61 protein-coding genes, 2 tRNA genes, 1 other RNA gene and 1 pseudogene (2 of these 65 only partly in view) are annotated in these 57,671 nt (G+C 42.4%); 64 read left to right on the plus strand and 1 reads right to left on the minus strand.

Features of this window, described 5'->3' with window-relative positions; genetic code table 11:
- The 8 genes from PHG87_01405 to PHG87_01440 all read left to right on the plus strand — a co-directional run.
- Positions 1–47: the 3' end of a phosphoenolpyruvate carboxykinase (GTP) gene (locus PHG87_01405; protein MDD5476859.1), read on the plus strand. The gene continues 1,750 nt to the left of window position 1, outside the view; 47 of the gene's 1,797 nt are visible here — the last part of the coding sequence; its start codon lies off the left edge, out of view; its stop codon occupies positions 45–47.
- Positions 37–927 (plus strand): phosphoribosylaminoimidazolesuccinocarboxamide synthase, encoded by an 891-nt coding sequence (locus PHG87_01410; GenBank protein MDD5476860.1) that lies wholly within the window; start codon positions 37–39, stop codon positions 925–927. The genes PHG87_01405 and PHG87_01410 overlap by 11 nt, the downstream gene beginning before the upstream one ends.
- A gap of 7 nt (positions 928–934) precedes the next feature.
- The gene (locus tag PHG87_01415; GenBank protein ID MDD5476861.1) at positions 935–1,909 is read left to right on the plus strand and encodes a lysylphosphatidylglycerol synthase transmembrane domain-containing protein; all 975 of its coding nucleotides are present in this window, start codon (positions 935–937) and stop codon (positions 1,907–1,909) included.
- Positions 1,866–2,354 carry an NYN domain-containing protein gene (locus PHG87_01420; protein MDD5476862.1) on the plus strand — a complete coding sequence of 163 codons (489 nt, stop codon included), beginning with the start codon at positions 1,866–1,868 and terminating at the stop codon, positions 2,352–2,354. The genes PHG87_01415 and PHG87_01420 overlap by 44 nt, the downstream gene beginning before the upstream one ends.
- Positions 2,355–2,421: 67 nt before the next feature.
- Positions 2,422–3,099, plus strand: a complete 678-nt coding sequence (locus PHG87_01425; GenBank protein ID MDD5476863.1) for a hypothetical protein — start codon at positions 2,422–2,424, stop codon at positions 3,097–3,099.
- A gap of 71 nt (positions 3,100–3,170) precedes the next feature.
- The gene (locus tag PHG87_01430; protein MDD5476864.1) at positions 3,171–3,512 is read left to right on the plus strand and encodes a DUF488 domain-containing protein; all 342 of its coding nucleotides are present in this window, start codon (positions 3,171–3,173) and stop codon (positions 3,510–3,512) included.
- Positions 3,513–3,579: 67 nt separating this feature from the next.
- On the plus strand, positions 3,580–4,920 hold the full coding sequence (locus PHG87_01435) for an MFS transporter (protein MDD5476865.1): 1,341 nt from the start codon (positions 3,580–3,582) through the stop codon (positions 4,918–4,920).
- Between the two features lie 209 nt (positions 4,921–5,129).
- The gene (locus tag PHG87_01440) at positions 5,130–6,473 is read left to right on the plus strand and encodes a chloride channel protein (GenBank protein ID MDD5476866.1); all 1,344 of its coding nucleotides are present in this window, start codon (positions 5,130–5,132) and stop codon (positions 6,471–6,473) included.
- A gap of 262 nt (positions 6,474–6,735) precedes the next feature.
- Here PHG87_01440 and PHG87_01445 read toward each other — a convergent pair whose 3' ends face one another.
- Complete coding sequence (locus tag PHG87_01445; protein MDD5476867.1) at positions 6,736–7,221, minus strand: NYN domain-containing protein; 486 nt, start codon at positions 7,219–7,221, stop codon at positions 6,736–6,738.
- A gap of 480 nt (positions 7,222–7,701) precedes the next feature.
- On the opposite strand from PHG87_01445, the gene PHG87_01450 reads away from it, so the two are divergent.
- The 56 genes and pseudogenes from PHG87_01450 to PHG87_01725 all read left to right on the plus strand — a co-directional run.
- Complete coding sequence (locus PHG87_01450; GenBank protein ID MDD5476868.1) at positions 7,702–7,923, plus strand: hypothetical protein; 222 nt, start codon at positions 7,702–7,704, stop codon at positions 7,921–7,923.
- Positions 7,924–8,156: 233 nt separating this feature from the next.
- Complete coding sequence (locus tag PHG87_01455) at positions 8,157–8,333, plus strand: helix-turn-helix domain-containing protein (protein MDD5476869.1); 177 nt, start codon at positions 8,157–8,159, stop codon at positions 8,331–8,333.
- 243 nt (positions 8,334–8,576) lie between these two features.
- A complete protein-coding gene (locus PHG87_01460; protein ID MDD5476870.1) occupies positions 8,577–8,780 on the plus strand; it encodes a hypothetical protein in 204 nt (67 codons plus the stop codon).
- 22 nt (positions 8,781–8,802) lie between these two features.
- Positions 8,803–9,009, plus strand: coding sequence for a hypothetical protein (locus tag PHG87_01465; protein MDD5476871.1), 207 nt, complete (start codon positions 8,803–8,805; stop codon positions 9,007–9,009).
- A 42-nt stretch (positions 9,010–9,051) separates the two neighbouring features.
- Positions 9,052–9,576, plus strand: a complete 525-nt coding sequence (locus PHG87_01470) for a recombinase family protein (GenBank protein MDD5476872.1) — start codon at positions 9,052–9,054, stop codon at positions 9,574–9,576.
- Positions 9,577–9,910: 334 nt separating this feature from the next.
- The gene (locus PHG87_01475) at positions 9,911–10,951 is read left to right on the plus strand and encodes a hypothetical protein (GenBank protein MDD5476873.1); all 1,041 of its coding nucleotides are present in this window, start codon (positions 9,911–9,913) and stop codon (positions 10,949–10,951) included.
- Between the two features lie 124 nt (positions 10,952–11,075).
- Positions 11,076–11,285 (plus strand): hypothetical protein, encoded by a 210-nt coding sequence (locus PHG87_01480; protein MDD5476874.1) that lies wholly within the window; start codon positions 11,076–11,078, stop codon positions 11,283–11,285.
- A gap of 1 nt (position 11,286) precedes the next feature.
- Positions 11,287–11,790, plus strand: a complete 504-nt coding sequence (locus PHG87_01485; protein MDD5476875.1) for a DUF2833 domain-containing protein — start codon at positions 11,287–11,289, stop codon at positions 11,788–11,790.
- Complete coding sequence (locus PHG87_01490) at positions 11,790–12,455, plus strand: hypothetical protein (GenBank protein ID MDD5476876.1); 666 nt, start codon at positions 11,790–11,792, stop codon at positions 12,453–12,455. The genes PHG87_01485 and PHG87_01490 overlap by 1 nt, the downstream gene beginning before the upstream one ends.
- Positions 12,456–12,465: 10 nt before the next feature.
- Positions 12,466–13,941, plus strand: coding sequence for a hypothetical protein (locus tag PHG87_01495; protein MDD5476877.1), 1,476 nt, complete (start codon positions 12,466–12,468; stop codon positions 13,939–13,941).
- 161 nt (positions 13,942–14,102) lie between these two features.
- Positions 14,103–17,051, plus strand: a complete 2,949-nt coding sequence (locus tag PHG87_01500; GenBank protein MDD5476878.1) for a hypothetical protein — start codon at positions 14,103–14,105, stop codon at positions 17,049–17,051.
- A gap of 162 nt (positions 17,052–17,213) precedes the next feature.
- Positions 17,214–17,480: a hypothetical protein gene (locus PHG87_01505; GenBank protein ID MDD5476879.1), complete on the plus strand. Its 267-nt coding sequence runs from the start codon at positions 17,214–17,216 to the stop codon at positions 17,478–17,480.
- The gene (locus tag PHG87_01510) at positions 17,462–17,899 is read left to right on the plus strand and encodes a terminase small subunit (GenBank protein ID MDD5476880.1); all 438 of its coding nucleotides are present in this window, start codon (positions 17,462–17,464) and stop codon (positions 17,897–17,899) included. The genes PHG87_01505 and PHG87_01510 overlap by 19 nt, the downstream gene beginning before the upstream one ends.
- A 48-nt stretch (positions 17,900–17,947) precedes the next feature.
- Entirely contained in the window at positions 17,948–18,250 is a 303-nt protein-coding gene (locus tag PHG87_01515; protein MDD5476881.1) for a hypothetical protein, read from the plus strand.
- Positions 18,243–18,851, plus strand: coding sequence for a replication protein (locus PHG87_01520; GenBank protein ID MDD5476882.1), 609 nt, complete (start codon positions 18,243–18,245; stop codon positions 18,849–18,851). Before PHG87_01515 ends, PHG87_01520 begins: the two co-directional genes overlap by 8 nt.
- A gap of 84 nt (positions 18,852–18,935) precedes the next feature.
- A complete protein-coding gene (locus PHG87_01525; protein ID MDD5476883.1) occupies positions 18,936–19,226 on the plus strand; it encodes a hypothetical protein in 291 nt (96 codons plus the stop codon).
- Positions 19,223–19,402 (plus strand): hypothetical protein, encoded by a 180-nt coding sequence (locus tag PHG87_01530; protein ID MDD5476884.1) that lies wholly within the window; start codon positions 19,223–19,225, stop codon positions 19,400–19,402. The genes PHG87_01525 and PHG87_01530 overlap by 4 nt, the downstream gene beginning before the upstream one ends.
- Positions 19,403–19,453: 51 nt before the next feature.
- Positions 19,454–21,124: a recombinase family protein gene (locus PHG87_01535; GenBank protein ID MDD5476885.1), complete on the plus strand. Its 1,671-nt coding sequence runs from the start codon at positions 19,454–19,456 to the stop codon at positions 21,122–21,124.
- Positions 21,034–22,242, plus strand: a complete 1,209-nt coding sequence (locus tag PHG87_01540) for a MiaB/RimO family radical SAM methylthiotransferase (GenBank protein MDD5476886.1) — start codon at positions 21,034–21,036, stop codon at positions 22,240–22,242. The genes PHG87_01535 and PHG87_01540 overlap by 91 nt, the downstream gene beginning before the upstream one ends.
- The gene (locus PHG87_01545; GenBank protein ID MDD5476887.1) at positions 22,229–22,999 is read left to right on the plus strand and encodes an SPOR domain-containing protein; all 771 of its coding nucleotides are present in this window, start codon (positions 22,229–22,231) and stop codon (positions 22,997–22,999) included. The genes PHG87_01540 and PHG87_01545 overlap by 14 nt, the downstream gene beginning before the upstream one ends.
- 31 nt (positions 23,000–23,030) lie before the next feature.
- Positions 23,031–23,930 (plus strand): tRNA (adenosine(37)-N6)-dimethylallyltransferase MiaA, encoded by a 900-nt coding sequence (gene miaA / locus PHG87_01550; GenBank protein ID MDD5476888.1) that lies wholly within the window; start codon positions 23,031–23,033, stop codon positions 23,928–23,930.
- 2 nt (positions 23,931–23,932) lie between these two features.
- The gene (gene hflX, locus PHG87_01555; protein MDD5476889.1) at positions 23,933–25,192 is read left to right on the plus strand and encodes a GTPase HflX; all 1,260 of its coding nucleotides are present in this window, start codon (positions 23,933–23,935) and stop codon (positions 25,190–25,192) included.
- 95 nt (positions 25,193–25,287) lie between these two features.
- On the plus strand, positions 25,288–26,022 hold the full coding sequence (locus tag PHG87_01560; GenBank protein MDD5476890.1) for a hypothetical protein: 735 nt from the start codon (positions 25,288–25,290) through the stop codon (positions 26,020–26,022).
- Between the two features lie 3 nt (positions 26,023–26,025).
- Positions 26,026–26,550 carry a nucleotide exchange factor GrpE gene (gene grpE, locus PHG87_01565; protein MDD5476891.1) on the plus strand — a complete coding sequence of 175 codons (525 nt, stop codon included), beginning with the start codon at positions 26,026–26,028 and terminating at the stop codon, positions 26,548–26,550.
- Position 26,551: 1 nt separating this feature from the next.
- The gene (gene dnaK / locus PHG87_01570) at positions 26,552–28,453 is read left to right on the plus strand and encodes a molecular chaperone DnaK (protein ID MDD5476892.1); all 1,902 of its coding nucleotides are present in this window, start codon (positions 26,552–26,554) and stop codon (positions 28,451–28,453) included.
- Positions 28,454–28,455: 2 nt separating this feature from the next.
- Entirely contained in the window at positions 28,456–29,589 is a 1,134-nt protein-coding gene (gene dnaJ / locus PHG87_01575; protein ID MDD5476893.1) for a molecular chaperone DnaJ, read from the plus strand.
- Between the two features lies 1 nt (position 29,590).
- Positions 29,591–29,830: a zinc ribbon domain-containing protein gene (locus tag PHG87_01580; protein ID MDD5476894.1), complete on the plus strand. Its 240-nt coding sequence runs from the start codon at positions 29,591–29,593 to the stop codon at positions 29,828–29,830.
- Between the two features lie 49 nt (positions 29,831–29,879).
- Complete coding sequence (locus PHG87_01585; GenBank protein ID MDD5476895.1) at positions 29,880–31,169, plus strand: DUF1015 domain-containing protein; 1,290 nt, start codon at positions 29,880–29,882, stop codon at positions 31,167–31,169.
- Positions 31,170–31,172: 3 nt separating this feature from the next.
- Positions 31,173–32,012 (plus strand): acetyl-CoA carboxylase, carboxyltransferase subunit beta, encoded by an 840-nt coding sequence (gene accD, locus PHG87_01590; GenBank protein MDD5476896.1) that lies wholly within the window; start codon positions 31,173–31,175, stop codon positions 32,010–32,012.
- Between the two features lie 44 nt (positions 32,013–32,056).
- Positions 32,057–33,160, plus strand: a complete 1,104-nt coding sequence (gene ugpC, locus PHG87_01595; protein ID MDD5476897.1) for a sn-glycerol-3-phosphate ABC transporter ATP-binding protein UgpC — start codon at positions 32,057–32,059, stop codon at positions 33,158–33,160.
- A gap of 37 nt (positions 33,161–33,197) precedes the next feature.
- Positions 33,198–34,481 carry a sensor domain-containing diguanylate cyclase gene (locus PHG87_01600; GenBank protein ID MDD5476898.1) on the plus strand — a complete coding sequence of 428 codons (1,284 nt, stop codon included), beginning with the start codon at positions 33,198–33,200 and terminating at the stop codon, positions 34,479–34,481.
- Positions 34,469–35,464, plus strand: coding sequence for a GGDEF domain-containing protein (locus PHG87_01605; GenBank protein MDD5476899.1), 996 nt, complete (start codon positions 34,469–34,471; stop codon positions 35,462–35,464). The genes PHG87_01600 and PHG87_01605 overlap by 13 nt, the downstream gene beginning before the upstream one ends.
- Before the next feature lie 43 nt (positions 35,465–35,507).
- Positions 35,508–36,434 (plus strand): ROK family protein, encoded by a 927-nt coding sequence (locus PHG87_01610; protein MDD5476900.1) that lies wholly within the window; start codon positions 35,508–35,510, stop codon positions 36,432–36,434.
- Between the two features lie 42 nt (positions 36,435–36,476).
- Entirely contained in the window at positions 36,477–38,687 is a 2,211-nt protein-coding gene (locus PHG87_01615) for an LptA/OstA family protein (protein MDD5476901.1), read from the plus strand.
- Position 38,688: 1 nt separating this feature from the next.
- Entirely contained in the window at positions 38,689–39,987 is a 1,299-nt protein-coding gene (locus tag PHG87_01620; protein MDD5476902.1) for a UDP-glucose/GDP-mannose dehydrogenase family protein, read from the plus strand.
- Entirely contained in the window at positions 39,980–41,290 is a 1,311-nt protein-coding gene (locus tag PHG87_01625; GenBank protein MDD5476903.1) for a nucleotide sugar dehydrogenase, read from the plus strand. The genes PHG87_01620 and PHG87_01625 overlap by 8 nt, the downstream gene beginning before the upstream one ends.
- Positions 41,287–42,222 (plus strand): SDR family oxidoreductase, encoded by a 936-nt coding sequence (locus PHG87_01630; protein ID MDD5476904.1) that lies wholly within the window; start codon positions 41,287–41,289, stop codon positions 42,220–42,222. Before PHG87_01625 ends, PHG87_01630 begins: the two co-directional genes overlap by 4 nt.
- Positions 42,215–43,147 (plus strand): SDR family oxidoreductase, encoded by a 933-nt coding sequence (locus PHG87_01635; GenBank protein ID MDD5476905.1) that lies wholly within the window; start codon positions 42,215–42,217, stop codon positions 43,145–43,147. Before PHG87_01630 ends, PHG87_01635 begins: the two co-directional genes overlap by 8 nt.
- Before the next feature lie 83 nt (positions 43,148–43,230).
- Positions 43,231–43,809, plus strand: a complete 579-nt coding sequence (locus PHG87_01640; GenBank protein MDD5476906.1) for a CvpA family protein — start codon at positions 43,231–43,233, stop codon at positions 43,807–43,809.
- Positions 43,806–44,690 (plus strand): NGG1p interacting factor NIF3, encoded by an 885-nt coding sequence (locus tag PHG87_01645; protein MDD5476907.1) that lies wholly within the window; start codon positions 43,806–43,808, stop codon positions 44,688–44,690. The genes PHG87_01640 and PHG87_01645 overlap by 4 nt, the downstream gene beginning before the upstream one ends.
- A 3-nt stretch (positions 44,691–44,693) precedes the next feature.
- Positions 44,694–46,460, plus strand: a complete 1,767-nt coding sequence (gene dnaG, locus PHG87_01650; GenBank protein ID MDD5476908.1) for a DNA primase — start codon at positions 44,694–44,696, stop codon at positions 46,458–46,460.
- 3 nt (positions 46,461–46,463) lie between these two features.
- Positions 46,464–48,017 carry an RNA polymerase sigma factor RpoD gene (gene rpoD / locus PHG87_01655; protein MDD5476909.1) on the plus strand — a complete coding sequence of 518 codons (1,554 nt, stop codon included), beginning with the start codon at positions 46,464–46,466 and terminating at the stop codon, positions 48,015–48,017.
- 29 nt (positions 48,018–48,046) lie between these two features.
- Positions 48,047–49,870, plus strand: coding sequence for a diguanylate cyclase (locus PHG87_01660; protein MDD5476910.1), 1,824 nt, complete (start codon positions 48,047–48,049; stop codon positions 49,868–49,870).
- 70 nt (positions 49,871–49,940) lie between these two features.
- A tRNA-Ile gene (locus PHG87_01665) sits at positions 49,941–50,014 on the plus strand.
- A 14-nt stretch (positions 50,015–50,028) separates the two neighbouring features.
- Positions 50,029–50,102 (plus strand) — tRNA-Val (locus PHG87_01670).
- Positions 50,103–50,133: 31 nt separating this feature from the next.
- Entirely contained in the window at positions 50,134–50,853 is a 720-nt protein-coding gene (locus PHG87_01675) for a C4-type zinc ribbon domain-containing protein (protein MDD5476911.1), read from the plus strand.
- Positions 50,850–51,224 (plus strand): annotated as a pseudogene (locus tag PHG87_01680) (ribonuclease HI family protein). Before PHG87_01675 ends, PHG87_01680 begins: the two are co-directional and overlap by 4 nt.
- A 17-nt stretch (positions 51,225–51,241) precedes the next feature.
- Positions 51,242–51,581, plus strand: an RNA gene (rnpB, locus tag PHG87_01685) — RNase P RNA component class A.
- Between the two features lie 18 nt (positions 51,582–51,599).
- Positions 51,600–52,355 (plus strand): YebC/PmpR family DNA-binding transcriptional regulator, encoded by a 756-nt coding sequence (locus tag PHG87_01690; GenBank protein MDD5476912.1) that lies wholly within the window; start codon positions 51,600–51,602, stop codon positions 52,353–52,355.
- The gene (gene ruvC / locus PHG87_01695) at positions 52,352–52,834 is read left to right on the plus strand and encodes a crossover junction endodeoxyribonuclease RuvC (GenBank protein ID MDD5476913.1); all 483 of its coding nucleotides are present in this window, start codon (positions 52,352–52,354) and stop codon (positions 52,832–52,834) included. Before PHG87_01690 ends, ruvC begins: the two co-directional genes overlap by 4 nt.
- The gene (locus PHG87_01700; protein MDD5476914.1) at positions 52,831–53,457 is read left to right on the plus strand and encodes an OB-fold domain-containing protein; all 627 of its coding nucleotides are present in this window, start codon (positions 52,831–52,833) and stop codon (positions 53,455–53,457) included. Before ruvC ends, PHG87_01700 begins: the two co-directional genes overlap by 4 nt.
- Before the next feature lie 2 nt (positions 53,458–53,459).
- A complete protein-coding gene (scpB, locus tag PHG87_01705) occupies positions 53,460–54,050 on the plus strand; it encodes an SMC-Scp complex subunit ScpB (protein ID MDD5476915.1) in 591 nt (196 codons plus the stop codon).
- Positions 54,047–55,108 (plus strand): prephenate dehydratase, encoded by a 1,062-nt coding sequence (gene pheA, locus PHG87_01710; GenBank protein ID MDD5476916.1) that lies wholly within the window; start codon positions 54,047–54,049, stop codon positions 55,106–55,108. The genes scpB and pheA overlap by 4 nt, the downstream gene beginning before the upstream one ends.
- A 6-nt stretch (positions 55,109–55,114) precedes the next feature.
- A complete protein-coding gene (gene hisC / locus PHG87_01715) occupies positions 55,115–56,212 on the plus strand; it encodes a histidinol-phosphate transaminase (protein ID MDD5476917.1) in 1,098 nt (365 codons plus the stop codon).
- Between the two features lie 12 nt (positions 56,213–56,224).
- Positions 56,225–57,244, plus strand: a complete 1,020-nt coding sequence (gene aroF / locus PHG87_01720) for a 3-deoxy-7-phosphoheptulonate synthase (protein MDD5476918.1) — start codon at positions 56,225–56,227, stop codon at positions 57,242–57,244.
- A gap of 2 nt (positions 57,245–57,246) precedes the next feature.
- Positions 57,247–57,671, plus strand: the 5' portion of a protein-coding gene (locus PHG87_01725; GenBank protein MDD5476919.1) for a prephenate dehydrogenase. It continues 400 nt past the right edge of the window; the window shows 425 of its 825 coding nt (coding positions 1–425); it begins with the start codon at positions 57,247–57,249; its stop codon lies off the right edge, out of view.

The raw sequence follows: 57,671 nt of genomic DNA on the forward strand, positions 1-57,671 counted from the left end.
ATGAGTATTATGCCTTATTGGAGAGGTTTAAGCGTTATGGGCAGTAACGTCCTTTTAAAAACCGAGTTTAGGGATTTAAAACTTTTTCGCCGCGGTAAAGTCAGGGATGTTTATGATTTAGGGGATAAACTTTTAATTGTTTCTACTGACCGCATATCCTGTTTTGACGTAGTCCTGCCTTGCGGGATACCGGATAAGGGTAAGGTCTTAACCGGCATATCTGAATTTTGGTTTGATTTTATCAAAGATATAATCCCGCACCACCTAATTACTACCGATATAGATAAATATCCTCTTAACTTGAAAAAATATAAATCGGATTTAGCCGGACGCTCGATGCTGGTTTTAAAAACCAAGCCTTTGCCGGTTGAGTGCGTTGTGAGGGGGTATCTTTGCGGGTCAGCCTGGAAAGAATATCAAAAAAAACAATCAGTTTGCGGTATCAGCCTGCCTAAGGGTTTAAGGGAATCGGATAAGCTGCCGGAAGCCATATTTACCCCGTCGACTAAGGCGGATGTCGGGCATGATCAAAATGTTGATCAGGAATATGTTGAGGATTTAGTAGGAGCGGATATTGCCACGAACCTGAAGAAAATAAGTATCGCTGTTTACCGGCGGGCCGGCGATTATGCTTTGCAAAAAGGGATTATTATTGCCGATACCAAGTTTGAGTTTGGCATATATAACGGCCGCTTGATTATTATCGATGAGGTGCTTACCCCGGATTCATCGCGTTTCTGGCCGCTGGATGAATATCAGCCGGGCCACCCCCAGCCGAGTTTTGATAAACAATTTGTGCGGGATTACCTTGAGACTCTGGATTGGGATAAGGCCCCGCCTGCTCCGGCGCTACCCGAAGAAATAATCGATAGAACAAGGGAAAAATACCTGGACGCTTACCGGAAATTAACCACAAAATCAATATAAGCTAAAAATGATGAAGTTTAAAAGCACATTATCTCTCTTATTAAGAATTGGCGTAAGTATTGTACTTTTAGTCCTTTTGTTTAAGTTTAACAAAATCGATGTCTATGCTTTGCTCGGGGATATAAAAGGCGCGGATAAAATGTTTTTATTTATTGGCTTTGTGGTGTATTTCCTTATTTATCTTTTTGGTTTTTTCCGTTGGCGGATGCTGCTTAGGGCAGCGGGATTTGATATTCCTTTAAAGAGGCTGGTGAGTGCATTTTCCGGAGGTGTTTTTTTTAGCATTTTTTTACCTTCGACTATCGGAGGAGACCTGGTTAGGGCGGTTGACCTTGCCGGGCATACCAATAAGGCAAAGGAAGTCATTGCCACGGTTTTTTTGGATAGATTCAGCGGCTATATCGGCTTGGTGTTTGTAATCATACCTTCTTTATTGCTGGGCAGGAATTTGGTCTTAGATAAAGTTGTTTTTACTTCTGTTTCCGTTATTGTAATTTTGCTGGTAGCTATCCTGTTAATCCTATTTAATAATTCTATTTATTCCAGGATTAGCAGGTTTTTAACGGTGCCTAACGCGGGAAAAATAAGAGAGACAATCAAAGATATGCACCGGGAAATCCATATCTTTCGCAACCATAAAAAGATGATCCTCTTTAATTTAGCCCTTTCATTTCTAATCCAGGCTCTTTGCCCGGTCTGCGTTTATTTTATCGGGCTCTCTTTAGGGATAAAAATAAATTTTATTTATTTCCTCATCTTTTTACCGATTATCAGCGCGATTACCCTGCTTCCTATTGCCATAGGAGGGCTGGGCTTAAGGGAAGGCCTGTTTGTGGTTTATTTTGCCAAGGCCGGGGTGATAAAACAATTGGCCTTAGCTATGTCACTTTTATCGTTTTCTTTTGTCGTTTTTTACGGTGCTATCGGAGGACTCATCTATGTCCTTACAGTACATCATCGACGGATACAATCTCATAAATAACCCGCACTTTAGGCCCGCTGTAAAACTACCTGCGAATGTCTGTCATTGCCTGGCTGATTTTATCAAATTAAACAAGTTAACCGGCAGTAAAAATAATACCCTTACCCTTATTTTTGATGGTTATCCTCCGGCCGGTCAGGATATTCCTCAAGAAGCCGGCCTGGTTTGTTTATTTTCGCGGATGATTGAGGCGGATGAATTGATCAAGCAGGTAGTTGAAAAGTCAGCTTGCCCCAGAAATATTGTCGTAGTTTCGGATGACAAGGAAGTGCAATTAATGAGCAGGTTTTTACACGCTCGGTCCTGTGGTGTGGAGGAATTTATCTGTGGTAAGAAAAATAAGAAGCTGAATCCTGCCATAGGATCGGATGCAGCTGATTTCAAGTTGACTTATTCCGCAATGCAGAAAATAAACGCGGAGTTAAAGAAAAAATGGCTGGAATAAATGAATTGACATAACCGGTTAATCATGATAGAGTTATATAAATAACAACACAAAAAAGGAGGGTAATATGAGCAGTTGGCAAGTAGTGCTACTAGAACCTGCGCGTGTAGTTTTGGCTCAAATTAGCCAATTCATGGTCAACGCATTGCTGGTGATCATTATTTTGATCATTGGTTGGTTACTTTCCAAAGTTGTTAGGTCTATTATTAGCAAGGCTCTTAAATTAGTCAAACTCGATGATATTTCTGAACGTATTGAACTTAATAAGCTGCTGAGTAAAGGCGGGATAACTTATTCCTTATCCGATTTAATCGCTATAATTTGTTATTGGTTGGGCCTTTTGATAACCTTTATGGTTGCCATAAACGCTGTGGGGGTAACTATTGCCGCCGATTTATTAAAACAAGTTATTCTTTATATCCCCAATGTTATTTCCGCGTTGTTCATCCTGATCTTAGGGATGTTCGTATCAACCTTATTGAAAAATATCGTGAAAACCGCGGCAAGTAACGCCGGATTAAGCCATGGCAGGCTTTTAGCTCAAGTAGTGGAGACGGTGGTTATTGCTTTTGCAATTTTCGTGGCATTGGAGCAGTTGCAAATTGGTATCCGCATAACCGAATTGACCATTTCTATAATCCTAGGCGCTGTGGGATTAGGTTTAGCCCTGGCTTTTGGGTTAGGGTGCAAAGATATCGCCGGAAAGTTTGTGGCCGAGACTGTGGAAAGATTAAAAAAGAAGTAATGTATTTGGTTCTTACCTAAGAAATAAACCCCGTGCCTGGCGGCGCGGGGTTTATTTCTTTAAAGCAGAATATGATTAAGGTCAAGCGAATTTATGAGCAGCCAGCCAAAGACGATGGTTTTAGGGTCTTGGTTGATCGTCTCTGGCCAAGGGGTATGAGTAAAGAGAAGGCAAGAATTGATCTTTGGTTAAAAGACATTGCTCCCAGAGATAACTTGAGAAAATGGTTTGCGCATGATCCAGAAAAATGGGCCATATTTAAGCAGAAGTATTTTAATGAGCTTAGCAGTAAGAAGACCGTTATTGGTGAAATCATGAAAAGAGCTAAAAACGGCGTTACACTATTATATGCGGCTAAAGACGATCAGTATAATAATGCGCAAGCGTTAAAAGAATACATTGAAGAAAATTAAACTAGAAAAGAAACGTTTGCCTACTGATAATTCCGGCGTATCGCGTATTCGTATTGTCATTGCCAGTATGGTCGGCACGACGATCGAGTTCTACGATTTTTACATCTATGCTACTGCTGCCGTTTCGGTATTCCCGCTTCTTTTCTTTCCGAAGACTGACGCGGGAGCGGCGCTTCTTGCGTCCATGGCGACTTTTGGTGTTGCTTTTGTGGCGCGGCCGATTGGCTCGGTGGTATTTGGGCATTTTGGGGATCGAATCGGCCGGAAAGCAACTCTTGTCGGGTCGCTTTTGACTATGGGGATCGCCACATTCCTTATCGGTCTGTTGCCTACAGTTATGTGCATCGGTTTGCTGGCTCCTGTGTTACTGACGATTTTACGTTTCTGCCAAGGGCTTGGGCTTGGCGGAGAATGGTCGGGTGCTGCGCTTTTGGCGGCTGAAAACGCAAAAGAGGGCAAAAGAGCCTGGGCTGCGATGTGGCCGCAATTAGGCGCGCCATTCGGTTTTATTCTGGCCAACGGTTTCTTTTTGCTGCTTACCATGTTTTTTAACTACAATTCTATCGAGGCTTCTTTGCAAAGTGATTTCCTTGTTTGGGGTTGGCGGATTCCGTTTTTGGCTTCAGTGGTAATGGTGGCAGTGGGGTTGTATGTGCGATTTAAGCTTGATGAGACGCCGGTGTTTGCGCGGGCCTTGGCTCGCGGCGAAAAACTTAAAACACCCTTGGCCGTTGCGATGAAGCATCATCTTAAGAAACTTCTGCAAGGTGCTTTTATTATGCTTGCTACGTACGGTTTGTTTTATTTGATGACCACTTGGATACTCTCCTACGCCATCGGGTCAACAGAGCTGGGTTTTTTAGGCATTGGTTACCGCGGTTTTCTGGTGCTGCAGCTTCTTTCCGTGCTTTTATTCGCGGGGATGATTCCGGTTGCCGGTTGGCTGGCGGATAAGTACGGCCGCCGCGGCTTTCTTTTGTTGGTGACCGCTGCCATTATCCTGTTTGGTTTAACATTTAAATTTTTTCTTGATCCTGCGGTTATGGGAACAGGGAACGGGGCGAATATGGGGCTTATGCTGATTTTCTTGTGCATTGGCATGGCGCTAATGGGCCTGACTTTTGGCCCGATGTCAGCAGTCCTGCCAGAGCTGTTTCCCACGAATGTGCGCTATACCGGTTCGGGTATTTCCTATAATATTTCCTCTATTTTGGGCGCTGCTTTGACTCCGTTTGCGGCTGTCTGGCTTGCCCGGAATTATGGAGTTGGCGCTGTCGGAGTATATCTTTCGGCGCTTGGAATATTGACATTTATTGCTTTGTGGTTTTCCAAAGAAACCAAACACACTAGCCTTGATATGGCGGAGGAAAGAAAAGCTGCTGTTGGCATTGAAACAACCTCGCCGTAGTATTAAAAGTAGAGACGCGAAAATTTGTATAACAATATGAGCAATAAAGAGATTACAAAAAACAAGGTTTTTGTCCGCACTTTTGGATGGCCGATGGGGGCAGTATTATACGACTATCGTACCGTATTTGAGCAGGATTTGGTGATAAGGAAACCATAAAAATAACCGAATGCAAGCGATTCTGGTGTATTGACTAGAACTGGTTAAAAATGAGAAGAAGATTAAAAGAAGAAACTATTTTATTTATAAGTGTAATTAAATGGGTATTCCTGGCCACTCTTGCTGGTGTCGTAGTTGGTTTATCTACCACTGTATTTTTAAAACTCTTAAATTGGAGCGCAAGGGCTTGCTCGCAATATCCTTATTATTTTCTTCTATTGCCTGTGGCAATGTTTCTCAGTGCTGTAATGGTGAAATATTTAGCACCTGATGCTGAAGGGCATGGAACGGAGAAAGTGATCGAGGCGGTTCATAAGCATGCGGGTAAAATAAAAGCAGCAGTTGTTCCGGTTAAGCTGTTGGCTACTATAATTACAATAGCTTCGGGCGGTTCGGTTGGTAAAGAAGGACCGTGTGCTCAGATAGGCGCTGGCATCTCATCTATTTTTGCTGATATTTTTAGATTTGATGACAATGAGCGCAGGAAACTCGTCATATGCGGTATAAGCGCAGGCTTTGCTTCAGTATTCGGAACTCCTATAGCTGGCGCAATATTCGGTGTAGAGGTTCTTTTTGTCGGCGCTATTTTATATGATGTTCTTCTGCCCTCATTTATCGCAGGCATCGTTAGTTATCATGTATCAGCATCGCTTAGTGTAACATATTTTCATCATCCGGTACTTTTAGCTCCTGTCTTTAGCGAGTGGTTTTTCATTAAGGTCGTTATGGCCGGTATATTCTTCGGGCTTTGTTCGTTAATTCTCATTGAGACGTTAAAATTCGGAGATAGTCTATCTAAGAAGCTACAGATGTGGGCGCCACTAAAAGGGTTGATTGGCGGTGTTGCCTTAATAGCTCTTACATTCATATTTTCAAAGCGATATCTTGGGCTGGGGCTTGATACCATAGAACATTCTTTGAGCGGTGTTAAAACAGCCTGGTATGCTTTTCCTATGAAAAGTATTTTTACCGCCATTACACTCAGCTTTGGCGGGAGCGGAGGTATAGTTACACCTATTTTCTTCGTAGGATCTTCGGCTGGGACTCTATTTGCGTCGCTTGCAGGATTAGATATAGCCACTTTTGCAGCTATAGGCTTAGTGGGCGTTCTTGCCGGAGCAGCCAATACGCCAATCGCAGCAAGTATTATGGCTATGGAACTCTTCGGGACAGGCATAGCCCCTTATGCCACGGTAGCATGTATAGTAAGTTTCCTTATTACGGGTCATAGAAGTGTATACCCGTCACAAATCCTTTCCATGAAAAAATCTTCATCTATTAATGTGGAAACTGGAAAAGCGATGGAAAACGTGCTTGCAGAAGCTAATCCACGTCAGAAAAGCCTTACCGGGACCATATTAAAAATGATTAGAATATTTCGTAAAGTAAAATGAGGCTATGAAAAAAGTTTTCATTCGCAATTTTGGCTGACCGATGGATACCTTATAGACGGATTATGGAGAGGGTAACGGAGGTTGCGTTGAGCTTGGTTTAGTGTGGCTGTTTTGAGGTAAATTTGAAGAGTGTGGGCGCAAAGAAAAAGGTCAGGAGAAGGCAGAAATAAGGCTTGACAGAAGCGGTTTTGTAAGGTATATTTCTATTGGATCACGATGAGAGGCAAGCCAAAGGGTTCCGTCCCGCGGTAATGCCTCTTCTTCATTTATACCGCAGTTTATCCTTCAAGCCATTCATAAAAAGCATATCTGGGGCAAATTCGCGCAGAAGAGAAGAGTATTTAAGCTGGTTAGGTATGATTAGCCGCTTTAATTTGCCTTGTTTCTTAAGATGCTTAATCAGACAGTAGCAATCCCCATCCCCGGTAACGATGACGGCCTTGTCGTAGTTAGGATATTCCAGCATAGCATGCAGCACTAATTCTGCATCCGTATTACCTTTTACTTTCCCATCTGGTAGACGTAAGGTAGGTTTGAAGATCAAGATATAACCTTTTTGTTGCAGAGAGGTATAAAGGCTTTGGTTAGTAGGAACAAAGCCTATGAAAATAAAAGCCTTCGTTATATCAAGCGTGTCTTTTAAATACTGCCTGAATCTTTTAAAATCCAATTCCCAGCCCTGGTCCCGGATAGCTAGGTTAAGATTCTGGCTGTCTATGAAAGCATAATTATTTTCGTTTTGGTTCATGTGATTATTTTATACCTTTTCAATTATCTGTCAACCCAAATTAAAATCTTAGGAAATGAAACTATTTAAGAGCATTACTAATGTTATAAAGTGGATAAAAAATGATTGATTCCAGGTCTTTGGAAGAGGATAATATAACCTTAGAATCACAACCTGAAGGGGGGTGGGAGTAATGAGCAAATTTATTGCTCATCATCTGAAACAGCCCCTGCCTTCTCGCGCGTAGGGCCCGGAAACTCTGGCTAATACTCTGGCTGGACTCCGGATAACTTGAAACGAAGGATTCCATTGGGTTGTGGTAATGAAGGGTTGGCTCTTGGCCCGGGAAACCGGAACCCAAAGGTGATGGTTCTGCTTTAGGGATCTGCAGAGATAAAAAGGCAAAGCAAGCCAGGCGGAGGATAACCTTAGCTGAGTATAGCGAAGGTCCACCGCTTAACCCTTCCCATTATTTTATTAGATAAATTAAAGGAGGTTGCTGTGTCTGAATTAAAAATAGTTAAGATTGTTTTTGCGAATTCGCCTAACCTTTGGCATTTCGTAACGTTTAATTCCGGAGAGCATGAAACAGAAGTGGTTGGGGATCGGCACGACATAGATGTAGAGGTTATGATCCCGGGAACTGAAAAGCTTGAGAATGTAGAAAGTATAGCTCGGGATAAGGCTGAGCGTTTCATCAAAGAATTAGCCAAAACTCTCTAAACTATTTAGCAGGAGATAATGCCATAGGTGGCTGATTTATTATGAGATACCCGAAGGCGAAAGAAAAGGTCTATCTAAATCCGAAGTCGGAATTTCCCAATCTCCGCTTAAAGTCAAGTACAAAGAGCAGGGGTATTTTGTATTCCCGCAAGAAAAAGTAAGCTGCTTTCTCTAATAATTCTCTAATAATTCTACTTGACAAGTAGCAAGTGATGTGTTAAACTAATACCAAGATGGAAAATAAAACTAAATTGTATACATCAGAAGAAGCGGCCAAGAGGCTTGGCATTACTCGGCAGGGATTAGCTTATCTTGTAAAAGAAGGAAAGATTAAGCCAGTAGAGCATATTGAGAGTAAGTATAAATTTTTCTCGGAAGAAGAAATATATAAATATTTGGCAGAGAAGTAGATTTTTTTACCCCGAAACTTTACAAGGCGCAAGTAAAAGGAGGTGGTTATGGTAAGAGAAATCGTAGATCTTGAAACTATAGCGTAGCGCCTAAAATACAGTGTTAAGTATTTGCAAAACGACTGGCCCAAACTTCTGCCTGGGGTACGGCCGCTTAAGCTTAAGGCAAATTGCAGAAGAATATTATTCTTTTGGGACGATATCGAGAAATTGCTTTTAAAGGAAAAATAAGAGGAGGTGATTATGGCAATGAAAAGATTGGCAGATCGAACATCGGAGGACTGGAAGGAAGCGGAAAAAATAGCTAAATTGTGGCAGTTAGAAGTGGAGAATCCTCAGCTTTTTGAAGCTCTACAGGATCCGTTTGCTCGTTTCGTTGGATTAACAGTTTATAGAGTAAGAAAAATTTTAAGGTTAGTGACATTCGGGCGTTGCTGCAAAATATAAACATAATCAAAAGGAGGAAGTTATGGCTAAAAAACAGATAAGTAATTTAGACATCGATCCAGCTTTAAACGAAATAGAACGCGTGAATAAAAGCATATTCTTTATTGCCGGCGCATTACCTGAGTATCCGCATGACGGCGGTATGGAAGAGTTAAGCATGATACTGGAATGTCTTTCGGATAGAGCCCAAAAAGCTATCGAAGAGATCAAAGTAACAGCGGGGCTCTAATTAGACGGAAGCATAAGGTTGAGTAAGATGGAGAGAATAAAGATGAAGATAGCACTATATTGCAGGGTATCGAAAAATGATGAATCACAGGACCCGGGTAATCAGATTAATCCCTTAAGAGACTATGCCCGGGCCCTCGGGGGAGAAATTACGCATGAGTATGTTGATATGTCTTCTGGCAGCAATGGCGATCGGAAAGAGTTTCTTAAGATGTTTGATGATGCAGATAAGCGAAAATTTGACCTGTTGCTTATTTGGTCGCTTGATAGGTTAAGTAGAGAGGGCATATCAAATACCCTTGGCTATATTGAGCGTCTTAGAAAGAACGGAGTTGCTTTAAGATCTCTGCAGGAATCGTGGGTTGATACGAATGATGGGCCCGGGGAAGTAATGATCGCAGTCCTTGCTTGGGTGGCGAAGCAAGAGAGAAAGCGGATCGTAGAGCGTACTAAAGCAGGCCTTGAGCGCGCAAGAAAAGACGGCAAAAGATTAGGTAGACCGAAAGGCAAGAAAGACAGTAAGCCAAGAAGGAAATCAGGTTATCTTTTGAGGTATCATAAAAGATAACGAAGTGATATAATAATAAACATGAGATTTCTCTAAAGCATCAAAAATAGTAGTATGATAAAATGACGTATAAAGACATTAGGGAGTTCCTAAAGAAACCTACTATAAGGAAAATTCTTTTTTTCCTGTTAGCAGCTATCTTGTTAAGATGGGCAATAAGCTCGGGAACAGCTAAATTAAGCAGGTCCTTGTATCGTATAGAAGATTCTTTAAATCAAATCGATAATTCATTGGTCGATATAAATCGAGCAATACTTTTGAAATAGTAAGTTTTCCCCATATTATCAGAGAAAAAAGACGAGATTACGAAGAAGGTGAGAGAAGGGTTAAAGGAATGCCAAGGAATAGCCGGTATTTGAACCCAACAGTCTGGGGGGAGATAGTTGAACGTCGCCCCGTTAACTATCCTAAAAAGATAGAAAACAAGATTGCTTCACATTTTCTACCAGACCAGGAAGAATCCGCATTGCAGGAGACTAGAGAGTGCGTTTCTCTTTTGGCTGGTAGATTATCTTCAAGTATAGGTTCAAAAAAGGCAACCCCAGAAGAAGTAAATAAACTCGCTGATAAGCTTTTCTGTGAACTGGATATTGGCCTTAACGATAAACAGAAAAATAACCTCAAGAATTTAATTAAGAATTCACTATCTCAGGAGAGTACATTCGGGAAGGAAATAGATACTTGGGTTAAAGAAGCAGCACTAAAGGCGATAAAAATCGCGTCCCAAACAAAAACATCTTCATCTATAAAAGAAACAAAAGTAGACTTATCATTAATCAGTAAAAGAGCTAAAATTGAAGATTTCTTTTCGGAGAATATAGTAGGTGCTTATAAAGATCCGTTAACCCTCAAACGCACAGAAAGTATTTCTCGATTTAAGAGATTATATGAGAGTATACAGTCTTTAGAGAAGGAATTAGAGTTTTTCTTGCAACAATCCTCCCACCCAGATACAATTCAACTTAAAAAAGAATTCCTATGGTTTCCTTATTCATCATTCCCTGAATACGCCAAATCTCTTGGCAGTCAACCTTACACCAATATAACATTACAAGCAGTGGATGATTCAATCTATCGTCTCAAAATAATATGTGGTAAGCTCATAGATGATCCTGGTAAACCCGGTATAGGTCACCCTGCCATTTTTAAAACTGTTTATGGTTTAGCTGATGTCTGGAAGAAATATACAGGGAAAGAACCAACCCTTATTAATTATCCTGATTACAGTAAAGGTCCGACTCATGGCCCATTCCTTGATTATCTCAAAGAATCTATTGAATCCGTTATTCCTTTAGAGAAACATATAAGTCTCCGTAATATCGCCAAAGAAGTCATTTCTCACCGCAAACGTATGGCGAAAACCTCTCCAAAATAGCCACAAAAAACACCATTATCTAAGATTGAAAGAATTAATTATAATTTAGCCGTGATGATTGAATAAATCAAAACGGTTTTTTTATTTAGAACTCTTCTAAGTTTTAAACTGGTAGGAGAATCGAATGAAAAAAGAGAAGCGAATCAAGAATAGAACGAGCGTAGAAAGCATTCTGGCAGAAGCGGGTTTCTACGGCCTGACTGAAAAAGACCTTGCTAACAGAGAAAAATTGGATGAGGTCTGTATCCGTCTCAATGCAGATGTTCAACTCAAAAAGAAGCATCAACCATTATATTTCGCCCAAATGTCCTCTAAACCTGTAGTAGGTGGTTAATATGCAAACAGTGCAAGAGCGGAAATATTATTATAAATCAAAACTCGCATTAGTCAGAGATGCGGAAATAAGTGACGTATTCCAGTTGGCAAGCAATGTGCGTGAAGCGGATATCCGAGAGATATGGAAATCACACCATATGACTCCAGAGACAGCTCTTCTGGGTGGGTTCCAAGAATCTGAATTATGTTTTACCATAGAGCGCAACGAAAAGGCGATCGCAATGCTGGGAATTTGCCCTCAGACTTTACTTGGCAATTCTGCAATCATCTGGCTTCTGGCTTCTCCGGAATTGGAGAAAATACAAAGAGCCTTCATAAAGCGTTCAAGATATTTTATAAAAGGAATGCTTCAACGCTACCCCATGTTAGAGAACTGGGTAGACATGCAGAACGTTCAGTCTATTAAATGGCTCCGCTGGTGCGGGGCCAAGATAGAAGAACCAAAACCTTATGGTATCGAAGGCAAGCTATTTTGTTATTTCTATTTTAGGAGGACATTATAATGTGTGTTTTTGCCGCGGCAATACCGATAGCAACTGCTTTCGCAACAAGCGCAGCAGGTGTCACTACGGCCGTAGCGGGAACAGCCGGGATGACCGCTGCCGCAGCAACAGCAGCTAACTTAACATTAGCGGCAGCAGGTTTAGCCGCTGCAAGCGGAGGTTTATCGGCCTACGGTGCGTACCAACAAGGCCAGTCTCAAGACAAATATTACAAATATTTAGCCGACCAAAACGCCCGCGAAGCAGAAGCAGCGGTAAAAACTGCAGATCAGCAAACAACTATACTGCAGAATGAGGCAGCCCAAAAAAGTAAAGAATTAGCAGGAGATATCAAGACTGTTAAAGGTGCTCAGAAAGCGGCCATGGGGGCCTTGGGGATCTATGGGGTCACAGCTGACGACATCTTAGGAGACACCACAAACAAAGCTAAGCTTGATGCTGCCAACATCCGCTACAATGCTGACATTCAGTCCTGGGCTGTAAAAAAAGAGGCGGCCGAAAAGGGGTGGGCATTGAATAGTCAGGGCAACCTATTTAGAGCGGCTGGCCAACAAGCAAAAACAGCTTCATATTTAAACATAGGTACCACTTTGCTAGGGACTGCCGCATCGATAACGGGAATAGACGCATTTAACAAACGCTGGTACCCAGGTAAATTATATTGAGAGAAATAACATGAGTATAAAAGTAGTTCCATACGAAAGACAGATTAATAGAGTAACCCCGAGCATATCGGCGCCTCAAGAATTAAGACCGCCCCCGGGAGCCTTTGGAACAGACGTTGCCGAAGCAACTACTAAACTTGGCGAGACAGGGATGAAGATAGCCAGTCTTATAATTCAAAGAGCACAGGAACGTCAAAAAGAATTAATGGTAAGGGATAACCTGAATAAAGATACTGCATTTGGTCAAACGATGATGGATGTTCAATACAATAATGAATTAGATGATAGTGGTAAGCCTAAGGGATTACTAAACCGAAAATTAGAACAAGTTCATGGGATAACCCAGGAATTCAATCAGACATATTATACAATGAGAAAGCAACTCCTTGATGGTGTTAAAGATCCGGAGCAGCAAGATGCTTTAGCCAAAATGCTTGATTCCAGATTTGAGTCTATTCAAAGTAGGGTAGCCAATCATGAACGTCAGCAAACGGATGAGAGTATCAAGGTTGCTCACGAATCCAGCCAAGTTCTCCAGGAAAATGATGCTGCACAACTGCGAGACACTCCATCGTTGATTAATGCAATAGGTAAAGCTGTAGTTTTCAATGACGATTATAATCGGTTTATGGGCTATGACGAGAATACCGCACAAGTAAAGAACGGCGAGGTAGCAACTAAAATAGTAAAATCAGCGGTATTGGCTACTTTCAATACAAATGGCCTTCTGCCGGCGCAAAGACTTTTAAATGATGTGCAAGATAGGATTCCAAAATCTGCTTTCGATGATTTAAGTAAACAAATCGAGATAGACGCGAAGCAAACTACTGAACGGGCGAGATTCCAAGCAATGGTTGCTCAGGATCAGACTGAATCGGGTTTGATAGATAAATACTTTAAAGGCGAGCTTACCAGAGACGAGGTTAAACAACTCCACTTTAATAAAAAAATATCCGATGGATTTGCAACGACGATGATGAATAATCTGAATAGTTTACAAAAAATAGGGGCAAAAACCAAAGCAAGTACTTTTAATGATATTGCGGAGATGATGGTTGACACAACAAAGAAGCCAGCAGATATCAGGATGAAACTTTTGCAAAAAAACGCTACTGGTGAATTAACAGATAATGACTTTCAGGTTTTGTATACTTTCAATCAAAGCGTAACCAAAGATACAGTTGACAAATCCCTACCTAAACGTACCTGGTTACAGCGGTTATTTAATAACGGTAAAGATACTGGATTAAGGCAGGAAGTAATAACCGATATGTTCAAGCAATATATGCAAAGAGTAAACACTGGCGAAGATCCGGCAAGGGCAGTAAGCGAAATAATCTCTACTCATCTGGACAATCATTTAGCAGAAGAAGCAAAGAAACCTAATAGGCAATATGCTGTTAATCCGGCCACAAAACAAAAGATATATTCTGAAGATGGCGGATTGACTTGGTATGACGAAAAAACTAATAAGCCGATAAAATAAAATGTTTGGCCAAGAAACCGAATTAATATGACACACCTTTATCCCTTAGATGACTGGATAGAACATAAACTTGAAGGGACTGGATGTGTGTGCGAGCCGAGACTTGAGATAGAAGACGGAGAAATGATAGTGATACATAACGCAGCAGACGGAAGAGAAAAATGTCCATACCCGCTGGTTTTGAATTAGAGGAACAGGCAGCAGTTACCCCGGAAGCCTCAGGAGTAGAAACGGCCACGGCATCTTTGCCTTCTGGTTTTGTTCAGGAAGATAAGGTTATCCCCGAAATTAGACAGGCGCCTCAATCCGGAATGTTTGATAAGATGATAAATTTCTTTAAAGACCCTGAAAGAGATGTTGCAAAAGCACAGAATATCTATGCTTTATCGGATGTTACGGGATTACCCTTAAGCGAAGTAAATAAGAATTATGAAGTATTGCGCCGTTCCGTAAAAGTTACCGGCATTACTCCTGATTTGGATAGAAAAGAATTTATGGGGATGGCTATGCTTCCTGCAGTGGCCGCAGGTGCGGTAACTAATCCAATAGGCACAGCTGCTGGATTGATTGCTTTCGGGGCCTTGGATAAGGCAATCCCTACTGATAAGCTCATAAATAATTTAAAAGAACAAGGAATTAGCGACGAGGTAACTACGACCATAGAATTGGCCGACTTTATCGGTAAGGCTATGATTGTGGGCGGTGTATTTAATAAAGCCCCTAAATTAGCAGAGGGATTTTTAAGACATAAAATTACCGGCTATAAAATGCCAAATACTATAAATTTATCTGCCGAGCAAGTAAGAGATATATATCAAACAGGTAGGTTAACTACTCCTGAGCAGCAATCTTTATTCGGTAGTTTGGGATTAAATAGTTATGATACGCGTGGGGCATTAGAACACGGGATAAATATCAATATGCCGGCAGAAAAGATTGTTACATTAACAGATAAGCCTTATTGGGCTAAAGTTAAGGGTATTTTTGGGGCCGAGCCCGCTGTTGAAACAAGAGTAGATATAGCAGGAAAACCCATCCAGGCCCCAGCGGGTTTAATTGAAGGTAAAGTTGAAACGCCTATACCTGCCATAAAACCGCCTGATTTATCCACCGAGCAAAGCAAAATAGATTTTATGGCCCAGAAGATCAATGAACATAAAGCCCTTTCTACTGAAGAAATTTATAACCGCGCAGAGGTATTAAGTAGGAATATGGAAAATTGGACGGAAGAGCAGGGATTAGAAGCCGAGGTTCTTAATAGAGAGTTAAACCGGCGCGAAGCTAAAGAGCCAATAAAAATATCCGATGAAGAAGTAGATGAACTTACCGATAAACTTTCTGCGAAATTGGATGTTACTCTTACCGAAGACCAAAAAAATAACCTGGAGGATCTCTCCAGAGAGATGCTTGCGCAGGATAAAGTATCAGGAGAAAAAGTAGATAAGAGATATAAAGAGGCGGCATTAAAGGCGATAAAAGAAAAAAACATCATTACGGGGAAACCGCCAATAGAGCCTCCAAAGGTCATAGAAGGGCAACCACAACAACCCTCTGGTGATCCCGTCCAGAAAGTTATCTCTGTACTTAAGGAAGCTAAATCAGTAAGAGGAACACAGGAAACTCTCTATGCTAAAGCCCGCGCTCAGAAGTTCGCCAAGATGCTGGCGGTAGGGAAAAAGGTAAGAGGGGAAAAAGGTTATTATGCACAATTAGGAGCGTTGAAGGGTGAGTTGCCTAAAGCCGAATTTGAGGCGATCCGTAATAAGCTTACTCAAGAAGACATAGATATTCTTTTTAATATGGTTAAGGATAGCCCAAAAATAGGCGAATGGGATAAATTATCAGCCAGGGAAGGCCTTGGAAAGTTATTCGGAGAATATGGCGGCAAGGTCCCTACGGAGAACGAAGTATCTTTGCTTAATAAAGTATTCGGTGAGGAATTTACAAAAGCTATTTTAGAAAAGAAACCTTTATTTGAGAAAGTAAAATATGTTTTGAATCAGACAATAAACATTCCTAAATCCATCATGGCTTCTTACGATTTATCTGCTCCGTTTAGACAGGGGATATTTTTAATTGGAAAACCTAAACAATTCTGGGGTTCATTTAAGCGTATGTTTGGGGCCTTTAAGAGCGAAGTCGCGTTTAACGCAATCCAAGACACAATTATTAAAGACCCTGATTTTCAATTAGCCCGCGACAGCAAGCTTTCTCTTACGGACATGGATGTTTTACTCGGCGAAAGAGAAGAGGCATTTTTATCAAGTTGGGCTGAAAAAATACCTCTTGTCGGGATAGGTATTAAGGCCTCTAATCGGGCCTATGTAGGTTTTCTTAATAAATTAAGATTTGATGTTTTTAAGGATTTAGTAGATAAGGCAGAATTATCTGGACTTAAAGCACGAGAGAATAGGGATTTATCAATGGCGATAGCAGATTTTGTTAATAACGCTACCGGCAGAGGAACGCTTCCGGGCGGGTTACAAAAGGCATCAGTAACACTTAATTCTTTTTTCTTCTCTCCGCGGCTCGTTATGTCAAGGATAAATCTCCTTAATCCTGTTTATTATATTAAGCAGGACCCTTTTGTCAGAAAGGAAGCCTTAAAATCTCTGTTGGCTTTTTTAGGATTCGGGGTAACCGTTTTGACTTTAGCAAAGATGGCAGGATCAGAGGTTGGCACAGATCCCAAGAGTTCAGATTTTGGTAAGGTAAAGATAGGTAATACTCGCATCGATGTCTGGGGTGGTTTTCAGCAATTATCTGTAATGGCCTCTCGGATTATAACTGGCAAGATTGTCAGTTCTACCACAGGCAAGGAGATGACTTTAGGCGAAGGCTATAAGCCGATGACAAGGGCTGATATTATTCAGCACTTTATCGAATCAAAAGAATCTCCAGTAGCCTCGTTCATTACTTCTTTATTAAAGGGCCAGGATGCAACCGGACAAAAGATAGATATACCAAAAGAGATAGGACAAAGATTCGTTCCAATGGTTATTCAAGATATGTACGATATTTTGCAGGAAGCGCCCGGGTTATTGCCAGTTTCTTTATTGGGAATATTTGGAGTGGGGATTCAGACTTATAAACAAGGAACTTATCGGTAAACAGGTGGCGGTAGCTTTATTATATGTTGGAGTAGCCAGATGATACCCAAAATTAAAGTAAGCTTAACCAGGAATTCTTTAGACCATATTTTTTGTAGTAGAAGCTTAATTTTCATCACGCTTTTAATATAGCAGGGATCCTTAATTATTGCAATAAAGAAAATGAGTAGAGCCAAAGAAAAAGTAGGAAAACGTAAGTCAGTAATTGAGAAAGTTCGCATATGCTGCCCGGGCAAGATTTCTGCGCTTGAGCGATCTAAGCTTCATGCGCAAAACCTGCTTAACAAAGTAATTCCTTTTGAGATTTGGAGCACAACTGAGAAAAGGACGGAATCAGAGATTAAAGTATATTGGTTAGTAGTAAACGGACTTAAGAAGATTACCAAAGAAGGGCAGCCAGAGGAGTTAAAATGTCACGGCAGAAATTAACTTCACGACAAAAGAAGTTTGTTGATTTATACGAAGGTAACGCTACTAAGGCGGCTATTAAGGCTGGATATTCAAAGAGAACGGCTTATTCAATAGGCCAGGAGAACCTGAAGAAACCTGAAGTCATAAAAGCTCTGCAGGAGCGTGAAAAAAAGGAAACAGGTCCCTTAATAGCTGACAGGATAGAACGACAGCAGTTTTGGACTTCTGTATTAAGAGGCAAGATAGGAAAGGTTAGGAAAGTTAAGATGAATGACAGACTGAAAGCTTCAGAATTGCTGGGGAAGAGTGAAGCTGATTTTACGGAAAAGGTTTCGCATGAAGGCTTAAATAACCTGGCTGAGGAACTCAAAGCAGCTCGCTTAAGGAGCGGCCAAACTCAGCCATGCCAGACATCGCGGTCCACGAAGAACAAATAAAATTAGAGAATCAGTATTAAAAAGAGAAGCGCGACAGAGAGAAATAAGATGAAGAAAAGCACACCCACAAATAGCCCTAAAGTTTTTAGGTCAATAAGCCTCCAGCTGGCCGCAGCGCTCCTTACGGATATCTCCGAAGCGACCTTTATCGGTCTCGAAAACAACACCTTAGAAAAAGATAGAAAGGTAATCTTAATAGCTTACCCGGAGTCAGCGGAGCTCGGGTTCAAAAGGGTACTTGATGAGTTTGAGAGTAAGACTTTATGCGTAAACCTGTTTTATTATAACCGGAATCTTAATTTTCTTAGGGACCGGATATTCAACAGGAAGGTGGATAGAAAAATTGGCTAATCCACAGAAAGAAAACGGACATACCGATATCGCAAATGAGATAGTTGAAATCTTGGCAAGGATAAATTTCAGGCCTTATGAATCCCGTACGCTTTGGGCTCTTTGGCGGAAAACCTGGGGATGGCATAAAAAAGAAGACAAGATCAGCTTAACGCAATTTCAGGCATTAACAGGATTGGAAAGAAGACACCAGCATAAGGCATTAAAGACACTTATCGAAAAAAATATCATTACCCGCAATACGGATAGCTATGTTGTAAGCTATAGTTTCCAAAAGGATTATACCCGTTGGAAAGTAGTGCTTAAACAAGCACCAGTTAGTGATGTTCTAAGTAGTGCATATTTGAGCACTACCCCAGTGCTTAAACAAGCACCAAAAGTAGTGCCTAAATCGGCACCCACAAAAGAAAATAAAGAAACTATACAAAAGAAAGGTAATTTTTCTAATCATCTTTTAATTTTTAAAACCCAGATTATTCAATTAGCGGAGCAGTATTCCGGAAACATAGATCTAATTAAGCAGCATCTTTTTAAAGATGGCTATACTGAAAAGCAGATAGAGGAAGCCTTGAATAAGTATATTACTACAATTAGCAAATAATCCTCCCAGCTAAGGTATAGGTATTTTGTAGGGAGGAAAGTAATAAAAACTAGGGTTAAATAAACGACCGATTATTTGGTAAACATGGGAAAGATAAAAGGGCAATTAGAATACGAGAAGTTTAAAGAAAGCAAGCCGTTAACCCGGAAAGAGGCGATCTTGGCGCAATGTTATGTATGCAACGGGGAAGATGAGGGCGGTGAGGATTGCCATGGGTTAAGCTGTCCGTTATACCGATTTCACCCCTATAAGCAGGGGAAAGGTACTGTTGCGCCAAGAAAATCGATTCTACGCGCTGAAAGTGGCAGTTCTATGGCTTCTCAAGGCAAGGAAATGGCAGGTGTCGGGGTTAGTAGCTTAGTGGTGGCAATATGATTAAGGAAGCGATAATGACAGAGCGGGGATGGGATGCTTTAGAGATAAAGCTCAAGGCCCGCGGTCTATCTGGTCCGGAAATACAGGAGGCCCGGAAATCTTTTCAGGATGGCATAGAAACTTTGTGTAAAATGTTTTTACTGAACTGTTCAGTTGATAATAAACCTGTTGTTTAAGGTTGGATATTATTATATACTGATTCCCATAAAACGGCGTGAGGCGTTAGAATGAGAGTTGCGTTATATACCAGAGTAAGTACGGAGGATCAGGCGCGCGAAGGTTTCTCTCTTGAAGTGCAGAGGACCTATCTTCTGCAACACGCGAGAAATTCCGGCTGGGAAGTTTTTTGCAGCATATCAGGCCAGGATGTTTATATGGATGATGGATATTCTGGCGGTACTATGGATCGGCCGGCATTGCAGAGGCTTCTATTTGACGCGCGTAATAAGCAGTTTGACCTGGTGTTGGTATATAAGCAGGATCGTTTGAGTAGGAAACTGAAGGACCTTCTGGCACTGCTTGAGGAATTTGAGAATCTGGGTATAGGTTACAAATCAGCTACAGAACCATTCGATACTACGTCCAGCGCGGGCAAGATGGCAATACAAATGCTCGGCAGCTGTGCGGAGTTTGAACGGAATCGTCTCGTTGAACGCGTTTTCCCCGGGATGGTAGTCGGTGTTAATAAAGGACACTGGCAAGGCGCACGCTATGCGCCGTATGGATATCGCTATAACAAAGAGATTAAGAAACTGGAGATCTATCCGGAAGAAGCAAAGATTGTAAAAGAGATTTATGTTATGTATCTTGGTGGTAAGAGTACTTCACAAATTGCCGGGCATTATTATGCTCTTGGGATTCCTTCAAGGCAAGGAGGGAAATTTTATAACAAGTTTATCTCTAATATCCTGCAAAATAAGGCGTATTTAGGAATATTGGTATGGAATAAACGGCACTATGACACGAAAGCGAAGACTAAGAATGGAGATGGCAAAGGGTATCGGTACGTTAATAACGATTCGTCCAAGATAATAGAGGTGTCTAATACCCACGAGGCGATTATTACTCAAAAAGAATTCGATGAAGTTGCCAGGCTTCTTAAGCGTAACCGGACTAATAGCGTAGTTAGATTCAGAAATAACGTCTATCATTTATCTGGTATTTTGAAATGCAATGAGTGCGGAGGTAATTACCGCGGAATGACCGCGACTGTTAACCACCGGACCAAGGACCGGCGGCCGTGGTATAGGTGCTCTTCCAAAGGAGTGCCGTATATTAAATGTAGCAATAAATCAGTTACGGCAGACGCTATCAACAGACAGGTATGGGATATTGTGGATGTGGTAGCGCGAAATTTACACGTCCTGGAGGCACTCGGAGATATGATTAAACTGAGCGCCTCTGAGCCTGAGCAGTTGTATGTGGAGCAGCTGGAAGAGAAAGAAACTCTCCTGCATAAAAACCTTGAGAAACAGAAGGGGCTTTATGAGGTATTCGCCTCTGATAGTATCAATCTTGAGATTTACAAAGAGCGGGCCGAGATGTTACGGAACGAAGAGAAGAAGTTCAAGCAAGATATAAAAGCGGTTCAGTTAAAGATTCTGGAGAAAAGGAACGCGGTCGATCTGACGAAGGCGGCGCAGGACTTTCTTTTACGGCTGCGGAGCAATCCGAGTAATGTACAGATGGACTACCTGGTTAAAACCTTTATGCGGATTCTCTTTAAGTCTATCTATATTCAGAACCAGGAAATCGTGAAATTTGACCTTAATCAACCTTGGAAGATGTGTTACGAAGAAGGGACAAAATGGCTGAAAACAGAGCAAATACAGGCAGTTCCGGAGGCAAAAGCCCGAAGAAGTTACGAGTGCTTTTGCGCACCTTCGGATGCCAGATGAATGAGCGGGATTCAGAGGTGATCGGCGGTTTGCTCAAAAAATCGGGTTATCAAATCAGCGCAAGCGATAAAGAGGCGGATGTTATTATTTTTAACACCTGTTCAGTACGCAAGCACGCTGAAGACAGGGTGTGGAGCTTAATCGGCAGTTATAAGGGCTCTAAGATAATCGGCTTAGTTGGATGTATGGCCCAGAATTACAAAGAAAAAGCTTTTGAGCGGGATACCAATATTAGTTTTGTTGTCGGACCGCAGGATATTGGGAAGATTCCGGAAGTGCTTGGTAAGATATTAAAAACAAGGGGACAGTCCCCGTCCGAGGACAGTCCCCTTTTATTGGAACGCAAGATTTGGGAGACAGATAGCATTAGCCGCCCCGAAGAAATTTATCATACTGAATTTTATCAGGATAAAAATCATGCCCATGTAGTTATTTCCGAAGGATGCTCTAATTTTTGTTCTTATTGCGTAGTGCCTTACGTGCGCGGGCCGTTGCGTCATCGTAGAAGTAAAGATATCCTGGTTGAGATTCAGGCTGCCATTGCGCGGGGAATAACCAGGGTGACACTTTTAGGCCAGAATGTTAATGCCTATTTAGATGGGAAAATTAATTTTAATAAGTTGCTTGCGCAGGTTAACGGCCTTGGCGGCCTAAAGGAGTTTGATTTTTTTACCTCCCATCCTAAGGACGCCAATACGGATTCTTTTAAAGCAATCCGTGACCTGGATAAATTAGTTAAGCGATTGCATTTACCGCTGCAGTCAGGCTCAGACAGGATTCTTAAATTAATGAATAGAGGGTATTCGGTAAAAGAATACTTGGATTTAATCGATTCTTATCGTAAAATTGTTAAAGGCGGCTTGTTGACCACGGATATTATCGCAGGGTTTCCGACAGAGACTGAAAAAGAGTTTAAGGAAACTTACAATCTGGTTAAAAAGATAGAGTTTAACGCGGCTTATCTTTTTAAGTATTCATCCCGGCCGGGAACGCAGGCGGAAAAAATTGGCGCAGACTTAAGCAAAGAAGAAAAAGAAAAACGGCATAAACAGATCCTGGATTTACAGAGGGATATCTCAAAAAAGTTAAGACAGAAACATGCAGATGGAAAAGAATAAATTATTATTTGTATCTTTAATTTTTTTTATAATTCCCGCGATAGCTCAGGCGGCGGATTTGGACAGCTTGAAGGCTGACTTCTTGCAGGGAAATTATCGCCGGGTTATTTTTGAAGCCCAGCCGCTTGCTGACAGGGCTGATGCCGGCAAAGCTGAGGAATTAAATTACATTTTAGGTTTAAGCTACCTTAAGGAAGGCAAATTAGAGCAAGCTCATGACTGTTTTAAACATATTTTAAGTACTTCATCCGGCAAATTCAAGGCGCCTGCAAACCTGGGCCTGGCCGATACTTATTTAATGGCTGGCAGATTTCAGGAAGCTCGGGATATCTACGATAAGTTGATCGTTGATGATTCAGACAGCAGCCAAAAGGCGGCGGTATTGTACCGCTTGAGCCAATTAGAGTTTAAAAAAGGCGATATTCAGCAAGGCAATGATTATTTGTTTAAGTTAAGAAGGGAGTTTCCTTTAAGCCCGGAATTAAGATTGGAAAAAGGGTTGTCTTTAATTACTCCGCCAGCTCCATCGGTAAAGGATACCGGCGCAGAATATTCTGTACAGGTAGGTTTTTTTACCAATAGCAGCAATGCGGATATTCTTAAAAATAAATTATTGGCTGGAAATTACCCTGCTTATCTGGAAGATTCCGGCGCAGGTTACCGGGTAAGAGTTGGCAAGTTTAAAACCCAGCAAGAAGCATTGGAATTAGAGGGCAAACTTTCCAAAGAAGGTTTCCAAACCAAGATTTGTCCGTAGTATCTTATGTTAAAAAAAAAAGATAATTTTTCTGGTTGGTCCTACCGGTATCGGTAAATCCGCGGTAGCCATAAGCCTGGCTAAAAAAATCAACGCCGAAATTGTTTCTTGCGATTCGATGCAGGTATACCGGAAGATGGATATCATTACTTCAAAGGTCGCTTTAGCGCAAAGGAAAAAAATCAAACACCATTTACTCGGGATACTTAATCCCACTCAGGAATATGATGTTGCTAAATACCGCCAAGACGCCTTGTCAATTTGCGAAAAAATATTTTTAAAAGGCAAGATCCCCCTGTTCACCGGAGGTACCGGGCTTTACTATTCGATTATTATTGACGGATTATTTCCCGCAGTCCCGCAGGATAAAATAATCCGGACGAAATTAAATAAACAGTTAGCGCTTAAGGGCAGCGCGTATCTTTATAAAAAATTAACTGAAATTGACCCGCAAGCCAGCGCCAAAATCCACCCTAATGATGCCCGCAGGATTATCCGGGCCCTGGAAGTTTATTTAAAAACCGGCAAACGGATTTCGCTGTTACAGAAAAACAGGATCGGGCTGGGCCAGGAATATAAAATAAAGGTTTTTGGATTAAACGCGAAGAGAAAGTTTCTTTATGATCGGATCGACCGCAGAGCCGATGAAATGTTTGATTTAGGATTAATTAACGAAGTTAGGAGACTGCTTAAACAGAAATTAAGCAAGACTGCTGTTTGCGCAATCGGGATCCGCCAGCTAAAAGGGTATTTCGACGGCCTGTATTCTTTAAGCGATGCCCGGCGCCTTATTCAGCGGGACAGCCGCCATTACGCTAAACGTCAGCTTACCTGGTTTAGAAAAGACAAACGTATTGCTTGGATTAATATTAAGGAAAAAGAAACCCCCGGAGAAATTGCCAAACGCATTTATGCCAAAATTCTACGATAACTATGGAAAAAGCCCTCTTAGTCAGCATTCAATTAAAAACAGATAAAGGCCATTGGCGCATCGAAGATATTTCTTCGGAGCTGGAGGAGTTGGTGTTTTCAACTTCGGTTGAGGTGGTTGAGAATATAATTTGTATCTGTGATAAAGCCACCGCCAATTACCTTATCGGAAAAGGCAAGGTTGAGGAGATCAGCCTTATCGCCAATGAAGAAGGGGTGGATACGGTAATCTTTAGCCATGATTTAAGCGGAACGCAGCAACGCAACCTGGAAGAGGCGATCGGTAAAAAAACCATCGACCGCACGCAATTAATTTTGGATATTTTTTGCCGCCGGGCCAAGAGCCCTGAAGGCAAAATGCAGGTAGAATTAGCTCAATTGCAGTATTTGCTTCCGCGTTTGAGCGGTAAGGGGATAATGCTTTCAAATTTAGGCGGCGGTATCGGTACCCGCGGCCCCGGCGAAACCAAGCTTGAGGTTGACCGCCGCCAGATCCGCAAAAAGATCGATAAATTAAAGAATGATCTTAAAGCATTTGGGTCCCACCGTTTGACCATGCATAAAAAAAGGGAGGCAAACAACTTGCCGGTAGTGGCGCTGGTTGGTTATACCAGCGCGGGCAAATCTACGCTGCTTAACCGGCTGACCGAATCTAATCAGGTTACCTCGGAAAAATTATTTACGACCTTGGACCCGCTCTCTAAAAGCCTGCAGCTTCCTAACGGGCAAAATATTATTGTTTCCGATACGGTGGGGTTTTTGCATGATCTTCCGCACCATTTAATCGAGGCTTTTAAAGCAACATTAGAGGAGGTTAATGACGCGGATTTATTAATCCATGTTTTAGATGTGGCTAACAGCCGGCTTTATCAGCATAATCAGGCTGTGCTTAGTGTTTTGGATGAACTGGGGATACATGAGAAGCCGATCTTAACGGCTTTAAATAAAATTGATTTAGTCGAGGATCGCTCCTGGCTGGAAGTTTCCCGAAAAGATTTTTCCGATTCTATCCTTTTGTCTGCCAAGACAGGAGAGAATTTAGGCGCATTGATTGAGCGGATCCAGGAGTATTTTTCCGGGCTCATGCTAAGTTTAAAAATAATCATTCCTCATGGCCGGATGGAACTGGTAGACTTTTTTTATCGGATGGCCAAAGTAAATAAGATCGATTATCTGCAAGAGGGGGTAAAGATTGATTTAAATATTCCCCGTAAGCTTTATGATAAGATCGCCCAAGACAAAGATATAAAAATTATAAATTAGCACTCTGGTGATTTAACTGCTAATATTATTGACAAAATAGAAAATTATGTTAAAATCACCACTTAACGTCAAACTGTTATATAGGAGATAAAAAAGTGCGTAGTGTTGATTATAGCTCCCGGAGAAAGTCAGTTTTAAACGCGGCGATCAACCGGTATATCAAAAACGCGCTTCCCGTGGCTTCTGATGAAATCGCCGATGAATTTGATTTAAGTTCGGCAACGATCAGGAATATTTTTTCCGAACTTGATCAGTCTGGATACTTAAAACATCCTTATACCTCAGGCGGCAGGGTTCCTACAGACAAGGGTTACCGTTATTACGTCGATTTCCTTATCCAGCAAATGGAGCTTATGGATGATGAGAAGCAGCGTATTCTTAAGGATTGTAAAAGGAAGATGCGCCGGCTTGATGATACCCTGGAGAACACCTCAGAGGTAATCTCCGAGATTACCCATTACGCCGGGATTGTTTCGTTTTTAGAGTGGCAGGATAAGATTTTTTACAAAGGGATCAGCCGGATATTGGATCAGCCGGAGTTTAGGGATGCTGATAAGATCCGCCTTTTGGTCAGGTTGATGGAGGATAAGAAGCGCCTATTGGATATCATTAACCGGGATTTCTCCGGTAAGGTGAAGGTTTATATCGGGAGTGAACTGGGTTTTCCGGAAATGGAGAGTTGTTCTTTGGTTGTCTCCAGCTTTAAGCTTAAGAACCAGCCATCAGGGAGGCTGGCGGTATTGGGCCCGATGCGTATGGAATACAATCATATTATTCCGGCGATGGAATATATTTCCGATGTTTTAAGCCAGGTCTTGGAGGAGTTTTAAAATATGGAAGAGCATAAAAATAATAAAAAAGAAGAAAAAACGGTTACCTTAAACGAAGCCGAATATTTGGCGCTTTTGGAAGAGGCAAAAAAAGGCAAGGATAGCTGGGACAAAATGCTCAGGAATCAGGCTGACCTGGAAAATACCCGTAAGCGTTTAGACCGGGAAAAACAGGAATTTATAAAATTTGCCAATGAAGGTTTGGTGCTGGATCTGCTCAATGTGCTTGATGATCTTGAGCGGACGGTTAATTTAGCGGAATCAACTAAACAGGATCTGGCCGCTTTTTTAAAAGGCGTAGAGATGATCCTGGCACATTTATATGAAATGTTAAAAGAGCATGGAGTAAAGCCGATTGAGGCCGAGGGTAAAATATTTGATCCAAATTACCACGAAGCCTTAATGCAGGTTGAAAGCAAGGATTTACCGGAACATACAATAATTGAGGTTTTACAAAAAGGATATTTAATTCACGAGCGGGTACTGCGTACCGCTAAAGTAAAAGTTTCGAAAAAAACGGGAGGTTGATATGGCAAAGGTGATTGGTATTGATTTGGGGACATCTAACTCAGCGGCAGCGGTTATGGAAGGGGGCAGGCCGGTAATTATTCCCTCGGCAGAAGGCGCCGGAGTTGCTTCGGGTAAAGCTTTTCCTTCTTATGTAGCTTTTACTAAAGACGGACAGCGTTTAGTCGGTGAGCCGGCAAGGCGCCAGGCAGCCATTAACGCCGAAGGGACAATTCAAGCGGCTAAGCGCAAGATGGGTACGGATTTTAAATTCAAAGTTTATGGCAAAGAGTATACTCCGCAGCAGATTTCAGCGTTTATATTACAGAAAATTAAACAGGATGCCGAGGCTTATTTGGGAGATAAGGTTGAGGATGTGGTCATTACCTGCCCGGCTTATTTTAACGATAATCAGCGCCAGGCAACTAAAGACGCCGGAGAAATCGCGGGGCTAAAAGTTTTGCGGATTATCAACGAACCTACAGCCGCCTGTCTTGCTTATGGCTTGGAGAAAGCAGGCAAAGAGCAGAAGATCATGGTTTTTGATTTAGGCGGAGGTACACTGGATGTAACAATTATGGAAATGGCCCAAGGTGTGTTTCATGTACAGTCAACCAGCGGGGATACGCAGTTGGGCGGTACGGATATGGATCGGGTGCTTCTTGAATATATTGTCGGTCAGTTTAAGCGCGAAACAGGTATTGAATTGATGAATGATAAGATGGCAGTCCAGAGGGTGCGCGAAGCAGCGGAAAAGGCTAAGATTGAATTATCTTCTACTGTGAGTACGGATATTAACCTGCCTTTTATTACCGCTGATGCTACCGGGCCTAAGCACTTAACCATGAATATTACGCGCGCGAAATTAGAGGATTTGGTTGGGCCGATCATTGAGAAATGCCGCCATCCTATGGAGCAAGCTTTGAATGACGCGAAATTAACCTCAAAAGAGGTTGACCGGATTATTATGGTCGGTGGGCCGACGCGTATGCCTATCGTGCAGAAATTTGTTGAGGATTATGTTGGTAAAAAGATCGAGCGTGGGGTTGATCCAATGGAATGCGTTGCTTTAGGAGCGGCAGTTCAGGCGGCAATTATTACCGGAGAGGTCAAAGACGTGCTTCTTTTGGATGTTACCCCGCTTTCTTTAGGTATTGAAACATTAGGCGGAGTAAATACCAAATTAATCGAAAGGAATGCCTCCATACCCACGCAAAAAAGCCAGATTTTTTCAACCGCGGCGGATAATCAAACCGCGGTTACCATCCGGGTCCTGCAGGGTGAACGTCAATTGGCAGATGATAATGTGGAATTAGGCAGGTTTGACCTGGTGGGTATTCCGGCTGCTCCGCGCGGTGTTCCGCAGATTGAGGTTAAATTCGATATCGACCGCGATGGGATCGTGCATGTATCTGCCAAAGATTTAGGCACCGGTAAAGAACAGTCTATCCGGATTAGCGCTCCGAAAAAGCTGTCCAAGGAAGAAATTGATAAAATGGTTAAGGATGCCGAGAGGTTCGCGGCTGACGACGCCAAAAAGAAAGAGGAGATCGAGACAATTAATCAGGCGGATAACCTGGTATATGCGACTGAAAAATCGTTAAAGGATTATGGCGATAAGGTGGGCCAGGCCGAGCGGGCGGATATTGAAGCCAAGGCCAATGATTTAAAGGCAGCGATAAAAGATAAAAATGTAGACAGGATCAAGAAAGGTATGGAGGAGTTAACTAAAGTTTCGCACAAGCTTGCGGAGGAAATTTATAAGCAGGCTGCCGCCAAACAGCAGCAGTCGCAACAAGGCCAGGCTGGGTCGGGTCCAGGGCAAGAGGATGCCACTGAGGGGCCGGATAAAGGCGCGAAAAAAGACGAGGATATTATCGACGCTGAATATAAAGAAGAGGACAACGACGGTAAGAAAAAATAAAGATGTCGGTTAAAGGTGATTATTATCAAATATTGGGAGTATCCAAAACCGCCAGCCTTGATGAGATAAAAAAGGCTTACCGGGAGATGGCGCTTAAATACCATCCCGATCGGGTTGCGCCCGAGCAAAAAAAAGAAGCCGAAGATAAATTTAAGGGGATTTCCGAGGCTTACGCGGTGCTTTCCGATTCTTCCAAGCGTGATCTTTATGATCAATATGGCCATGCCGGTATCGACCAGAAATACGCCCAAGAGGATATTTTTAGAGGCGCTGACTTTAGCAGTATCTTTAGAGAGATGGGTGGTGGTTATGGAGGGGGCGCCAGCATATTTGAAGAATTATTCGGTGATTTAGGATTTGATATCGGCGGTTCCAGGCAGTCTAGGGGCCAATCTGCCAGGCGCCGCGGCAGGGATTTGCAGATTGCGATTGAAATTTCGCTTGAAGAAGCATCTGTTGGGGTAGAAAGAATAATTACTGTGCCCCGTTATGAAAGTTGCGCCAGCTGTTCCGGAAGCGGGGCCAGGGCCGGGACAAAGCGGAGCGTCTGTCCGCAATGCAAGGGCGCGGGTAAAACAGTAGTTTCAAACGGTTTTTTTCAGTTGGCGCAAACTTGTTCGCGTTGCGGCGGGGAGGGCTCGACTATCGGCACCCCTTGTCCGGATTGCCGGGGAGAAGGCCGGGTTAAAGTTATTAAAAAAATTAAAGTTAAGATCCCCGCCGGAGTTGATAATGGCTCGCAATTACGCGTCCGGGGAGAAGGGGAAGCGGGTATAAATAGCCGGGGAGATTTGTATGTAGTTATTGAGGTCAGGGAGCATGATGTGTTCCAGAGGCATAATAATGATATTGCCACTTCCGTGAATATAAGTTTAGCCAAGGCTGTTTTAGGTGGAGAGGTTCAGGTTCCCACTTTAGGTGGAAGGTTGACGATGAAGATACCCGCGGGCACGCAGTGCGGTAAAACCTTTCGCCTTAAAGGCAAAGGTATTGCGGATTTGCATTCCCGGGAGCTGGGTGATGAGTTGGTAAAAGTAGAGGTGGATATTCCCACAAGATTATCTCCCCAGCAGAGGCAATTAATCGAAGAGTTTGCCCGTTTAAACGGCGAAGACCTAAGATCAAAAGGAAGATAATATGCCTACTTACGAATACGAATGTTTAGCTTGTAAACATAAATTTGAGATCTTACAGAGCATAACGGCAAAGCCCATGACAAAATGCCCAAAATGCGGTAAAAAGATAAGAAAATTGATCAGTAGTTCCGGAGGGTTTATCTTTAAAGGGCCGGGTTTTTACGCTACGGACTATAAGAAAACAGTTTGTCCTAAAACACAAGAAGGCTGCGCCGGCTGCCCCGGGCATCAGGGTAAATAAGCTTTTAATTTATTGTTTTTGTTATTTTCTGTGGTAGAATATTTTCTCTATGACTAAAATAAGGGCTTTTAAGTCAGTAGTTTACAACCAAGAAAAAATCGGGGATCTTAAACAAGTTGTCTGCCCGCCATATGATGTAATCTCTATCTCTGCTCAAGAGATGTTCCATGAGCGTTCGCTTTATAATTTCATTCACGTACTTTTAGCAAAAGATTCTCCTGACGAAGACAGATATCACCGGGCCGCAGCGATATTCCGGCAATGGCTTAAAGACAGCATCCTTATTCAGGATGAGCGGCCAAGCATATACTTTTATAGCCAGCAGTATATCATCCGCGGAGAAAAGAAAACCCGATTGGGATTTATTTCTCTGCTTAGGCTTGGAGATGAAAAGGGCTCTTCTGTTTTTGGGCACGAAAATACACACAGCGCAGCCAAGCTGGATAGGTTTAAGCTGATCAAGCAGGTAAAAGCAAACCTTAGCCCGATATTTATAATCTGCCAGGATAAGAAACGTATTATCCAGCGGATTTTTCAGAAATATATCCCTGCACAAACGGCCTTTATTGAAGTTACCGATGATGAAAAAACCGTGCATAAATTATGGCGGATAGATGATCCGCAGGTTTTAAAGGCTATCGAATCCGGCATGAGCGAAGAAAACATGTTTATTGCCGACGGCCATCATCGCTATGAGGTTTCCTGCGCTTACCGTGATCTTATGCGTGAAAAACTCAAGGAGCAATTTGACGGGGAAGAAGATTTTAATTATTGTTTAGCGTATTTCACCAATACTGACCCGCGCGGGCTGTCCATTTTAGCTATCCATCGCCTGCTCAAGTTAGATAACGGATTGGATATAAATGATTTTATCGCTAAGGCCAAAGAATATTTTGATGTTGACCCGGTAAAAGATAAAACGCGTTTTTTCTTCCTTCTGGAGAAAGCCGGCTGCACGGAGCACCTTATCGGGGTATATAAAGATAAAAAATATTTCCTTCTGCGTTTAAAGAACGTAAAGATCCTGGATAAGTTGATCGCCGAGAAGCCAAAAGAATACAGGGCGCTGGACGTGGCTATCTTCAATTATCTGGTATTAAAGAATATCTTAAAACTTGATTTAAATAACCTGCCGGATATAAAATATAGCCCGGACCCTTTAGAATTCTTAGGGGAGGTTGATAGCGATCCCTCAAATATCGCCTTTTTCCTTAATCCGGTTAAAATCGAGCAGATCATTAATGTTGCTTTGGGGGGCAATAAAATGCCTCCTAAGTCTACTTATTTTTATCCCAAGGTGCTTTCGGGGCTTTTAATCAATAAATTCGAGAAGGATTAAAAAGTGGCTTTATTCGGTAAACCAAAATACACGATAGTCAGGTTAAAGAAGAAAGAGATTCCCGACGGATTATGGACAAAGTGCGAGGAGTGCTCGGAAACACTTTATAATAAAACTTTGGAAGAAAATTCCAGGGTTTGCCCCAAATGCAATTATCATTTTGGGTTAACTGCTTACCAGAGAGTGGATTTATTGCTGGATAAAGATACCTTTACGGAGTTTGACAAAGATATGATTTCCGTTGACCCGCTTGATTTTAAGGGGCCGAAAACCTATAAGGATAAATTAAAGCAGGATCAGGAGGCCACAGGTTTAAAGGATGCGGTGGTATCCGGTGAAGGTAAAATTAACGCAAGGGGCGCGGTTATTGCCGTGACCGATTCACGTTTTATTATGGGGTCAATGGGTTCAGTAGTTGGCGAAAAGATCACAAGGTCTGTCGAATATGCCACCAAAAATAAGCTTCCTATGATTATTGTTTCCGGTTCAGGCGGCGGGGCGCGGATGTATGAAGGGATGTATAGCCTTATGCAAATGGCTAAAACCTGCGCTGCTTTGTGTTACCATCGTAAAACAAAATTGCCGTATATTTCAGTGTTAACCAACCCGACTATGGCCGGGATTATGGCTTCATTTGCCGGGGTGGGGGATATAATTATGGCCGAGCCTAACGCTTTAATTGGTTTTACCGGCCCCCGGGTCATCGAACAGACCATAAGGCAGAAATTGCCTATTGGTTTTCAGCGTTCGGAGTTTTTGTTGGACCATGGTCTTATTGATATGATTGTGCATCGCAAGAATATGAAAAATACTTTAAGCCAATTGCTTAATTATTTTAGTTAATTCTATATAATAATTTAAGTTTCTTTTTAATGAGGAGTAATTAAATGGCCCAGGTAAGTTTAAAAGATGTTTGTAAGGTTTTCCCCGGAAATGTGCTGGCGGTTAATAAAGTGAATCTAGGTATTGAAAATAAGGAGTTTATGGTCCTGGTAGGGCCTTCCGGTTGCGGTAAATCTACCAGCTTAAGGATGATCGCCGGCTTAGAAGAGATCAGCTCCGGTGATGTCTATATCGGAAATAAACGCGTTAACGATGTTCCGGCAAAAGACCGGGATATCGCCATGGTTTTTCAGAATTACGCCCTTTATCCCCATATGACCGTTGAAGAAAACATGTCATTTGGCTTGAGGCTTCGGCATATTCCTAAACCGGAGATCACTCAGCGGGTTAATGAGGCTGCGGAGATCTTGGGGATTAAGCGCTTGCTGAAACGTAAGCCTCGTGAGCTTTCCGGAGGCGAGCGCCAGCGGGTGGCAGTAGGAAGGGCGATCGTGAGAAAGCCTTTGGTTTTCCTGTTCGATGAGCCTTTAAGCAATCTTGATGCTAAGATGCGCGTGCAGATGCGCACCGAGATCCATAAGCTGCACATCAGGCTGCAAACCACGATTATTTATGTAACTCATGACCAGGTTGAAGCGATGACTATGGGGGACCGTATCGCGGTTATGAAAGACGGGATTATTTCCCAATTAGGCGATCCGATTGATGTCTATGATCATCCAAAAAATAAGTTTGTTGCCGGTTTCATTGGTTCCCCGCCGATGAATTTTATGCTGGGTAAGATTATCAAAAAAGAAGGCAAATTTTACTTTGATGAAGGCAAGATCCGGGTAAAACTGGTTGAAGACATGCATAAAAAGATGGCTAATTATGCCGGCAGCGAGGTGTTTTTTGGTATCCGCTCCGAAGATATTTATGATAAATTGTTTGTTTCCGAAGCCCCGCCGGAAAATATCGTCCGGGTAAACTGCGAAGTATTTGAACCTATGGGTTCGGAGGTTTATCTCTACCTGAACACAGGCAAGCATACCTTTATTGCCCGAGTCGGCGCCCATGACCGGCCCAGGGTTAATCAGGAGATGGACGTGGTTTTTGATATGAGCAAGGTGCATTTTTTTGACAAAAGCACCGAAGAAACTATTATTTAAGCTTCAAAGACTTACCTTAAAAGCTAAAATAAGCTTAATGCGGCAAAATACCATCCGTAAATTCTTCCTCCTTTTTTTAATTACCTTATCGGTTACCCTCTTAATAATAAACTCTGTTTTATTGCATCAAAAAATCAATCTTGCCGTTTTTTTGGTATTTATCTCAACCAATGTTTTTATTTTATTTTACTTGTTAAAAACATTCTCCAACCGCTCCTTACTTATCCATTCTCAGGATGAGCGTAGTCTAGAGCAAATAAATATTATCAAAGCCGAAAATAAAAAAGACCAGGAATTCGCTCTGGCGCTTAAATTTAAGATCACCCGTTATGATAATTTAAAAAAGGTAATTGAAGACCTTAACCGCAGTTTGAAATTAGATACCGTTATCCATGTGTTAAGCTCCGCTGTTTACTCTTTAATCTCAAATAATAGCGGATGTGCCCTGTTTTATCTGGTGAATAACCAGTATCAGAAGCTGAATTTGGCCTATTCCATAAAAGATGACAGCGACCTGGTTGTCCTTACTAAAGAAGGGGATATTTTTGATCAATGGGTCCTGAGGCATTCCAGCCAGCTTATCATTGAGGACCTGAAAAATGATTTCCGTTTTGATTTAGAGGCTCTGCCTAAGCAGGAGGCGCGGCCGGTATCATCTTTAATCAGTTCGCCGTTAATCAGTCACAACTCTCTGTTTGGCCTTTTGCGCCTTGAAAGTAAAACCAGCGGTGCTTTTAATCAGGATGATTTGCGTTTTCTCTCCCTAGTTGCCGATCTTGGGGCGGCAGCGGTAGAAAATAGTTTACTTTTTCAGAAGGAACAGGATTTGGCTATCCACGACGGTTTAACCGCGCTTTTTACAAAGCAGCATTTTATCACCAGGTTAAAAGATGAATCCAGGCGCCTCCTGCGCCTGGACCAGCATTTATCGTTAATGATGATCGATATTGATTTTTTTAAGCAATATAACGATAAATTCGGGCATACTGCCGGTGATATTGTTTTAAAGAAAATGGGGCACTTATTAAAAGATGCTTTAAGGGAATTTAACCCGCTGTTATGCCGGTTCGGAGGAGAAGAATTTTTAGTTATGCTGCCAGGGATAAATAAGCAGAAAGCATTGGGGATAGCCGAAGATTTACGCCGCAGGATTGAGAAGGAGAATATCGTGCTGCGCCGGCAGGATACGCATGTAACCGTTTCTATCGGGGTAGCCAGCCTGCCGTTTGACACAAAAGATGAAGATGAACTAATCCAGAAGGCGGATAAGGCGATGTACAGCGCCAAGGGGAAGGGAAGAAACCGGGTATGCTCTATATAATAGCATTTTTAATTTTAACCGTTGCCTGGTATATGTCATTACGCCGGATTTTTGCCGGACGCATCGAATATGAACAGGCAAAAAGTACCAGCCTGATTAATGAGCTTAAAAATTTGGTTGATTTAAAAAAACGCTTAAATTCGGAAAATGCCCGGCTGAATAAAGTATTCGCGGAAACCCTGGCGCTTTATGAATTGACCAAGGATATTTGTAAGCATCTGGATGAGGAAAAAGTTTTTACAACTTTTAACCAGAGCCTGAAAAAATATATCAGCATCGGCGATTGCCGCTATATAAAAGACGCCGCGGATTTGGTTAAATATAAAAATTATACGATCCTGCCTTTAGCTGTCGAAGAAAATCAAATCGCCGGTTATTTAGCGGTAGACAGGATTTCGCCAGCGGATAAAGAGAAGTTTGGGATCCTGGCCCAACAATTTTTAATCGGCTTAAGAAGAGCCTTGCTTTATCAGAAGGTTCAAGGAATGACCATTACCGATTCTCTTACCCAGGTCTACTGCCGAAGATATTTCCTGGAGCGTTTTAGCGAAGAGATGAGGCGTTCCAAGAAGAACAGGTTAAACTTAAGCTTCCTGATGATCGATATAGATAATTTTAAACGCTTTAATGACCGTTATGGGCATTTGGTCGGCGACGCTATATTGCGCCAGGTTTCTAAAACTATAAGTGAAGCGGTCAGGCAGATAGATTTTATCGGCCGCTACGGAGGAGAGGAGCTTTCGATCGTCCTGGCTGAAACAGACAGGGAGCAGGCTAATTTTGCCGCCGAACGTATCCGCCAGGCAATCGCCGCAGCGGCAATCAAGGTTTATGATGAAGAGTTAAAAGTTACCGTAAGCATAGGTGTTTCTACTTTTCCGGATAATACTTTGAATATGCAGGATTTGATTGAAATGGCGGACCAGGCTTTATACCTGGCCAAGGAAACCGGAAAGAACAGGGTTTGTTTTTCTCCCGCCTAATTATATCCTTGAAAAATTATGTATTTTAATATAGAATACCACAATGGTTAAAAAATATATTATCGCCATAGATTTAGGCGGCACTAATTTAAAATGCGCTTTGCTCGATAGCAGTTTAAGGATTAAAGCCAGAAACTCTTTTAGCACAAAGAGTTTTGATAATAAACATAAGCTTATTGATGGGGTTGTTGATTCCGTAAATAGTTTTATGTTAAGCCATAAGTTGGCCAGGGGTATTATCTTGGGAGTGGGTATTGGTTTGCCGGGCCCGGTTGATACCTTAAGGGGAATCGTGCATTTTTTGCCGAACATCCCGGGATGGAAAAGCGTAGAGTTTAAAAAAATTTTAGAGCGTAAAACTAAACTGCCGGTTTTTATCGATAATGACGCTAAGCTGATGACCTTAGCCGAGCAAAAAAGCGGTTCGGCAAAAGGATATGCAAATGCCTTATGTTTGACCTTGGGCACCGGAGTCGGTGGGGGGTTAATTATTAACGGAGCTCTTTACCGGGGCAGGGATAATGCCGCCGGAGAGCTCGGTCATCTTCCTCTTAACGAAAAAGGGCCGCTTTGCGGTTGCGGAGGGCAAGCCTGTCTTGAGGCATATGTTGGCAATGCCGCTATTATCAGGCAGGCGCGTAAACTATTTGGACCCGGGATTTCCCTTGAGGAGTTAAGCCGCTTGGCCCGCGATAATAATGCAAAGGCAATGAAATTCTGGAGACAGGTTGGGGAAAAGCTGGGATTGGCTTTAAGCGGGATTGTAAATTTACTTAACCTGGAGGCGATTGTAATTGGCGGCGGGGTTTCTGAGGCCGGAGGAGTATTGTTTAAAAGCCTAAAACAAACTATTTTGCGGCGGGCAATGAGCGTGCAGGCAAAAAGGGTAAAAATATTTAAAGCCAAATTAGGTAATAATGCCGGAATCATCGGAGCCGGATTGCTGGTTAAGGAAAGGTTAAGGGGATAAACAGGTTTCTGGAAGATTACAAAAAATACCCTCAGGAAAACAATGCTAAAAAAAATTAGTAATTTTAAACTGTTTAATCTTGCGGCTGTTGTTCCGGCCGTTGTTTTTTTATCCGTAGCCCTGCTATTTGCGGAGGAGAACAAAGAGTCACCGATAATTATCAACGGCGATAATGTTGAATATTCAGCCGACAGTAAAGAGGTGACTGCTACCGGAAATATTGAAGTTACTTATAAAGGTTCGAAGTTAACTTGTAATAAGTTAAAAGTTAACATGCAGACTAAAGAGGGACAAGCTGAGGGTAATGCCCGGCTCCAGGATCCAAAGGGGATAGTTACCGGTGAAAAGATTGTTTATGATTTTGCCAATAAAACAGGTGTGATTCTTAACGCCGATTTTCGGGCCAACCCTTATTTTGGAAAAGCCAGGAATGTGGAGAAAGTAAGTGATAGTGAATATATCGCTAAGTACGGATATTTTACTACTTGCAGTTTTGACCATCCGCATTATCGTTTCGGGGTAAAGAAGTTAGGCATGTTCCCCGGTGATAAAATGGAAGCTCAACAAGTTATGCTTTACCTGGGGACTGTTCCTGTTGTCTATCTTCCGCGCTTTAATTATTCGATGAAGGAGCCAATTATGCATGTGCAAGTTGAGCCGGGTAAGCGTAAGGATTGGGGCCCGTATGTTTTGAATACCTGGCGTTATAGTATTTCCGATAATGTCAGTGCTTTGGCTTCGCTGGATTATCGCAGTAAGCTGGGTTTTGCCGAAGGGTTTGAAGTAAACTATAAAAATTCGCCCGTTGGCAATGGTAATTTTAAATTTTACTACACCAATGAAAGCCCTGCTAATCAACCAACCGGGGCACCCACGGAGTTTCAACGTTATTTTATGCGTTGGAGGGATAAGTGGAACATTGATGATCGGACAAATGTTATCGCAGAGTTATATAAAATTACCGACCAGAGAAGGAAATATGATCTTACGCACAATATCCTTAAAGATTATTTCTTCCGTGAGTATGAGAAAGACAGCCAGCCGCTTAGTTATGGGTTATTCCACCATGCATTCAATTATTCCAGTTTGGATATACTCTTGCAAGAGCGCACAAACCATTGGTTTGACCAGATCGAGAAAACTCCGGAGATAAACTATAACCTGCCAAGCTTACAGTTGGCAGAGAGCCCATTTTATTTTGAGAATACAACTCAGCTGGGAAATTATAATAAAAAGGAGGTTGTGACTCCAGCAATAACACAAGATAGGGATAATGTTACGGTTGCCAGATTGGATACGAAGAATACTTTTTCCATGCCGGCCAAGATCGCCTTTGTGCAATTTAAGCCTTTTGTTGCCAGCAGGCAGACCTTTTATGATAAAGGAGCAAATGACCAAACAGGAATTGTGCGGACTATTTTTTACAGCGGCGCGGATATGAGCACTAAGTTTTATCGTGTATTTGATGTCAAAACTAATTTCTTAGGTTTAGATGTCAATGGTTTAAGGCATGTAATTACTCCTACCGTAGGATATTTATATACGCATGTGCCCACTATCCCGGGAACCAACATAAAACAGATTGATGCTACTATAGATTCGATAAACCGCGGCAATACCGCATCTTTAGGTTTATCCAACAAACTGCAGACTAAGCGTAACGGCGCGAGCGTGGATTTTGTAGATTTTTTAATTACTACCAATTATGTACTTGATCCGAAGACCGGCGATAACGCCATCCTTACACCCCGCGCTGGAGAAAATTTAAAAAGTAATTTTTCAGATATACTCTATCAATTGAAAATATTGCCATATTCATGGCTTAGGTTTGAATCTGACGCTACTTTTGCGCATTCCGACCATACCAATGTCAATTACAATAAATTTTCCTTGGCTAGCTATGATTTAAGCTTTGATCTAGGTAATGAGCGTTCATTTTCTATTGGGCAGCGCTACGAAAGAAAAGGAAAGAATGAGGTCACTGCCGGTTTTACTGGCCGCCTGAACCCCAAGTGGAAATTTGCCATGTATCAGCGTTATAACTTTAAAAAGACCGATGTTCTTGAAGCCGGCTCTCAGGAGCAGGAATATACTTTGACCCGTGATTTGCATTGTTGGGATTTGGATCTTACCTTGGACAAGAAAAAGATCAGCGGCACGAGCATATATTTTACCTTCAGGCTTAAGGCTTTTCCTGAAAACCAATTTGGTTTTAATCAATCTGTAAGCGCAAAGAAATCTGGGACTCCATAAAATGAATATCTCAATTATTGGTTCAGGTTATGTCGGATTAGTCAGCGGCGCTTGTTTTGCTGAACTGGGAAACCATGTTATTTGCGCTGACAATGACAAGAAGAAGATTAACGGGCTTAAGAAAGGGATAGTCCCTATTTATGAGCCGGGCTTACAGGAGCTGATTACCAATAACCTTAAGAATAAAAGGCTTAAATTTACCTCCAGCATTAAGGATGCGGTAGAAGCCAGTGAAGTAATTTTTATTGCCGTAGGGACTCCGGCTCTGGAAAATGGCGAAGCGGATTTAACCGGCATCGAAAATGTTGCCCGCAACATTGCCCAGAATATGGACGGCTACCGTTTAATTGTTGAAAAATCTACCGTGCCGGTTGAGACCTGCGCCTGGATCAAGAAAACAATTGCTACTTATATTAAAAATAAGCATAAGTTTGATGTGGTTTCTAATCCGGAGTTTTTACGGGAGGGTTCGGCAATTAATGATTTCAATCATTCGGATCGCATTGTTTTAGGAGTAGAAAGTATTAGGGCCAGACAGATAATGACTGATCTTTATCAACCTTTGAACAGGCCTATTTTAATTACCAATATTAAATCCGCTGAATTGATCAAACACGCTTCCAATGCTTTCCTGGCGACTAAAATCTCTTTTATTAACGCCTTATCCCGTATTTGCGACCGGGTGGGGGCCGATGTTAAAGAAGTGGCCCAGGGCATGGGCCTGGATAACCGTATTGGCCGTCATTTTTTGCATGCCGGGATCGGCTATGGCGGTTCTTGTTTTCCCAAAGACATTGAAGCCTTTATTACTATCGCGGATAAATTAGGTTACGATTTTCAAATTCTTAAAGCGGTAAGGGATACTAATGATGAACAAAAGAAATATGTTTTGCAAAAAATCAAGGATAGCCTCTGGATTATCAAAGATAAAACAATTGCTGTTTTGGGCCTGGCCTTTAAGCCGAATACCGATGATTTAAGGAATTCTTCCAGTATTGATTTAATTAACGCCTTGGCGCAAGAGGGGGCCAAGATCAAAGTTTATGACCCCAAGGCAATGGAGAAAGCAAGAAGAGTTTTAAAAGATGTAATCTTCTGTAAAAATCCATACCAGGCGGCATTAAATTCCGATTGCCTTATTATTGCCACAGAATGGAATGAATTTAAAGAACTGGATTTTAGAAAATTAAAAAAGAAGTTAAAACGAGCCTTGATCGTAGATGGAAGGAATATTTATGATTCCAAGCTGCTTAAAAAACTCGGTTTTACTTACGTCGGTATAGGAAGGGGTAATGCATAAAGTCTTGCTGGATTTAGGCAAAAAAATAAAAAATCGACAGCTAGAGTTGGCCGTTGTCGGTTTGGGCTATGTGGGATTTCCTTTGGCTTTAGAATTTGCCAAGAAAGGCATCAAGGTAACTGGGATTGAAATAGATTCCGGCCGCCTAAGTTCTATTGCCAGGCGAAAGTCTTATATTAGCGATATTAGCAGTAATGAGTTAAAAGATGCGCTGGAGAGCGGATATTTTAGGGCCAGCGCGGATTTTTCGGATATCCGCCAGGCCGATGTTGTCTTAATTTGCGTGCCCACCCCGCTTAAAGGAAAATATTTGCCGGATATTTCTTTTATTAAGAATGCGGTTAGAGCGGTGGCAGCGCATATGAGAAACGGGGCGCTGGTTATTTTAGAAAGTACCACCTATCCCGGGACTACAGAAGAGGAAATTTTGCCAATTTTCCAAAACAGCGGTTTTAAGCATGGGAAAGATTTTTATCTTTGTTTTTCACCGGAAAGGATTGATCCGGGCAATAAAAAATTCCCCGTGCATAAAATCCCTAAGGTCGTCGGCGGCCTTAACCGCCAAGCTACGCAACTTGCCACGGCGGTTTACCGGATTATTATTAAACAGGTTGTCCCGGTAAGCAGCGCCCGGGCCGCCGAAACCGTGAAGCTTCTTGAAAATACCTTCCGCCTGATTAATATCGGGTTAATCGATGAGTTATCGATGATGGCGCATAAAATGAAAATTGATATCTGGGAGGTAATCCAGGCAGCCAGCACCAAACCGTTTGGTTTTATGCCTTTTTATCCCGGGCCCGGGGTAGGCGGCCACTGTATTCCCAAAGACCCCTTGTATTTGCATTGGAAAGCAAAAAGTTTCGGTTTTCATTCGCGTTTTATTCAACTGGCCTCAGATGTGATAAATTATATGCCGGTTTATGTCGTAAAACGGATCAAGGAAGCCTTGGCAGAAGATAAGCGTAAACTTAAAGGAGCAAAAATATTAGTTATTGGCGTAACTTATAAGAGAGATGTTAAAGACTTGCGTAAATCTCCGGGTGTTGATGTGATCAACTGCCTGAAAAAACAGGGTGTCCAGGTTTCCTACTTTGACCCGCTAATACCCTTTTTAAAAGTAAAAGGCCTGGATTTAAAATCCGTCAAATTAAATAACAAAAAAATAAATGAATTTGATTGCGTATTGATCGCTACCGACCATACCGGAGTGGATTATGCGTCTTTATTAAATAACGCGAAATTAATTTTTGATTCCCGGAATGTTTATAAGGGAAAGAATAAAGAAAAGGTGCATAGGTTATGAGCAGGTTTTTAGTAACCGGAGGCGCGGGTTTTATCGGTTCGCATATTGTCGAAGCATTGGTTGAGCAGGGCCATTATGTGCGCGTTTTGGATAATTTCTCCAATGGAAAATTTTCCAATCTTAAGAATTTTAAAGAAAAGATCGATTTAATTAAGGGGGATATTTGTTCTAAATCCATTTGTATCAAGGCAACAAAAAACATCGATTTTGTTTTGCATCAGGCTGCTTTAAGAAGCGTGCCAAAGTCCATGAAAGAGCCTCATGAATATAATCGCGTTAATAGCGAAGGTACCCTTAATATGCTGGAGGCCTGCGCTAAAAACAGGGTTAAGCGGTTTGTCTTTGCTTCATCAAGTTCAGTCTATGGAGAGGTTAACGATTATCCTGAAAAGGAAAATTTTATCCCCGGCCCTATTTCTCCTTACGCTTTAAGCAAATTAACCGGTGAGCACTATTGTAAGATATTTAGCCTATATTTTGGCCTGCCTACGATTGCCTTACGTTATTTTAATGTCTTTGGCCCGCGCCAGGGGCTGGATGATGATTACGCGGTGGTTATCCCGAAGTTTATCCACTGCTTGTTAAAAAACCTGCGGCCGCCGATTTTTGGTAACGGTAAGCAGTCGCGGGATTTTACATTTGTCGAAAATGTAGTGCAAGCCAATCTCAATGCCGTAAAAGCGAGCAAGGTAAAACACGGGGTTTTTAATGTTGCCGGCGGAAAAGATACCAGTATCTTGGATTTAGTCGGGGTTTTAAATAAGATCCTGGGTAAAGAGATCAAGCCTTTATTTCTTCCTGTGCGCGCCGGCGATGTATTCAGGACGCTTGCCGACATAGGGGAGGCCAAAAAGAAACTCAACTATAAACCAACCGTTGATTTTAATGACGGATTAAAGGTAACCGTTGACTATTGGAAGGAAAATGCCTAAAAAAACGGTTTTGATTACCGGCGGGGCCGGATTCATTGGATCGCATTTGATCCAAAAGTTGCTCAACTACGGTTATGCGGTAATCTGTTTGGATAATTTTATTACCGGCAGCCCGAATAATATTAAGCCGTTTCTAAAGGATAAGAATTTTCGCCTGAATGTGTGTAATGTTGCCAATTATATCAATATCGCCGGTAAAATCGATTATGTTTTACATTGCGCTTCGCTGGCCTCTCCCAAAGATTATTTGGATTTACCGATACAAACTTTAAAAGTCGGCTCTTTGGGCACGTATAACGCCCTGGGTCTAGCTAAAAAGAAAAAAGCCGCCTTTTTACTTTTTTCCACTTCGGAAGTCTACGGAGATCCATTTGTTCATCCGCAGAAAGAAAGTTATTGGGGAAATGTTAATCCGGTTGGTGTGCGCGGCTGCTATGATGAGTCCAAGCGTTTTGCCGAAGCAATCACGATGGCCTATCACCGCGTGCATAAAATAGACACAAAGATTGCGCGTATCTTCAACACTTATGGGCCCAGGATGCGCCATAGCGATGGAAGGGTAGTGCCTAATTTTATCGATCAGGCTTTAAAGGGAAAACCTTTAACGGTTTACGGTAAAGGGGAGCAAACCAGAAGTTTTTGTTATATCGATGATTTGGTTGAAGGTTTATTCTGTTTAATGCGTTCAAAGGAAAACCAACCCGTAAATTTAGGCAATCCTTGCGAATTTACGGTTATACAGCTGGCAAGGTTGGTTTTGAAATTAACTGCTTCAAAAAGCAAAATAGTCTTTAAGGACTTACCGCAAGATGACCCCCGGCAGCGCCAACCGGATATCACCAGGGCCAGGAAATTTCTTGGCTGGAAACCGGCTGTCTCTCTGGAGGATGGCCTAAAGCGCACCATTTCCTGGTTTAAAGGGTAATTTTCAAGATCCCCTTCCTTGACAAGCCGCTCGAATATATGTTATACTTTTTGATGAACTGAAAAATTGAGGAGGAGAGCGTAATGATTAACGCAATTACACAGTTTAATTTTCTGGATGTTATAATCGTAATTATTTCACTTAGAATATGTTACGTTGCTTTTCAAATGGGTTTAGCCGTTGAGTTTTTTAAGCTTTCAGGGGTGATCCTGGCAACCTATCTCTCCTTGCATTATTATACCGGCCTTTCAGATATTATTCAGCGCCGATTTATCCCTAAAGGGATGCCTCTGGAATTTATGGATCTTCTGGTTTTTATCATTTTAGCCGCAGGCGGATACCTGCTTTTTGTTGTTTTACGCAACTCCTTTTATCGTTTTATGAAATTGGAGGCTTCTCCTAAAATCAGCCAATTCGGGGGGCTTACTTTGGGATTAGCGCGCCTGTTTTTTACAGTTGGGCTATTAATTTATATTTTAATGATCTCAGGCATAAAATACCTTAATGATTCGGTAAAATATTCTTATTTAGGCAGCCGGAGCACATTAATTTCAAGCAATACCTATGGATGGCTATGGGGCAGTATTATCTCAAAGTTTTCTCCGAATGAGAAGTTTAATCCCACTGTTACCGAACTCCTGGAGAGATTCAACCGTAAATGAAACTAATTAATTTTTATAATCAAGCGGTACATTTCGGTCGCTTGGCTGATCCGCGTAAAGATAAGTCCAAGATAAAAAACTTTGCGGATTCAGCCATTCTTTTTGGCAGGCCGGATCTGGAAGTTGAGAAGATAATGTTAGGCATTGATATTGAAGTTGCCGATCTTCTGCTTGCTGACCATATCCGTCAAAGAGAAGGATTGGATTTGGTAGTCGCCCATCATCCGGAAGGAAAGCCTTTTGTGGATTTGCATGAGGTAATGAAGCTGCAGATTGACCTCTTGAGCCAGGCCGGGGTTGCCCGTAAAACAGCATCCAGGTTAATGGAAGAAAGGATGCTGGAAGTTGAGCGCAGGATCTTGCCGCAAAATCATACTCGCCCGGTTGATGCGGCCAGATTATTAGATATGCCTTTTATGAATGTGCACACTCCGGCGGATAACCATGTTTACAGCTATCTAAACGCTTTTTTTAAGCGTAAGCTCAACAGTTTGTCTTTTCTTGAAGACGTAGTTAAAATATTGCTTACTATTCCAGAGTATGGGATGGCTAAAAAATTCAATACCGGGCCGCGGATAATTATTGGTAATCCCAAGAGGCGGGTTGGTAAGATCTTACTTGAGATGACCGGCGGCACGGAGGGTTCAAAAGATGTTTTTGACAAACTATATAAGGCCGGCGTCAGGACTTTAGTTTCTATGCATTTAAGCGAAGAGCATTTTAAGAAGGTCAAGGATGCCAATCTTAATGTTGTTATCGCCGGCCACATTTCATCCGATACCTTAGGCTTGAATCTGCTTCTGGATAATATCGAAGTTTCCGCAAAACAAACTTTTCCTGTAGTGGCTTGCTCCGGTTTTACCAGAATTAAGAGAAAATAAAAAATGGCTGGTCTTATTCCAGAAAATTTATTAGAAGATATCTTAAGCCGCGTGGATATCGTTGAGGTGATCTCCGGCTATATTCCGCTTAAGAAGTCTGGCCGTAATTTTAAGGCTAACTGTCCGTTTCACCATGAAAAAACAGCATCCTTTATGGTATCCGCGGAGCGCCAAATCTATCATTGTTTTGGCTGCGGTGAATCCGGTAATGCCTTTAAATTCCTTATGCGCCATGAGCGGATGGAGTTCCCTGAAGCGGTTGAGGTGCTGGCAAAAAAAACCGGGGTTATTTTACCTGAACAAAATAACCCGGCGGCGGCCAAGGCAGCCAGCTTAAGCAGCCAACTGCATAAAGTCAATGAGCTGGCAGTAAGTTTCTATGAGAATAATTTGCATGCTGCAAGTTCGGCTTCAGCATGTAATTATCTCTTAAATAGGGGCGTAAAACTCCAAACGGTAAAGGAGTTTCATTTAGGCCTGGCAACCAGCAACTGGGACAGCCTAATCAATTATTTAAGGTCAAAAAATATCGCTCTTTCGCTTCTGGAGCAGGCAGGCCTGGTCATGCCTAAAGATGCCGGGGGATTTTATGACCGTTTTCGCAACCGGATTATTTTTCCTATTTTTGATATTCGCAGCCGGGTAATCGGTTTTGGCGCCAGGGTAATGGACAATACCCTGCCTAAATATATCAATTCTCCGGAAACCCCGGTCTATACAAAAGGAAGGAATCTTTTTGGCTTGAATTTATCTAAAGATTTTATCCGGGATGCCGATTGCGCGATAATTGTCGAAGGTTACCTGGATTTTATGATTCCTTATCAGGAAGGGGCCAAGAACATTGTAGCATCGCAGGGTACCGCCCTTACCTTAGAGCAGATCAAGTTGCTTAAGCGCTATACTCATAACGTAGTGATGATTTACGACGGGGATACGGCAGGGGAGATCGCCACCTTAAGAAGCCTGGATATCCTTATTGAAGAAGGCGTGAATGTAAAAGCAGTCCCGCTGCCAAAAGGGATGGATCCTGACTCCCTGGTGCGTAACCAAGGTATCGAAAACTTCAAAGCCAAAGTCAATAATGCCAGCAGCTTATTTGATTATAAACTTAATGTTTTAAAGGGCCGTTATGATCTAAAGGAAGCCCACGGCAAAAGTAAGATTGCCTCTGAAATGCTTTTGACGATTAATAAGTTTGATAATGCGATCCTGCGGGGAGAATACATTAAGAAATTAGCCGAGGAGATTAAAACTTCCGAACATTATATTCTGGAGGAGCTGAACAAATTAAAATCGCCTGTTCTGGTGCGCCAGGCTGCTCCGGAAATTTTAGCGAAGAATAAATCCGAGATTAATCCGGCGGAAAAGCTTTTAATTAAATTCATGCTGGAGGAGAAAGAATTAATCTCAAGGATCATGCAGGAGCTTTCTCCGTCCGATTTCCAGGATTCCCGGACCGCTAAAATTGTTTCAGTAATGCATGATTTAGTCCTCCAGGGAAAAAATATCGCCCCCAGCATATTGATGAATTATTTTAGCGAAGATGACGCCAATCAGTTGGTTTGTGAAACTATGTTTATGCCCGAACTTTTAGATCAGGAAAGGGAAAAAGCCATTAATGACTGCATTGCGCGCATCAAAGTAGAAAGGCTAAAATCAAAGCGGGAACATTTACACGTGCAGATAAAAAGCGCCCAATTATTGGGGGATGAGCCGAAGTTAAACAGGCTCATTCAGGAATTTCATAATCTTATAAAGAAAGGCGACTAACACATGAAGAAAAAAGAACGACCCACCAAAGATATGGAAAAATTGATTGCCTTGGGCAAACAGAAGGGTTTTCTTACTTACGATGAAGTCAATGATCTTCTGCCCGAGGATCTTTCCAGCACCGTGGCCATCGACCATCTTTTTGAGTTGCTGGGCAATGAAGACATCCAGGTAGTTGAAGGCGAGGAGGATGCCGGCTTGTCCGCAAGCCGGGCTGCCCAGGATAAACAAAATCTGGCTGCCAACCGGGAGGAGATTATTTGCGAACAGCTTAAGAGTGAAGAGCGTTTTATGCCTTTAGATGATCCGGTAAAGATGTACTTGAAGCAGATGGGTTCAATTTCGCTATTGAGCCGGGAAAATGAAATCGAGCTGGCTAAAAAGATTGAGGATGCCGAAGATAAATTCAAGCGCGCGGTCCTGGTGACTAAATTTGCCAGAAATGAGGTTTTAATTGTTGCCAATGATATCTTGGAAGACAAGATTAATATGGAAGAGGTGGTTAAAGAAGATATCCGGATAAAAAAAAGCAGCGTCCTGGGAAGGTTTAAGCGTATTTTAGCCAAAGCTAAGCAGACCCGCAGCGATAGTAATGCGATTAATCTGATATTACAGCTTAACTTTACAACTTCCGTAATTGAAGCCGCGGTGCGTAAGCTGAGCCTTTTGATCCGGGAGCTTGATTATCTGAAGCGTTCGGGAAAAAGGAGTAATCTGCGCTGCCGCCAAATACTAAAAGAACTTGCTCAGCCCTACGGTAAAATTAAAGAGCAGATGAAGTTGATAAAATCTGCGCATCTTAAGTTTAGCCGCACGAAGAAAAAACTAGTAGAGGCAAACCTGCGCCTGGTTGTAAGTATTGCCAAAAAATATACTAATCGCGGCCTTTCCTTTTTGGATTTAATACAAGAAGGAAATATCGGATTGATGCGTGCGGTAGAGAAATTTGAATATAAACGCGGCTACAAATTTTCCACTTACGCAACCTGGTGGATCCGCCAGGCAATAACCCGTTCAATTGCCGATCAGGCGCGGACCATCAGGATACCGGTGCATATGACCGAAACGATCAATAAGATAATCCGTTTCTCAAGGGTCTTTGTCCAGAAGAACGGGCGTGAGCCCACTCCTGAGGAGATCGCCCATAAAATGCGTTTTCCGCAGGGTAAAATAAAATCCATATTAAAGATTGCGCAGGAGCCCATTTCATTACAGATGCCCATCGGGGATGAAGGGGATACGCATTTTGGGGATTTTATTCAGGATAAAAAAGCGGTTTCCCCCGCCAATGAAACCGTCCGTTCCATGCTCAAAGACGAAATGAATTCCGCTTTAAGTACCTTGACTGAAAGAGAGAAAAAAATCCTGGTTTTGCGTTTTGGTATCCAAGACGGAGCCGCGCGCACTTTAGAAGAGGTAGGCAATGTTTTTAAGGTTACCCGCGAAAGAGTCAGGCAGATTGAGGCTAAAGCTTTAAAGAAACTCAGGCATCCGTCACGTTCGCGCAGATTGCGCACCTTTATGGATATGACATTGGCACACCAAAGGGAATATTGATTTTGGGGCTGTCCTTTTATTAATTAGAGATGGAAAACCAAAAAGACAATAAAAAGGAAGAGGATAAGTCCAAAGATATCCGCGCCGAACTTGAGCTTAGGGTTAGGGTCAGGACAGCGGAATTGACCAGTTTAAATGAAGAGCTGCGTAAAGAGATCAGCGAGCGCAAAGCAGTAGAAGCAGGGGCCGATACATTACATCAGCAGATTGGGTTTATTCTTGAGGCAACTAAGGCGGGTTTGGATATAATTGATAAAAATTATAATATTCTTTATGTAGATCCAAAACGGGCGCACCAGTATGGGGACTGGAAACAAAAAAAATGCTTTGAGTACTTTATGGATCGCAAAAGCCCTTGCCTTGGGTGCGCTATCGATGAGGCACTCAAGACAAAAAAATCCATAGTTACTGAAAATGTACTGGCAAAAGAGGCTAACCGGCCGATCCAGGTTACGGCAATACCTTTCCAAAATGAAAAAGGGGACTGGTTTATTGCCGAAGTAAGCGTCGATATAAGCCAGAAGAAGAAAGCTGAAGAAGAGTTGCAGCGTTACCGCAATCATTTGGAGCAGTTGGTGGAGGAACGCACGCAAGACCTTTTACAGGAGACGATCCGCTACCGGAATTCTGAATTTGAAAAAAGCAGGTTAAACCGCCAGCTGCTCAAAACTAATGAAAAATTAAAAAGCATCTCGCTTATCGACGCGCATACCGGTTTATTTAATTACCGTTACCTGCAGGATGCTATTGAAGTTGAGTTCAATCAGGCCAGGCGATACGCCCAGAATTTGGCCTTGCTTATGCTTGATGTCGATTATTTTAAATCCATAAATGACGTATATGGGGTCGCTTTCGGGGATTTAGTTTTAAAGCAGCTGGCCGCTCAACTTAAGCGCATGGTCAGGCGTTATGATATCCTCATCCGCTATAGCGGAGAAGAATTTATCATTATCTCTCCCAGGTTAAACCGCAATACCGCCTTTAATATGGCGCAAAGGCTGCTTGAATCTCTGAATTTTATCAATTTCGGGAATAAAAAACACAGCGTTAAATTGAAATTAAGTTTTTCCGTGGTTTCTTTTCCCGAAGACAGGGTAAAGGGCGGAATAGATTTAGTCAATCTGGCCAATAGGGTGTTAAATAAGGTTAAGGAGAGCGGCGGCAACAGGGTATTTTCCGCCCTGGATATCAAAAGCCAGTTCAAGAAGGGGGTTGAAAAAATAACCAAAGCAGTGGGGGTAAAAACTTTAAAGAATACAATCAGTAAACTTAATAAGCAATCAAAACAGGGTTTGAGTGAATCCATTTTTGCTTTTGCCAAGACCCTGGAATTAAAAGACCATTACACCGGTGAGCATGTTGAAAACACGGTGCATTTTGCGACCGAGATAGCCAGGGAATTAAACTTACCTAAAGAGGATGTCGAATTGATCAAACAGGCGGCAATGCTGCATGATTTAGGCAAGATCGGCATAAGCGAAAATATTCTGCTTAAGAAAGGCAAACTTAATAAGCGGGAGTTTAATGAGATCAAAAAACATCCGCAGATCGGCGCCGACATTATCCGGCCAATCCAGTTTTTACACGCCTTGATTCCGTTCATATTTTACCATCATGAGCGCTGGGACGGAAAAGGTTATCCCAGCGGAATAAGGGGAGAAGATATTCCTCTTGGGGCCAGGGTGATTGCGATTGCCGATGTCTATCAAGCCTTGATCAGCGACCGCCCCTATCATAAAGCGTTTACTAAATCCGCGGCGATAGATATAATCAAAAAATCCTCGGGCACACAGTTTGATCCCCGTATCGTAAATACTTTTCTAAAGGTCTTGGGCCGGGAAAAGAAACCCTAACTTTTCAAACAAATTCTCTTGCCCCGATACAAATAATATGTTAAACTAAAAAAATTAAATATGTAAGTTAGGGCCCATAGCTCAGTCGGTTAGAGCAGTTGACTCATAATCAATTGGTCCGGGGTTCGAGTCCCTGTGGGCCCAGTATAATTTTTTATGGGCGATTGGCTCAGTTGGTTAGAGCGCCACATTCACATTGTGGAAGTCAGGGGTTCGAATCCTCTATCGCCCAAATTTATAACCCTGAGCTTTAAGGAGTAAAATTGGCAACAATTGATTTAAAAAAACAGATCATCGGTTTAGTAAAATTACAGGAATTAGACAGCGAAATTTACGCTTTAGGAAATGAAAAGGCGGCTAAACCCCAGGAGATTGCGGGGCTTTTGGCTTCTTTTGAAGCAAAAAAACAGGATTTAGCTGAACTGGAAAAAAAATCCCTGGAGATACAAAAACAACGCAAGGAAAAAGAACTGGAACTGGCAACCAACGCCGAAGCGGTAAAAAAACTTCAAGGCCAGCTTTATTCTTTAAAAACAAATAAAGAATTTCAGGCTATGCAACAGCAGATTGCCGATAACCAAGCCGATGGGTCGGTAATCGAAGAAAAGATCCTTATTTCTTTCGAGGAATCGGATAAGATAAAAGCCAGGATTGAAGAGGAAAATTTAAAGTTAAAAAATGAAGAGAAAATTTTTTCCGAGCAGAAAAAAAAGGTAGAGGCCCGCGTAAAAGAAATAGATGAGCGTTTGAGCCAATTAGATGCCCAAAGAAAACAGGCCGTTGCGGATATTGACCCGAAGATGCTGCATGAATATGAACGGATCCTGCAGAGCCGTGATGGTTTGGCTATTGCGGCAGTTAAGGATAATTCCTGCGGTGGCTGCCACATGCTGCTGCCTCCTCAGGTAATTAATTTGATTAAAATGTATGAGCATATCATTACCTGTGAGATGTGCAACCGCATTCTTTACATTAACGAATGAGCCATTTGAAAATTTACATCGACGGGGCATCGAAAGGTAATCCGGGCGAAAGCGGGGTGGGAGTTGTTATTTATCAGGATGACCGCATTATCAAAAAAATTTCAGAATATATAGGGAGCGCTACGAATAACGCGGCTGAATATACGGCCTTAATCTATGCCCTTGAGGAGGCGTTATTATTAAAAGCCAAGAGTTTAGAGATTAACACGGACAGCCAGCTTTTGGCCAGGCAATTAAATAAGCTCTACAAGGTTAAACACGCGGGTATAAAAAATTTTTACAACCGGGTAACGCATCTTTTGACGGGTTTTGATAAAGCGCTGATTATTCATATTCCGCGGGAGCAAAATAAATTAGCGGATAAATTGGCAACCGAAGCGGTTAAAAAAAGCAGGCAGAACGTGGCTGCCCTATTGAGATAGGGAGGAAAGTCCGGGCTCCAGAGGATAACGTAACGGGTAACCCCCGTCTCTTAACGCAAGTTAAGACGGATTCGAGCCACAGAGACGAGTAGCAGCTAAGGCTGCGAGGTGAAACGCGGCAATCTCTACGTGGAGCAAAGCAGAATAGGAGATGAGCGCTGATCCGGCGCGTTCCGTATTTGCGGGAAATAATCTCGGGTAAGCTGCTAAAGTTCCGGGAGAAATTCCGGGATTGAGAGGAATAGCCACTAATCGATGCGCAGATTCGCATCAAGACAGAACCCGGCTTATTCTGCCTGCTTAATTATTAAAGAGGAGGAAGTTATGTCAGGTCATTCTAAATGGAAGACAAATAAGGGGAAAAAAGGCATCGCTGATGCTAAAAGAGGGGCAACCTTCACCAAGATTATCAAGGAGCTGGTGGTGGTGGCCAGGGACGGCGGCGGCAATCCCGATTCTAATCCCCGATTACGCGCAATAATGCAGAAGGCCAAAGAAGCGAATATGCCTTCGGATAACGTGAAGATGGCAATTAAACGCGGAACCGGCGAGCTGCCCGGGGTAGTCTATGAGGCGGTAATGTATGAAGCTTACGGCCCGGGAGGCGTTGCGATTTTAATCGATTCGCTTACCGATAATAAAAATCGCACTACCGCCGAGCTGCGTAATCTTATGTCCAAAAGAGGCGGCAATATGGCCGGGGCAGGCGCGGTAAGCTGGATGTTTACGCAAAAAGGCTATATCTCGGTGGCTAAAGAAAAGATCAAGGAAGATGAACTGATGAATATTGTCCTAGATGCCGGCGCCGAAGATATGAAACACGATAATAATCTCTATGAGATTTTCACTTCGATCCAGGATTTGGAAAGAGTAAAGGCGGCGCTGCAGGAAAAAGGGATCAAATGGGATGACGCGGAGTTAACCATGATTCCCTCATCCACGATTAAAGTTACCGGCAACGAAGCCAAGCAAGTGTTGGCTTTGATAGAATCGCTGGAGGAGCATGATGATGTGCAGCAGGTTTATGCTAATTTTGATATTCCGGATGAAATTTTAGATCAGGTTGCTTCTGAGCAATGATCATTGTCGGTATTGACCCGGCTTTGGCGATTACCGGTTACGGTGTTATTGAGTCTAAAGGGAATTCTTTAGCTTTGATTGAGGCAGGGGTAATCCAAACTTCGGCCAAAGAGGCTGCTCCAAAAAGATTGGACCGGATATACCGCGGTGTACTTAAATTGATCAATGATGTAAAAGCTGATTGCCTGGTGCTTGAAAAAATATATTCGCATTATAAGCATCCGGCAACCGCCTGTATCCTGGGCCAGGCCAGGGGAGTTATCTGTTTGGCGGCCTCAACCAAAAGGATACCTTTTTTTGAATATGCGGCTACGCGCGTAAAAAAAGCTATAGTCGGAAAAGGCCTGGCTTCTAAGGCCCAAGTGCAGAGAATGGTTACCCATACCTTGGGGCTAAAAACTTTACCGGCTTATATGGATATTACCGATGCCTTGGCGTTGGCTATCGCGCATAGTTATATTATAAAAAGTAAATTATGATCTCTGGAATTACCGGAAAGGTTCTGGAAAAAGGTTTAAATTATTTAGTCCTGGATTTATGCGGGCTAAGTTATGAGGTTTTTATACCCACTTGCGTTATGCAGGGGCTTGATAAATCCATGGCTTGCGATGGTAAGATCTCCCTGTTAACCTATCATTATTATCAGGTTGAGCAAGCCAAGAGTATTCCCGTATTAATCGGGTTCTTAAGCCAGGTGGAAAAGGATTTTTTTGAAATATTTATCACGGTTTCCGGTATCGGCCCGCGGGCGGCGCTAAAGGCCTTAAATAAACCCATTTCATTAATCGCTAAAGCTATTGATGAAGGTGATTTAGTTTTTTTAAAATCCCTTCCCGGTATCGGCGAGCAAAGGGCAAAAGAAATCGTGGCTAAGCTGCAGAATAAAGTAGGTAAATTCGGCCTGATCAAAGATCACGGTATAGAAGAAAAAACCGCCTGTAAAGATATATCCGAAGAGGCTTTGGATGTTTTGTTGCAATTAGAGTATAAAAGATCAGAGGCGCAGGGCATGATTAAGAAAGTTTTAGAAATGAATTCCGGGGTCAGCACTACCGAGGAGTTGTTGAATCTAGTGTATAAGCAAAAACGGGCTGGCAGGTAAAGATGGAAGAGAATAATTTAAAATCCGCTGTTGAAGCATTAATTTTTGCATCCGAAAGGCCCGTTACCTTAGAGCAGATAAAAAAGGTCCTGGGGATTACGGATAATGCCAGCGTAAATAAAATTATTGAAGAATTAAGAAGCGAATACGAAACTCAAAATAGGGGTATCCGCGTAGTCGAGGTTGCCGGAGGGTTTCAGATGACCACCTGCGCTGTTTTTGCCCCCTTCTTAAAAAAACTATTTAAGAACCGTTACAGCGATAAGTTATCCCGGCAGGCTCTTGAGAGCCTGGCGATTATTGCCTATAAACAACCGTTGACCAAGGCCGAGATTGAATCTTTAAGGAACGTGAATGTCGATGGGGTGATGAAAAGCTTACTTGATAAAAATTTAATCCGCGTTTGCGGAAGAAAAAAGATCCCCGGCAGGCCTTTTGTTTTTGGGACAACCCGGGAATTCCTGGAGCATTTCGGTTTAAAATCGCTGCAAGATTTGCCAAAGATCGAAGATTTCACGGTGATGGCGCAAAAAAAGGAAGAAGAGGCCGGTATAGAGCCGCTTAGCCAAACAGACCTGGAGGTTAAAGAATGAGCCTGGATAGATTGCGTAACGAAATTGATTCGCTGGATTGTAAATTAATTAAATTATTAAATTTACGCGCCGAAGCGACCAAAAAGATCGGCAAAATCAAGATTAATACCGGTAAAAGCATTTATACGCCGGAAAGAGAGATGGAAGTTTTACGTAAAATTATTTCTTTAAATAACGGCCCTTTAAAAAACGGGGCTCTTGAAGCCATTTACCGGGAAATTATGTCGGCGGGACTGGCTTTAGAGAAGCTTTTAAAAATTGCGTATATGGGGCCGCAGGCGTCTTTTAGTAATTTGGCCGCTTTAAAGAGATTTGGATCGCAGATGAGTTATATTGCCTGCGGAAGTATCCCGGAAGTATTTTTAGAAGTAGAAAGAGGCGCGGCAGATTACGGAGTTGTTCCGGTAGAGAATTCTATTGAGGGGGCAGTGACGCATACTTTAGATATGCTTGTGGATTCGGATCTAAAGATTTGCTCCCAGGTGATTTTGGATGTTTCACATAATTTGCTGGCTAATTGCGCAAAAGATAAGATTCGCCGAGTTTATTCTAACCCGCAGGTTTTCGGGCAATGCCGAATCTGGCTGCAGAAAAATCTGCCCAACGCAGAGTTAGTGGATGTATCCAGCACAACCCGGGCGGCGGAAATGGCCAAGAAGGAAAAAAACAGCGCGGCTATCGCTTCGCTATTGGCTTCTAAAGTCTACGGTTTAAAAATAATCGCTTCCGGAATACAGGATTCTTTGCATAATATTACGCGTTTTTTAGTGGTTGGTAAAAATGTGGCAGCCAGGACCGGGCATGATAAAACATCCTTGCTTTTTTCGATCAAGGACCATATCGGGGCCCTCTATGAGACGCTCCTGCCTTTTCGTAAATACGGGGTTAATCTTACCAAGATCGAATCCCGGCCGTCAAAAAAGAAAGCCTGGGAATATTATTTTTTTGTGGATATTTCCGGGCACAAAGATGACGCTAAAATACAGAAGGCGTTAAAGGAATTGGAACATAAGTGTACTTACTTAAAAATATTGGGATCTTATCCGGTTGGAGAATAATTCAAAGTGAATAGTTTGGTTTGTAAAAGTGTTCTGAATGTTAAACCTTATGTTCCTGGCAAGCCTATTGAGGAAACCAAAAGGCAGCTAGGGTTAAAAGAAGTAGTTAAGCTGGCTTCCAACGAAAATCCTTTCGGGCCATCGCCAAAAGCGGTCAAGGCAATGCAAAAAAGTTTATCCGGGGTTAACCGTTATCCGGATGCCCAGGGATTCTATCTAAAGAAGCGCCTGGCCAGGCACTTTGGATTAGCTGCGGAAAATTTTGTCCTGGGTAACGGTTCCGATGAAATAATCGATGTTTTGATCAAGACTTTTGTGGAAGCGGATGAAAATATCGTAACCAGCGATACAACTTTTCTTGAGTATGAGATTATCGCCCAGGTCAATAGCCGCAAGGTAAAAAAGGCGCCTTTGCGCTATTTTAAATATGATTTAGGGGCGATCCTGAAACTGGTGGATAAGAAAACCAAACTGGTTTTTATCGCCAATCCCAATAATCCTACCGGCACCTATGTTACCAAATATGAGGTTGCGGATTTCCTAAAGGCATTGCCCAAACGGGTCATTGTTGTTTTTGATGAAGCTTATGATACTTTTATTGATGTAGATGATTATCCGGAAAGTTTAAGTTACCTTAGAAGGAAAAAGAAGGTGATTATCCTCAGGACTTTTTCTAAAGCATATGGTTTAGCCGGATTACGTTTGGGATATGCGATCGCCGATCCGGAATTAGTTTCTTATATGGAGAGAGTACGCCAGCCCTTTAATGTCAATATCCTGGCCCAGGTGGCGGGACTGGCGGCAATCGCCGACCGGGATTTTTTAAAGAAAACCCGGCGGCTGACCTTAGAAGGCAAGGATTTTATTTATCAAGCGCTAGCTAAAATGGGTTTAGGGTATGTGCCTTCAGTGGCTAATTTTATTTTAATTGACGTAGAAAAAGACGGTCAGGAGGTATTTAAATCCATGCTTAAATTCGGGGTGATTGTCCGGGAAATGAGCCAGTACGGCCTTAAGAATTTTATTCGCCTGACTATCGGCAGCCAAAAAGAAAACCAGAGGTCAGTGCGCGTCTTAAGGAAAGTTTTAGCATCCCGCGCCTAAAGGAGAACATTAATGATTATCGTCTTAAAACCTCAAGCAACCGAAGCAGAAGTTAACCACATTATCGAAAAAGTAAAGTCTTTGGGCTTGACTCCGCATGTTTCTAAAGGTTCGGAGAGGACAATTATCGGGGTTATCGGCCCGGAGGACGTATTAAGGGTCACTCCTTTGGAAGCTTTTCCCGGGGTAGAAAATGTTATTCCGGTACTGGCGCCTTTTAGGCTGGTTTCCCGAGAGTTTAAGAAAGATGATTCGGTAATCGATCTGGGAAAAGGAGTAAAGATTGGCGGTAAAGAGATAGTGATTATGGCCGGACCCTGCACCATTGAAAATATCGACAGCCTTTTTGAGATTGCCAGGGAAGTGAAGAAAGCCGGAGCAACAGTATTGCGTGGAGGGGCTTTTAAGCCCAGGACATCTCCATATAGCTTTCAAGGTTTAGGCAAAGCAGGGCTGCAGATGCTTCGGGAAGTAGGTAATGAATTGAGCCTGGTTACGGTAAGCGAGGTAATGGATAGCCGCGATGTGGCCTTAGTTGCCGATTATGTGGATGTTTTGCAAATTGGCTGCCGGAACATGCAGAATTTCAATCTTTTAAAAGAGGTGGGAGCGACTAAAAAACCGGTAGTCTTGAAACGCGGAATGGCTTCTACAGTTAAGGATATGCTAATGTCGGCGGAGTATATTCTAAGCGCGGGGAACTTTTCGGTAATCCTTTGCGAAAGGGGAATTCGCACATTTGAAGATTCTACGCGCAATACTTTGGACATAAGCGCGGTGCCGGTTGCCAAGCAGCTTTCGCATCTGCCGATTATCGTTGACCCTTCGCATGCTGCCGGAAAATGGGGCTTGGTTCCGGCATTAGCTAGGGCTGGTATTGCCGCAGGGGCAGATGGCTTGATTATCGAAGTGCATAATCATCCCGAAGAAGCTGTTTCTGATGGCGCGCAATCACTGGTTCCGGATAGATTTTTAAGCCTGATGGGTGAACTCAAAAGCATTGCCAATTCCATAGGAAGAAAAATTTCATGAAGATGTTTAATAAAGTAGTGATTATCGGTACCGGCTTAATCGGAGGGTCTCTGGGGCTGGATTTAAGAAAAAAGCATTTGGCTGGTCAGGTTATTGGCTTAAGCCGTAAAAAAGAAAACGCAAATTTAGCCAAAAGAAGCGGAGCGATTGATTCTGTCGGTCCATCTCTAGACGTAGTCAAGGACGCGGATCTGGTTATATTGGCTGCTCCGGTTGATGCGATTATGGATATGGCGCCTAAAATCGCCGATAAATTAAAAAAAGATTGCATAGTTATCGATGTTGGCAGCAGCAAAGAAAAAATAGTCTCCAAATTAAGCGCTCTTATCCCGAATTTTCTTGGCTGCCATCCTTTGACAGGCTCAGAGAAAAGAGGAGCCGCTAATCTTGGAGCGGGTATTTTTAGCGGTTCGGTTTGTGTTATTAC

It is taken from the genome of Candidatus Omnitrophota bacterium (assembly GCA_028716245.1).
In the GTDB taxonomy this organism is placed as follows: Bacteria; Omnitrophota; Gorgyraeia; order Gygaellales; family Profunditerraquicolaceae; genus UBA6249.

Coding starts and splice junctions, on each gene's coding strand:
- PHG87_01410 (MDD5476860.1), top strand. CDS start 37: ATGGGCAGTAACGTCCTTTTAAAAACCGAGTTTAGGGATTTAAAACTT.
- PHG87_01415 (MDD5476861.1), top strand. CDS start 935: ATGATGAAGTTTAAAAGCACATTATCTCTCTTATTAAGAATTGGCGTA.
- PHG87_01420 (MDD5476862.1), top strand. CDS start 1,866: ATGTCCTTACAGTACATCATCGACGGATACAATCTCATAAATAACCCG.
- PHG87_01425 (MDD5476863.1), top strand. CDS start 2,422: ATGAGCAGTTGGCAAGTAGTGCTACTAGAACCTGCGCGTGTAGTTTTG.
- PHG87_01430 (MDD5476864.1), top strand. CDS start 3,171: ATGATTAAGGTCAAGCGAATTTATGAGCAGCCAGCCAAAGACGATGGT.
- PHG87_01435 (MDD5476865.1), top strand. CDS start 3,580: ATGGTCGGCACGACGATCGAGTTCTACGATTTTTACATCTATGCTACT.
- PHG87_01440 (MDD5476866.1), top strand. CDS start 5,130: ATGAGAAGAAGATTAAAAGAAGAAACTATTTTATTTATAAGTGTAATT.
- PHG87_01445 (MDD5476867.1), bottom strand. CDS start 7,221: ATGAACCAAAACGAAAATAATTATGCTTTCATAGACAGCCAGAATCTT.
- PHG87_01455 (MDD5476869.1), top strand. CDS start 8,157: ATGGAAAATAAAACTAAATTGTATACATCAGAAGAAGCGGCCAAGAGG.
- PHG87_01460 (MDD5476870.1), top strand. CDS start 8,577: ATGGCAATGAAAAGATTGGCAGATCGAACATCGGAGGACTGGAAGGAA.
- PHG87_01465 (MDD5476871.1), top strand. CDS start 8,803: ATGGCTAAAAAACAGATAAGTAATTTAGACATCGATCCAGCTTTAAAC.
- PHG87_01470 (MDD5476872.1), top strand. CDS start 9,052: ATGAAGATAGCACTATATTGCAGGGTATCGAAAAATGATGAATCACAG.
- PHG87_01475 (MDD5476873.1), top strand. CDS start 9,911: ATGCCAAGGAATAGCCGGTATTTGAACCCAACAGTCTGGGGGGAGATA.
- PHG87_01480 (MDD5476874.1), top strand. CDS start 11,076: ATGAAAAAAGAGAAGCGAATCAAGAATAGAACGAGCGTAGAAAGCATT.
- PHG87_01485 (MDD5476875.1), top strand. CDS start 11,287: ATGCAAACAGTGCAAGAGCGGAAATATTATTATAAATCAAAACTCGCA.
- PHG87_01490 (MDD5476876.1), top strand. CDS start 11,790: ATGTGTGTTTTTGCCGCGGCAATACCGATAGCAACTGCTTTCGCAACA.
- PHG87_01495 (MDD5476877.1), top strand. CDS start 12,466: ATGAGTATAAAAGTAGTTCCATACGAAAGACAGATTAATAGAGTAACC.
- PHG87_01500 (MDD5476878.1), top strand. CDS start 14,103: ATGTCCATACCCGCTGGTTTTGAATTAGAGGAACAGGCAGCAGTTACC.
- PHG87_01505 (MDD5476879.1), top strand. CDS start 17,214: ATGAGTAGAGCCAAAGAAAAAGTAGGAAAACGTAAGTCAGTAATTGAG.
- PHG87_01510 (MDD5476880.1), top strand. CDS start 17,462: ATGTCACGGCAGAAATTAACTTCACGACAAAAGAAGTTTGTTGATTTA.
- PHG87_01515 (MDD5476881.1), top strand. CDS start 17,948: ATGAAGAAAAGCACACCCACAAATAGCCCTAAAGTTTTTAGGTCAATA.
- PHG87_01525 (MDD5476883.1), top strand. CDS start 18,936: ATGGGAAAGATAAAAGGGCAATTAGAATACGAGAAGTTTAAAGAAAGC.
- PHG87_01530 (MDD5476884.1), top strand. CDS start 19,223: ATGATTAAGGAAGCGATAATGACAGAGCGGGGATGGGATGCTTTAGAG.
- PHG87_01535 (MDD5476885.1), top strand. CDS start 19,454: ATGAGAGTTGCGTTATATACCAGAGTAAGTACGGAGGATCAGGCGCGC.
- PHG87_01540 (MDD5476886.1), top strand. CDS start 21,034: ATGGCTGAAAACAGAGCAAATACAGGCAGTTCCGGAGGCAAAAGCCCG.
- PHG87_01545 (MDD5476887.1), top strand. CDS start 22,229: ATGGAAAAGAATAAATTATTATTTGTATCTTTAATTTTTTTTATAATT.
- hflX (MDD5476889.1), top strand. CDS start 23,933: ATGGAAAAAGCCCTCTTAGTCAGCATTCAATTAAAAACAGATAAAGGC.
- grpE (MDD5476891.1), top strand. CDS start 26,026: ATGGAAGAGCATAAAAATAATAAAAAAGAAGAAAAAACGGTTACCTTA.
- dnaK (MDD5476892.1), top strand. CDS start 26,552: ATGGCAAAGGTGATTGGTATTGATTTGGGGACATCTAACTCAGCGGCA.
- dnaJ (MDD5476893.1), top strand. CDS start 28,456: ATGTCGGTTAAAGGTGATTATTATCAAATATTGGGAGTATCCAAAACC.
- PHG87_01580 (MDD5476894.1), top strand. CDS start 29,591: ATGCCTACTTACGAATACGAATGTTTAGCTTGTAAACATAAATTTGAG.
- PHG87_01585 (MDD5476895.1), top strand. CDS start 29,880: ATGACTAAAATAAGGGCTTTTAAGTCAGTAGTTTACAACCAAGAAAAA.
- ugpC (MDD5476897.1), top strand. CDS start 32,057: ATGGCCCAGGTAAGTTTAAAAGATGTTTGTAAGGTTTTCCCCGGAAAT.
- PHG87_01600 (MDD5476898.1), top strand. CDS start 33,198: ATGCGGCAAAATACCATCCGTAAATTCTTCCTCCTTTTTTTAATTACC.
- PHG87_01605 (MDD5476899.1), top strand. CDS start 34,469: ATGCTCTATATAATAGCATTTTTAATTTTAACCGTTGCCTGGTATATG.
- PHG87_01610 (MDD5476900.1), top strand. CDS start 35,508: ATGGTTAAAAAATATATTATCGCCATAGATTTAGGCGGCACTAATTTA.
- PHG87_01615 (MDD5476901.1), top strand. CDS start 36,477: ATGCTAAAAAAAATTAGTAATTTTAAACTGTTTAATCTTGCGGCTGTT.
- PHG87_01620 (MDD5476902.1), top strand. CDS start 38,689: ATGAATATCTCAATTATTGGTTCAGGTTATGTCGGATTAGTCAGCGGC.
- PHG87_01625 (MDD5476903.1), top strand. CDS start 39,980: ATGCATAAAGTCTTGCTGGATTTAGGCAAAAAAATAAAAAATCGACAG.
- PHG87_01630 (MDD5476904.1), top strand. CDS start 41,287: ATGAGCAGGTTTTTAGTAACCGGAGGCGCGGGTTTTATCGGTTCGCAT.
- PHG87_01635 (MDD5476905.1), top strand. CDS start 42,215: ATGCCTAAAAAAACGGTTTTGATTACCGGCGGGGCCGGATTCATTGGA.
- PHG87_01640 (MDD5476906.1), top strand. CDS start 43,231: ATGATTAACGCAATTACACAGTTTAATTTTCTGGATGTTATAATCGTA.
- PHG87_01645 (MDD5476907.1), top strand. CDS start 43,806: ATGAAACTAATTAATTTTTATAATCAAGCGGTACATTTCGGTCGCTTG.
- dnaG (MDD5476908.1), top strand. CDS start 44,694: ATGGCTGGTCTTATTCCAGAAAATTTATTAGAAGATATCTTAAGCCGC.
- rpoD (MDD5476909.1), top strand. CDS start 46,464: ATGAAGAAAAAAGAACGACCCACCAAAGATATGGAAAAATTGATTGCC.
- PHG87_01660 (MDD5476910.1), top strand. CDS start 48,047: ATGGAAAACCAAAAAGACAATAAAAAGGAAGAGGATAAGTCCAAAGAT.
- PHG87_01690 (MDD5476912.1), top strand. CDS start 51,600: ATGTCAGGTCATTCTAAATGGAAGACAAATAAGGGGAAAAAAGGCATC.
- ruvC (MDD5476913.1), top strand. CDS start 52,352: ATGATCATTGTCGGTATTGACCCGGCTTTGGCGATTACCGGTTACGGT.
- PHG87_01700 (MDD5476914.1), top strand. CDS start 52,831: ATGATCTCTGGAATTACCGGAAAGGTTCTGGAAAAAGGTTTAAATTAT.
- scpB (MDD5476915.1), top strand. CDS start 53,460: ATGGAAGAGAATAATTTAAAATCCGCTGTTGAAGCATTAATTTTTGCA.
- pheA (MDD5476916.1), top strand. CDS start 54,047: ATGAGCCTGGATAGATTGCGTAACGAAATTGATTCGCTGGATTGTAAA.
- aroF (MDD5476918.1), top strand. CDS start 56,225: ATGATTATCGTCTTAAAACCTCAAGCAACCGAAGCAGAAGTTAACCAC.